Below are 56928 nucleotides of genomic sequence, written 5' to 3'. Positions count from 1 at the left end.
TCGTTGCGCTGCATGGCCACCGCGGTCTCGGTCACCGACAGGTCCTGGAGGAACCGCAGCCGGATGCATTCCCGCTGGTCGGGGTTGAGCTTGCGGATGCACTGCAGCAGTTCGCTGTTGGTGGCGTCGAGCAGCACCTGGTGCTCGGGGCCGACGTGCGAGCCCTTGGCCGGCACGTGGTCGGTGACCTCCGAGGTGGGGATCTCCAGGCGGTTCCGGCTGGACTTGATGTGGTCGAGGATCAGGTTCTTGGCGATGGTGATGAACCAGGCGGCCACGTCGCGGCCCTGGTAGCTGATCGAGGCGATGCGGCGCAGCGCCCGCAGGAACGTCTCGCTGGTGATGTCCTCGGCCAGGCAGTGATCGCTGACCCGGAACAGCACGTACCGGTAGACGGTCTGGGAGTACTCGTCGTAGAGCCTGCCGAAGGCGTCGTTGTCGCCCTGCTGGGCGGCGCTGACGTACGCCCAGTTGTCGGGGACGCAGCTGTCCAGCACGCGGGAGTCGGCGATCTCCGACCAGGCGTCGGGCGCGCTCGGTGAACTCACGGGCCGTGTCCGCACGTGGTGAGTACGGCCTGCGGTGTCGGGGGCGGGGGGTGCGAGCGTCTCGGGGCTGCTCATCTCCGGCGACCTCCTGCCTTCGTTGGCTTCACCGGCTCCGGTGGTACGGGGACGCACCGCGCCGGCAACCATGTCGTCGTGCCCGTGACGGACACCTGATCCGGGGACCGATCAGGGACGACGGGTTGCGCCGGTACCGCTCGATCGGGCCTTCACTCGACTGGCCGACCCCCACCGAAGTGGGCGTTGGAGCAGCAGCATACGTGTTGTTACTCAGAAGTAGGTAGTTCATTGCGGTGACGGTCCGGTCGCGTTGCGTGTTGTCTGGGCGGGATGAGCCCGATCACCCCGGGTGATTTTGGCCACGTGAGCTGGTCGATCGCCTCGGTGAGCCCGGTCTCCGGCCGGTCGCGCGCTGAGTACGTTGGAGGCGCGGAATTTTTTCCAGCGACCCGCCGAGGAGGCGACGTGCACGAGGTCACCGTGATCTCCCGCGAGGGCTGCCACTCCTGCGTCGACGCGATCGCCGACGTGCGGCGGATCTGCGATGAGCTGGGCGTCCCGTGGTCGGTCAGCGACGTCGACGCCGACGTCGAGCTGCGCGCCGAGTACGGCGACCGGGTCCCGGTGATCTTGATCGATGGAGCCGAGCACGGCTTCTGGAAAGTCGAGGAAGAACGCCTCCGCCGCGCGCTGGCGAACTAGCCCCCGATTCGGCACCGCGACCCGCGTCACGTGCCCTGTACCACCCGTTTTGGCACTTCAGGGGGGTATCCGGAATGATGGCGGGGAAGGTTTGCGCCTCCGGTGCTGCGGTCCCTGCCGACTTTGTGCATGCATTCACAAATGGCTACGGTGTAGGGGTCGTGCCGCCGGAACTCCCCGCCGGAATCTCCGGCGCGGATCAGCGGATCAGGTGGTTCGGTCTCACCGCTTCCCCGGTGTTCGTCCCACCTCGATGCCGCCCGAGGGGCAGACCACCAGCAGGCGAGGGAGATCCAGCGTGACGGCCCAAGGAGCGGACGTGCCAGAAGGAGACGGGCAGACCTCTGCCCGGACCGCTGCGTCCCCGCGGACCCCGGACGCCGACGCGACCGACGCCGGTGGCAACGGGAACCGGAACGAGGGCGGGACCAACGGGTCCCAGGCCAACGGCGCCCAGGCGAACGGGTCGGCGATCGAGGTCCCGGCCGCCCGCGAGCGCGCCCGCTCCATCCCGGAAGCGGCCGTCGCCCGGCTCGCGGTCTACCTGCGCGCCCTGTCCTCGCTCGCCGAGCAGGACATCACCACGGTCTCCAGCGAGGAGCTGGCCACCGCGGCGGGCGTGAACTCCGCCAAGCTGCGCAAGGACCTCTCCTACATCGGTTCCTACGGCACCCGCGGCGTCGGCTACGAGGTCGAGGTGCTGATCGGTCAGATCGAGCGGACGCTCGGCCTGACCCGCAAGCACAGCGTCGCCGTGGTCGGTATCGGCAACCTCGGTCACGCGCTGGCCAACTACGGCGGGTTCCCCGGCCGCGGTTTCCCGGTGTCGGCGCTGTTCGACCTCGACGAGGACCTGGTGGGCGTGCCGGTCGGCGGCATCCCCGTCAGCCACATCGACGACATCGTCGACGTGTGCTCCCAGCGCGAGGTCACCATCGGCGTGATCGCCACCCCCACCCAGGGCGCGCAGGAGGTCTGCGACCGCCTGGTGGCGGGCGGTGTCACGTGCATCCTGAACTTTGCCCCGATCGTGCTGCAGGTTCCCGAGCACGTCGAGGTGCGCAAGGTCGACTTGGCGGTGGAGATGCAGATCCTGTCGTTCCACGTGGCCCGGCGGCAGCAGGAAGCGGTCGCCTCGGGTGAGTCCGGTCAGGTCGACGGGGCCGGTCCGCCGGGCGGCGGTGCGGGACTCCCGGGCGAGATCGATTCGGCGAACAGGATGGTGGAACGGCTGTGAACCTGCTCACCGTCGGGATTTCCCACCACAGCGCCCCGGTCCGGGTCCTGGAGCGGGTCGCCATCAGTGGCGGGGACATCAACAAGATCCTCGACGAGCTCGTGCTGCGCGAGCACATCGCCGAGGCGTTCGTGATCTCCACCTGCAACCGGGTCGAGATCTACGCGCTGGCCGAGACCTTCCACGGCGGCCTGGACGACGTGACCGCCGTGCTGTCGCGGCACTCCGGCGCCGAGGTCGCCGAGCTGGCCGACCACCTCTACGTCTACTACGCCGGCGCCGCCGTCGAGCACCTGTTCTCGGTGTCGTCCGGGCTGGACTCGATGGTCGTCGGCGAGGCCCAGATCCTCGGCCAGCTGCGCCAGGCCTACGGCACCGCCGACGAGCGCGGCACCGTCGGCAAGACCCTCCACGAGCTGGCCCAGCAGGCGCTGCGCGTCGGCAAGCGGGTGCACAGCGAGACCGGCATCGACAACGAGGGCGCCTCGGTGGTCTCCGAGGCGCTGGCCGACGCCGAGGTCGCGCTCGACGGGCTCGCGGGCAAGAACGCGCTGCTGGTCGGCGCGGGCTCGATGGGCGGGCTGACCGCCGCGCAGCTCAAGCGCGCCGGCATCGGCCGCATCGTCATCGCCAACCGCACCGCCGCCAACGGCGAGCGGCTGGCCGAGTCGCTGCGCGCCGACGGCGTGGACGCCGGCACCGCGGACCTGTCCGGGCTGGCCGAGGCGATCGCCGCCGCCGACCTGGTCGTGGCCTGCACCGGCGCGGTCGGCGCGGTGGTGACCGAGGAGGTCGTGTCGGCGGCGCTGACCGTCCGCGACGACCGCCCGCTGCTGTGCTGCGACCTCGGTCTGCCGCGCGACATCGCCGCCGAGGTCGGCGACCTGCCCGGCGTCACCGTCGTCGACCTGGCGAGCCTGCAGCAGCGGCTGTCGGCCAAGCAGGGCGGCAACGAGTCCGACCGGGCCGCCGAGATCGTCGCCGAGGAGGTGCGCGGCTACCTCGCCGCGCAGCGCTCGGCCGAGGTGACCCCCACGGTCACCGCGCTGCGCAAGCGCGCCGCCGAGGTCGTCGACAGCGAGCTGCTGCGACTGGACTCCCGGCTGCCCGACATCGACGCCTCGACCCGCGAGGAGCTCAGCCGCACCGTCCGCCGCGTGGTGGACAAGCTGCTGCACTCGCCGACGGTGCGCGTCAAGCAGCTCGCGTCGCAGCCGGGCGGTTCCGGCTACGCCGACGCCCTCCGCGAACTCTTCGAGCTCGACCCGCAGACCGCTGCGGTGATCGGCACCCCGCAGGCCGAGGAGAACCTCCCCGGCGGTGTCACGGTCGCCCAGGCGCTGCTGCGCGGACGAGCGGAACAGGACGGTGAGGACCGTTGAACAAGACCCTCCGCATCGGCACCCGGGGCAGTGCGCTGGCGATGGCGCAGAGCACGTGGGTCGCCGAGCAGCTGGAGGCGGCCGGTTACCCGACCCAGCTGGTGACCGTCTCGACCCCGGGTGACAAGTCGATGGCCCCGATCGCCGAGATCGGCGTCGGCGTGTTCACCTCGGCGCTGCGCGAAGCGCTCGCCGCCGACGAGGTCGACGTCGCGATCCACTCCTACAAAGACCTGCCGACCGAACCGGACCCCCGGTTGTCGCTGGCCGCCGTCCCGGTCCGGGAGGACCCGAGGGACGCGCTGGTGGCGCGGGACGGTCTGACGCTCGGCGAACTGCCCCCGGGGTCCGTTGTGGGCACCGGTTCGCCGCGCCGCGCCAGTCAGCTCCGGGCCGCAGGCCTGGGCCTGGAGGTGCGCGGCATCCGCGGCAATGTGGACACCCGAATGCGCAAGGTGACCGACGGCGAGCTGGACGCCGTCGTCCTCGCCCGCGCCGGGCTGGCCCGGGTGGGCCGGCTTTCGGTGATCACGGAAACGCTCGATCCACTGCAGATGCTGCCCGCGCCCGCTCAGGGCGCGCTCGCAGTGGAATGCCGCGTCGATGACGTGGACACCGAGCACTTGCTGCAGTCCGTTTTGGACGATCAGGCCAGCCGCGCCGCGGTTGCCGCCGAACGCGCTGTGCTGGCCCGGCTCGAAGCCGGTTGCCACGCGCCGGTCGGTGCGCTGGCCGAGGTGGTGGAGGACCTCGACGACGACGGGCGCGTGGCGCTGCGCCTGTCCGTGCGTGGAGTGGTGGCGACAGACGACGACGTTCTGATCCGCGCCTCCGCCACTGGTGAGACGACCGCCGCAGAGCAGCTCGGCCTGGAACTGGCCGATGAGCTGCTCGAAGCCCGGGCCGCACTGCTCAGCGGCCCCGGCAGTAGTTGATGGGGAGTGCCCTGATGACCCGAGCACGTAAGACCCCCGGACGGATTGCTTTCGTGGGTTCCGGTCCCGGTGACGCGGGACTGCTCACCGTTCGGGGCCGGGATGTGATCGCCCGCGCTTCGCTGCTGGTGACCGACCCGGACGTACCCGCCGACATCGTCGCGCTGGCCGCCGAGGGGGCGGAGGTCCGCCCCGCCGTCGGCGACCCGGCCGACGTCGCCAAGGACCTGGCCAACGAGGCCGACACCGGTCGCAACGTGGTCCGTCTGGTCGCCGGCGACCCGCTGACCGCCGACGCGGTGGTCCGCGAGACGCAGGAGGTCGCCAAGACCGAGGCGCCGTTCGACGTGATCCCCGGTGTCGCCGGCGGCAGCGCGGTTCCGGCCTACGCCGGCATCGCGCTGGGCGCGGTGCACACCGAGGTCGACGTCCGCGGTGACGCCGACTGGCCCGCGCTGGCCGGGGTTCCCGGCGCGCTGGTGCTGCACACCACCGGCAGCCACCTCGCCGAGGCGGCGTCGCGACTGGTCGAGCACGGCCGTCCGGCGACGACCCCGGTCGCGGTGACCGCGTCCGGCACCACGGTGCAGCAGCGCACGATCGACACCACGCTGGCCTCGCTGGCCGCCGACGCCGGTGAGCTGCAGGGCCACCTGGTGGTGACGATCGGCGACGTCGTCTCGGAGCGGAACAAGCTGTCCTGGTGGGAGTCCCGCGCCCTGTACGGCTGGAAGATCCTGGTGCCGCGCACCAAGGAGCAGGCCGGCGTGATGAGCGAGCGGCTGTGGTCGCACGGCGCCGTCTCGCACGAGGTGCCGACGATCTCCGTGGAGCCGCCGCGCAGCCCCGCGCAGATGGAGCGCGCGGTCAAGGGCCTGGTCGACGGCCGGTACCAGTGGGTCGTGTTCACCTCGGCGAACGCGGTCCGCGCGGTGTGGGAGAAGTTCGCCGAGTTCGGTCTGGACGCCCGCGCGTTCTCCGGTGTGAAGATCGCCTGCGTCGGCGAGGCCACCGCGGAGAAGGTGCGCGCCTTCGGCATCATCCCGGAGCTGCTGCCCTCGGGTGACCAGTCGAGCGAGGGCCTGCTGCAGGAGTTCCCGCCGCACGACGACATCCTGGACCCGGTGGACCGGGTGCTGCTGCCGCGCGCCGACATCGCCACCGAGACGCTGTCGGCGGGTCTGCAGGAGCGCGGCTGGGAGGTCGACGACGTGACGGCCTACCGGACCGTCCGCGCCGCGCCGCCGCCGGCCGAGACCCGCGAGATGATCAAGACCGGTGGTTTCGACGCGGTCTGCTTCACCTCGTCCTCGACGGTGCGCAACCTGGTCGGCATCGCGGGCAAGCCGCACGCCCGCACGCTGGTGGCCTGCATCGGCCCGAACACGGCCGAGACGGCCAAGGAGTTCGGCCTGCGCGTCGACGTCCAGCCCGAGGCCCCCCGGATCGAGGAGCTGGTCGACGCCCTCGCGGCCCACGCCGCCCGCCTCCGCGCCGAGGGCGCTCTGCCGCCCCCGCGCAAGGCCAAGCGAGCCCGCCGCAGCTGAAGCACCACCCGAAGGGCGCCTTCCCACCCGGGAAGGCGCCCTTCGGCGTCTCCGGCCCCAGCTCCGACCCTCGCTCCCGGTCCTCGGGTCAAAAACCGCAGGATTCGACCGGTCAAATACCGCAGTTTTCGTCGGGTCAAATACCGCAGTTTTCGACCCGACGAATACCGCAGGTTTTGTCGCGGGGTTCGCGGTGGGGCGGGGTGGTGCTGAGCAGTGGGTCACGTGGGGTTGAGGCCTGCGGAGGGGGGATGGGTGGGATCGCTACGCTCGTGGGGTCACCCCGCCGAGTCTGCTTGGGGAGCCGCAGTTATGTACCCGACGAGCCGTCCCCGTCGCCTCCGCCGCAATCCGGCGTTGCGTCGTCTGGTGTCCGAGACCTCCGTGGAGCCGCGGCACCTGGTGCTGCCGATGTTCGTCCGCGAGGGCGCCACCGAGCCGTCGCCGATCTCCTCGATGCCGGGGGTCGTCCAGCACACCCGCGATTCGCTGAAGAAGGCCGCGGTCGAGGCGGTCAGCGCGGGTGTCGGCGGCCTGATGCTCTTCGGCGTGCCGGAGAAGCACGACGCGGTCGGATCGGGGGCGGTCGACCCGGACGGGATCCTCAACGTCGCGCTGCGCGACCTGCGCTCCGAGGTCGGCGACAGCACCGTGCTGATGGCGGACCTGTGCCTGGACGAGTTCACCGATCACGGCCACTGCGGCGTGCTGGACGAGGACGGCAACGTCGACAACGACCGCACGCTGCAGATCTACGGCGAGATGGGCGTGGTGCAGGCGCAGTCCGGCGCCCACGTGGTCGCGCCCAGCGGCATGATGGACGGCCAGGTCGGCGTGATCCGCGATTCGCTGGACGCCACCGGCTACGACGACGTGTCGATCATGGCCTACTCCGCGAAGTACGCCTCGGCGTTCTTCGGGCCGTTCCGCGAGGCCGTCGACTCGCAGCTGCAGGGCGACCGCAAGACCTACCAGCAGGACCCGGCCAACGGCCGCGAAGCCCTGCGCGAGGCCGATCTGGACCTGGCCGAGGGCGCCGACATGGTGATGGTCAAGCCCGCGCTGTCCTACTTGGACGTGCTGCGCGACATCGCCGGCGTCGCCGACGTCCCGGTCGCGGCCTACCAGGTGTCCGGCGAGTACGCGATGGTCGAGGCCGCCGTGGCCAACGGGTGGCTGGACCGGCAGCGCACCGTCCTGGAGTCGCTGACGTCGATCCGCCGCGCGGGCGCCGACGTCGTGCTCACCTACTGGGCGACCGAAGCGGCCCAGTGGTTGCAGGACGCGCGGGCATGACCGGGGTGGAGCAGCAGGTGGACGCCTTCGGCCGACCCGTCAAGCCGCCGGAACCGCCGCAGCCGCCCAGGGCGCTGCAGATCGCGCGGTGGCTGTGGGTGGCGTCGGTGCTGGTCGGCGCGGTGCAGGCGTTCGTCGAGCTGCTCGACCGGGAACGGCTGATCGGCGAGCTGCGGCAGCTCCAGCCGGAGATGACCCAGACCGACCTGGACGCCGCCGCCAACAGCGGCATCATGTTCACCTTCATGTTCAAGGCGTTGACGCTGATGGTGTACGTGCTGCTGAGCAGGAGGATGCTGGAGGCCCGCAACTGGGCCCGGGTGACGCTGACGGTGTTCGGCGCGTTCGGCGTGTTCAACGCGGTGGTCACGGTGCTGACGGTGTCGCTGGTCGGTCCCGAGCTGATCGAGCGGCTCACCGGGATGACCGTGAGCGTCACCGACGTGGTGTTCGCGGTGCTGGTGGCGGCCGTGGAGGTTGCCGCGATCGTGTACATGTTCCGGCCGGAGTCCAACCGCTTCATCCGGGAGAACCGGGGTTACCGGCCGCAGCCGCCGCGCACCGTGCTGTGACGGTCCGGTGGACACCCCGCCGGGGCGTTCCTAATCTGGCCTGGTGACGCCGCCCGACGCTGTCGACCCGTACGGAGCAGCCCCGCCGCCCCCGGAAGGTTCCGGGCCACGGCGGCCGCGCACCGTCGACCACTCGTTCTGGGCGGGCGTCGCCTGCCCGATCATCGGGTTCGTGCTGTTCGCGCTGTCGTACTCGATGATCACCGACGCCGAGCTGGAGGCGCTCCTCGGCGAGGCGGGTGCGACCGGCGGGCAGACGCTCACCCTCGACCAGGCCCGCGCGCTGTACCAGGTGACGATGGCGATCGTGGTGGTGTTCTTCCTGGTCCTGGCCGGTCTGTGGATCATGTTCCTGATCTTCATGCGCAACGGCCGCAACTGGGCCCGGGTCGTGATCACGGTCGTCGGAACCCTCTGGTTCCTGCTCACGATCCCCACGGTCCTCGGCGCGGCCGCCGGCGCGGTGCTGCCCGGCCTCGTGGCGGTCCTCCAGCTCGCAGCCCTCGCCGCCACGATCATCTACGCCTACCTCACCCCGTCCAACCCCCACTTCCAACCCAGAAACCCCACCTGACCCCGAACGACGGCCTTCTTCAAGTGGCAAAAAGTGCGATGAGCGCAACGGGGTTCGTGTCGGGTTCGGGGGACTTGACCTGAAGTGGTGGACAGGGGTATCGGGGGTTTCTAGGGTTCTTGCGTGAGTTATCCGCAGAATCCTTGGCAGCAGGGTGGTCACCCGCCGCCGGGGACCCCGTCCGGTGGTTTTCCGCAGCAGGCTCCCGGCGGGTACCAGTCCTACGCGCACAACCCGTTTAGCGCGCCGCCGGTGCCGATGCACGAGATGGCGGTGCCGCGCCGCCCGGCGTCGGTCGAGGCCGCGTTCTGGATCGCGGTGGTGCTGCCGCTGCTGGTGACCGTGCTCAACGTGGTCAGCTACCTGGTGCTGCAGGGCTGGGTGCAGGACTCGATCACCAGCGGGACCGACGAGGAGCTGGCGGCGGAGATGTCGTCGGCGGTCAACGGCGTGATGATGGTCTTCTTCATCGTGCTGACGATCTTCTACCTGATCCTGACCGGGCTGTGGATCGCCTTCGGCTTCAAGCTGCGGGCCGGGCGCAACTGGGCGCGCGTCACCCTCGTGATCTTCGCCGGGTTCTGGGCGATGTCCAGCGTCGGCACCCTCGGCTCCGGTGGCATGGCCGCCGGGATGGCCGACGGCAACGCGCTGCCCGGCTCCTACTACGCGCTGAGCTACGTGCAGGGCGGGCTCGGGGTGCTCGGCACGGTCGCCTTCGTGGTGCTGGTGTTCCTGTCGGCGTCCAACGCCTACTTCGACGCCTCCCGCCCCCGGTACTGACCGATGGCACCACCGAAACCGCTGCGCATCGCGGTCGTGCTGTGGTGGGTCGTCGCGCTGCTGCTGGTGCTGCAGACCGCGCCCGCCTGGTTCGACCCGGCGATCGGCACCCGGGTCCGGGTGATCAACACCGTCGTGGGGGTCGTGCTCGCCGCCGTCTACCTGGGGCTCGGCGCGCTGCTGTTCCGCCGGCGCGGGTGGGCGCGGCCGGTGCTCTCCGCGGTCGCGGCCGCGCACCTGCTGCTGATGGTCGTGTCCAGCCCCGGCTTCGGGATCCCGATGCTGCTGCTTGCGCTCGGCGTCGCCGGAACCGTATTGATGTGGGCGCAGCAGAGCTCCGACTGGCTGACGGGAGAGCGATGAGCGATCCGGTGTTGTACTCCGAACGCGGCAGCAGCTGGTGGCCGGTGCTGTGGGGTCCGGTGTTCGCGGGGCTCGGGCTGGTCGCCGAGCAGGTGACGCTCGGGCCGGAGCACATCGCGATGTGGGTGCTGGTCGGGCTCGGTCTCGCCGTGGCCGCCGCGATCTGGGTCTACGGCAGGCGCCGGCTGCTCGCGGTCACCCTGACCCCGTCCGAACTGGTGCTCGGCCGGGAGACCGTCGAGGTCAAGCGCATCGCGGCGGTCCGCGACGTCGGCGCGCCCGTGGGGGCGCGGGTGCTCGGCGGCAGCTGGACCACTCCGAAGGGGACCGGCGAGATCCCGCTGCGGCTCGACGACGACACCGTCGTGCTGGCCTGGGCGAAGGACTCCGAGGCGCTGGTCGCGGAACTGGTCAAGCTCGTCGAGAAGTCCGAGTTGTAGTCCGGGCAGCACAGGGCCAGGACAGCAAAGTGCCCCGGGCGGCGTGCCGAAGCAGAGGCGAACCCGGGGCCTACGTCCACCACGCTAGCACGAGATCCGCAGCGGCCGGAAGGAAAGCTCCGTGAGCAGCGACGACGTCGAACTGCCCGGGTGGGTGCGGGAACTGCTCTCGGAATCCCGCTTCGACCGCTACCTCAAGCGGACCGGCGGTGAGGTCGACGAGGCAGTCCGCCTCTACGACTGGAACGTGCAGGTCTCGGCGGCCTTCTACGGTCCGCTGCACTGGCTCGAGGTGTCGCTGCGCAACGCCCTGCACCACCGGCTCCGGGAGCGCTTCGGGCGGGCGGACTGGTGGAAGTCCGCGCAGCTGGCCGACAACGCGAAGTTCAAGATCGGCCGGGCAAGGCGCAAGGTCGAGCGCCGCGCCGATTCCACCCCCGACGACGTGGTCGCCGAGCTGACCTTCGGGTTCTGGGTCTCGCTGCTCAGCCGCACCCACGACCGGCAGATCTGGGTTCCCGCGGCGCACCGGGCGTTCCCGCACTACAGCGGCCCGCGCTCCGCGCTGCACCAGGACTTCATGGGCATGCTCGACTTCCGCAACCGGGTCATGCACCACGAGCCGATCTTCTACCTCGACCTGCCCGAGTACCACGAGCGCATCTACCGGCTGCTCGGTCACCTCTCCCACGAGGCGGCCCGACACGCGGAGCGGACCGACCGGATCAGCGCGGTCCTGGACGAGCGCGGGATGTGAGACGCTTTCCGCCGTGACTGCCGAACCGTGGCCCGCCGACGGGCCGAAGCTCGACGGCGATGCCGAACCGGAACGCGCCGGTGGCCGGCTCAACCAGCCGTGGCGGGCGGCGGTGGCCGGGATCGAACTGGTCGTCGCGGTCGCCCTCGGGCTGCTGGCCTGGTGGGCGTGGGGCCGCGGCGTGGTGACCATCTACCTGCCCGGGCCGCACGGCGCCGTCGACGTGGTGACCCGCTCGGTCGGCAGCTGGCTGTCGGGCTCGGTGATCGCCGCGACCCTCGCCGGGCTGCTGCTCATCGACGCCGTGCGCCAGGTCGTCCTCGCCGCCCGGGCCGGGCGCGACTAGGTCGGGGTGCGCCCGGCCACACTCCCGGGAGTGTCAGACTGGGGAACGTGACAGCTTCTGCGAACTCCGCTTCGACCCGGCACGACGATCCGGCTCCGCAGTCGCGGCAGCTGTTCGAGCGTGCGCAGGCGGTGACGCCCGGCGGCGTCAACTCCCCGGTCCGCGCCTTCCAGTCCGTCGGTGGCACGCCGCGGTTCATGGTGCGCGGCGAGGGCGCCTACCTCTGGGACGCCGACGACAACCGCTACGTCGACCTCGTCTCCTCCTGGGGCCCGATGATCAACGGGCACGCCCACCCCGACGTCGTCGCCGCGGTGCGCGACACGGCCGTGCACGGCACGTCCTTCGGCACGCCCGGCGTCGGTGAGATCGACCTGGCGCAGGAGATCATCGACCGGGTCGAGCCGGTCGAGCAGGTCCGGCTGGTCAACTCCGGCACCGAGGCGACGATGAGCGCGGTGCGGCTCGCCCGCGCCTTCACCGGCAAGCAGAAGATCGTCAAGTTCGCCGGCTGCTACCACGGTCACGTGGACGCGCTGCTGGCCGCCGCCGGGTCCGGCGTCGCGACCCTGGGCCTGCCGACCTCGCCGGGCGTGACCGGCGCGCAGGCCGCCGACACCCTCGTGCTGCCCTACAACGACGTCGAGGCCGTGCGGCAGGTCTTCGCCGAGCAGGGCGACGAGATCGCCTGCGTGATCACCGAGGCCGCCGCGGGCAACATGGGCACGGTCGCTCCGCTGCCCGGCTTCAACGCCGCGCTCAAGGAGCTGACCAGCGCGAACGGCTCGCTGCTGATCATGGACGAGGTGATGACCGGCTTCCGCGTCTCCGCAGCGGGCTGGTTCGGCATCGACGGCGTCGCCGGTGACCTCTACACCTTCGGCAAGGTCATGTCCGGTGGCCTGCCCGCCGCCGCGTTCGGCGGTCGCGCCGACGTGATGGAGCGGCTCGCGCCGACGGGCCCCGTCTACCAGGCGGGCACGCTGGCCGGGAACCCGATCGCCGTCGCCTCCGGCCTGGCGAACCTGCGCGCCGCCGACGCCTCGGTGTACGCGGCGCTGGACCGCAACGCCGAGCGGCTGCGCGAGCTGATCGGCTCCGCGCTGAGCGCCGAGGGCGTGGCGCACCAGATCGCCTCGGCGGGCAACATGCTCAGCGTCTTCTTCAGCGAGACGCCGGTGCACGACTACGAGCAGGCGCAGGCCCAGCAGACCTGGCGCTTCCCGCCGTTCTTCCACGAGCTGCTCTCGCGCGGCATCTACCCGCCGCCGAGCGCGTTCGAGACCTGGTTCGTCAACGCGGCGATGGACGACGCCGCGTTCGAGCAGATCGCCGAGGCCCTGCCGCACGCCGCGCGCGCCGCAGCCGCCGCGACCGCGCCGGAGGCGTCCCGATGAGCGAGCCCCAGGGCGAGAAGACCCTCGTGCACTTCCTCCGCCACGGCGAGGTGCACAACCCGGAGGGCATCCTCTACGGCCGCCTCCCCGGCTACCGGCTCTCCGACCGGGGTGAGCAGCAGGCCAAGCTCGTCGCGGAGTTCCTCTCCGGCCACGACATCGCCCGCGTGATCGCCTCGCCGCTGCAGCGCGCGCAGGAGACCGCCCGCCCGCTGGGCGCGATGTTCCAGACCGAGGTCGCCACCGACGACCGGCTCATCGAGGCCGACAACCGCTTCGAGGGCCTGAAGGTCTCCGTCGGCGACGGCGCGCTGCGCTCGCCGCGGCACTGGCCGAAGCTGTGGAACCCGTTCGAGCCGTCGTGGGGCGAGCCCTACCTGGAGATCGCGCACCGGATGCTCGGCGCCGCGCACCGCGCGCGGGCCGCCGCCTACGGCCGCGAAGCCGTGTGCGTGTCGCACCAGCTGCCGATCTGGACGTTGCGCCGCTACGTCGAGGGCAAGCCGATGTGGCACGACCCCCGGCGCAGGCAGTGCTCGCTGGCGTCGCTGACGACGCTGGTGTTCCGCGGCGAAGAACTGGTGCGGGTGGCCTACGTGGAACCCGCCGGTGGCACCGATCCGAGAGTGACGGGCGCATGAGGAAGCTTCTGGTGCGGCTCGGCCTGATCACGGCCGTGCTGGCGATGCTGGGCGGCTGCGCCGCCCAGGAGGACACGAACAAGGCCGGTGGCGAGTTCACCTTCGTCTCGCCCGGCGGGCAGACGCGGATCTTCTACCCGGCCGATCAGCGCGGCAAGATCAGCTCGCTGTCCGGCGACGACCTGCTCATGCCCGGGAAGCAGCTGGGCATCCAGGACTTCCCGAACCAGGTCGTGGTGCTCAACATCTGGGGCTCCTGGTGCGGCCCGTGCCGCTCGGAGGCCGACGACCTGCAGGCCGTGCAGGACAAGCTCGGCCCGCAGGGCGTGCAGGTGCTCGGCATCGACGTCCGGGACAGCCAGAGCGCGGCGGCGGACTTCCATCGCGACCGCGGCCTGACCTACCCGTCGATCTTCGACCCGGCGGGCCGGACGCTGCTGTCGCTGCGCCAGTTCCCGCGCAGCACCGTCCCGGCCACGATCGTGCTGGACCGGCAGCACCGGGTCGCCGCGATCTTCCTGACCGAGATGCTGCAGAGCGAACTGCTCCCCGAGGTCCAGAAGATCGCCTCCGAGCCTGCGTGAGGGACTGCTCCGTTGTCCCGTCTGCTGGCGGCAGATGCGGTTCCGTCCACTGACAAGACTCTGTGGTCACCGTGCTTGGCGGTGCCAGACCTGACACGCCTTCTGGCTCCGGGATCCGAGGCTTATGTATGCCAATACACGACACGTCGGCTGTCCTCCCCAGAAGACGTGTCAGAACCCGCGGCGGTGCAAGCGTCTGAGGTGGGGTAGTGAGAAACCGGCTTCGCCGGTTGCCTGACGTTGTGTGACACCTGTCTCCCGAGGGGCGACGTTGGTCCTGAAATCGGCGGGACCAACGTCCTCCCGGTGCGCGGTTCGTGCCTGGGCGTCGCGTTCACCTGGGCGTTTGTGGGCCGGTTCACCGAGCCCGGTGCGTGAGCGCGAGGTCGCCTTTCCTACCCTCGAGGCGTGAACCCCACCGAGCTCGCCGCGTCCGGACCGCTGCTGTTCGCGGCGGCGATCGCGGCGCTCGCCGGGGCGATCAGCTTCGCCTCGCCCTGCGTGGTGCCGCTGGTCCCCGGCTACCTGGCGTACCTCGCCGGGGTCGTGGGTGCCGACGCGCCGCCGGTCGACGAGGCCGAGGCCGAGCAGGACCGGCGCGGTCGCTGGCGGGTGGCCGGTGCCGCGCTGCTGTTCGTGGCCGGTTTCAGCGTCGTGTTCGCCGCCGGGGCGCTGCTGCTGCTCGGCCTGTCCGACGCGCTGCTGACCAACGAGCTGCTGCTGCAGCGCATCGGCGGTGTCGTCACCGTCGCGATGGGCCTGGTGTTCCTCGGCCTGATCCCCGCCCTGCAGCGGGACGTGCGCGTGCACCGCGTGCCCCGCGCCGGGGTGTGGGGCGCGCCGCTGCTCGGCGCGGTGTTCGGCCTCGGCTGGACGCCGTGCCTGGGACCGACTCTGGTGGGCGTCATCTCGGTCGCCGCGGGCACCGATGTGGACACCGGCACCGCGCTGCGCGGAATCCTGCTGGTGCTGGCCTACTGCATCGGTCTCGGCGTTCCGTTCGTCCTGCTGGCGCTGGGCGCCCGCTGGGCGGTGCGCAGCGCGGGCTGGCTGCGGCGACGTGGACGCGCGATCCAGATCGCGGGTGGAGTGCTGCTGGTGGTGGTGGGCCTGCTGCTCGTCACCGGTCTGTGGGGAGAGCTGATCTCGATGCTTCGTGGTCCGATCGCCGGTTTCGAGACGCCGATCTGATGCGCGATCACCTCCGAACCGCCCTGGCCTTCCTGCGCAACACCTGGCGCGGGCTGACGTCGATGCGCACCGCGCTGGTGCTGCTGTTCCTGCTGGCGCTGGCCGCGCTGCCCGGTGCGCTGATCCCGCAGCGCTCGCTGAACCAGTCCGAAGTGGACAAGTACTTCCAGGACTACCCGGACATCGCGCCGCTGCTGGACAAGATCGGCATGTTCGAGGTGTTCAGCTCCGTCTGGTTCGCCTCGATCTACGTGCTGCTGTTCATCTCGCTGATCGGCTGCCTGCTGCCGCGCTGCTGGGAGTACTACAAGCAGTGGCGCAGCAAGCCGGTCCGCACGCCGCGCAACCTGTCCCGGTTGCCGCACCACGCCGAGAAGACCCTGGACACCTCGGTCGACGAGGCCATCGACGATGCCAAGAAGCGGCTGCGCGGCTGGCGGATGGTCGAGCACACCGAAGCCGACGGGGCCCGCTCGATCAGCGCCGAGCGCGGATTCCTCCGCGAGGTCGGCAACCTGGTGTTCCACTTCGCGCTGGTCGGGCTGCTGATCGGCCTGGCGGGCGGCAAGCTCTACGGCTACGAGGGCCAGGTCATCGTGCTCGCCGACGGCTCCGAGTTCTGCAACTCCGGGACCTACAACTACGACTCGTTCCGCGCGGGCCTGTCGGTCGACGGCACCCAGCTGTCCCCGTTCTGCGTCAAGGTCGACGACTTCAACGTCAAGTACCAGCCCAACGGCCAGGTCGCCGGTTACCACGTCGGCATGCAGTACCAGTCCGGCGACGACCTGGAGAGCAACACCTGGAAGCCCTACGACCTGCAGGTCAACCACCCGCTGCGCACCGCCGGTGACCGGGTCTACCTGACCGGTAACGGCTACGCGCCGCGGTTCACCGTCACCTGGCCCGACGGCCAGCAGCGCACCGGGCTGGTGCAGTGGCAGCCGATGTCGCCGCAGACGATGCTCTCGCAGGGCGCGACCAAGTTCGACCCGCCGGGCATCACCGACGAGGTGCAGCGCAGGCAGAACCAGCTGGCCATCACCGGTCTGTTCGCCCCGACCGCCGCCTTCGACGGCAAGATCCTCAGCTCCGGCTTCCCGGACCTGCTGGACCCGACCGCGGCCATCGACGTGATGCGCGGCGACCTGGGCCTGGACTCCGGGCGCGGGCAGTCGATCTTCGGCGTGGACCAGTCGATGGTGCAGCAGGGCAGGCTCAAGCGGGTCGCGCGCGAGAACGTCCGCGTCGGCCAGGAGATCCGCCTCGACGACGGCACCACCGTCCGCTTCGACGGCGTCGAGCGCTGGGCGAACCTGCAGATCTCGCACGACCCGACCCAGAACTACGTGCTGGCCTTCGCGGTGCTCATCATCGGTGGGCTCGGCACCTCGCTGATCGTCAAGCGCCGTCGCATCTGGGTGCGGGCCGCTCCGCACCCGGAACCCGGCGAAAACGGCTCCGCGCGTACCGTTGTCGAGGTCGGCGGGCTCGCCCGCACCGACCAGGCCGGGTACGGCGAGGAATTCGCCCGGATCGCCGACGACCTGCTCGGCGCGGATGTCGACCACTCGCCCCAGCCACGCGCGGACGCAGGGACCGCGCGCGAAAGGAAGAGCTGATGCCGGTCAACCAGACGCTGTCCAACTACAGCGACATGGCCTACGCCACCTCGGTGGTCATCTACATCGCGTCGATGCTGCTGTACTTCGGCGAGTTCGCCCTGGGCCGGGTCGCGACCGCGGCCCAGGCGCGGGAGGCCGCGCTGGTCGGCGCCGAGAAGTCCTCGGACGCCAAGGACGTCGTCGGCCACGTGCCGTCCGCGCCGAAGCGCCCGCTGGCCGAGCGGCTGGGCGGCATGGCCGTGTCGATGACGGTCCTCGGCGCGCTGGTGCACTTCGGGTCCCTGCTCACCCGCGGTCTGGCGACCGGCCGGGTGCCGTGGGGCAACATGTACGAGTTCGGCTCGGCGATCTGCCTGGCGGCCGTGGTGGCCTGGCTGATCGTGCTGTTCCGGCAGCTGCGCAACTCCCGCCGCGACGCCACCCCGGCCCAGCTGCGCGGGCTCGGCGGGTTCCTGATGCTGCCGGTGACGCTGCTGCTGTTCCTGTCCGGCACCGTGCTCTACGCCGACGCCGCGCCGCTGCAGCCCGCGCTGCAGTCGTACTGGATCATCATCCACGTCGCCGCCGCGATCGTCTCCAGCGGTGCGCTGCTGTTCGCCGGTGTCGCCAGCATCCTCTACCTGCTGCGCAGCCGGTACGAGAACAACCCGCTGAAGATGGCGAAGTTCGGGTCGCGGCTGCCCACCAGCCAGGCGCTGGACCGGATGGCCTACCGCGCCACCGTGATCATCTTCCCGGTGTGGACGTTCGCGATCGTCGCCGGCGCCATCTGGGCCGAGGCCGCGTGGGGCCGCTTCTGGGGCTGGGACCCCAAGGAGACCTGCGCGTTCATCGCCTGGATCGTCTACGCCGCCTACCTGCACGCCCGCGCGACCGCGGGATGGCGCGGGGTGCGCTCGGCGTGGATCAACATCCTCGGCCTGGCCGTGATGATCTTCAACCTGTTCTTCGTGAACCTCGTCGTGACGGGACTGCACTCCTACGCCGGTCTGTGAGCACCCGATCCGGCGTTCGCAGCAGCGCGACGGCGCGTTCGGCTCGCAGTCGTGGCGTGCATCGCGTTTGGTGTCCGGGAGAACCGAGGCGCCTACCCGCCACCTATGGTGACTAGGGGGTACGGGTGGCACTAGGTTTTGCCGAAGTGGGGCCCGCTCGAACATGAGGGGCCCGGCTCGAACGTGGGAGGGACGGCGACGGTGACGGGACAGTACGAAGAGCCCGAGACGCGGCGCGACATCGATGCCACCGCGCCGCAGGCCGACGGCCCGGCCGGCACCGAGGCGGAGACCGGCAAGAACGGCGGCGGTGCCTACACCGAGCCGGAAACCCGGCCGCAGCAGCCGAAGCCGGTTCCGGAGCACCCCGAGCCGTCGTACGTGGACCCGTCGCAGCCGGACGTCTCCGGTCCCTACCCGGTCGCGGAGGCTCCGCAGCCGTACTACTCGAGCGGAGCGCCCGTGTACCCCGACCCGTCCCAGTCCGGGCCGCACGCGCCGGTCCAGCCCCAGCAGGCCCAGCCTCAGCAGCAGGCCCAGCCGCAGCAGCCTCAGCAGCAGTGGCCGGGCCAGTCCGGGCCGTACCCGGTCTCCTCGGGCCCGCACCCGGTCGCCGAAGGCGGCTCCGGGCCGTTCCCGGTGAGCCCCTACGCGCCCGTGTCCGGCGGACCGTCCGGGCCCTTCCCGACCGGCCAGCCCTACCCGCCCCAGCAGCAGGGTCCCCAGCAGGGACCGCAGCCGCCGCAGGGACCGCAGCCGAACGCTGACCTGTCCTCGGCGCAGCTGCTGCGGCAGACCAAGCGACCGCCGCAGTCCGGCTGGCGCAAAGCCCTCTACGTGGCCAGCGGCAAGACCGTGAACCTCGGCGAGGGGCCGACCGACCGCAAGCGCCGCGAGCTCATCGCGCGCGTCAACCAGCCGCTGCAGGGCTGCTACAAGATCGCGATGCTCAGCCTCAAGGGCGGCGTCGGCAAGACCACCGCCACCGCCACGCTCGGCGCCACGTTCGCCTCGCTGCGCGGCGACCGGGTCATCGCGGTCGACGCCAACCCGGACCGCGGCACGCTGAGCCAGAAGATCCCGCTGGAGACCACCGCGACCGTCCGGCACCTGCTGCGCGATGCGCACCGGATCCGCCGCTACAGCGACGTCCGCTCCTACACCTCCCAGGGCCCGAGCAGGCTCGAGATCCTCGCCAGCGAGCAGGACCCGGCCGTCTCCGAGGCCTTCAGCGAGGACGACTACCGGCGCACGGTGACGCTGCTCGAGCACTTCTACAACGTGGTGCTCACCGACTGCGGCACCGGCCTGATGCACTCGGCGATGAAGGGCGTGCTCGACGTCGCCGACTCGCTGGTGATCGTCTCCTCCAGCTCCCTCGACGGCGCCCGCAGCGCCTCCGCGACCCTGGACTGGCTGGACGCGCACGGCTACGGCGATCTCGTCTCGCGCTCCGTCGCCGTGATCAACTCGGTGCGGCCGGCCTCCGGCAAGGTCGACGTCGACAAGCTCGGCGCCCACTTCGCGGCCCGCTGCCGCGCGGTCTCGCGCATCCCGTTCGACCCGCATCTGGAAGAGGGCGCCGAGGTCGAACTCGACCAGCTGGCTGCTCCTACTCGCATGGCTTTGCTGGAGTTGGCTGCGATGGTCGCCGATGACTTCCCGCAGGCTTCTGGGCGGCAGGGGTCTCAGGGGTAGAGCTTCTGCGGTCCCTCTGCGCCTTTTTGGTGCGGGTGGGCTGGGGTTTCGTTTAGTGAAACTACTCTGTGGTCACCCTGCTTGGCGGTGCCAGAAGCGGAACCTGACACGCCTTCTGGCTCCGGGATCCGAGGCTTATGTATGCCAATACACGACGCGTCGGCTGTCCTCCCCAGAAGACGTGTCAGAACCCGCGGCGGTGCCGGTTGCTCAGGTGGGGTACTGAGAAAGCGCCTTCGGCGCTTGCCTGACGTGTGTGGGGTTGGTCAGTCCTCGTCTTGGGGCTTGTTCTTGCGCTGTTGCTCGGCGAGCCTGCGGAGGAATTCCGGGTCGTCGTCGGGCGCGACGGACGCTCTGCGCGGGCGTGCTGGGGTGACCTGGGGGCCGAAGGCCTTCCACATCAGCACAGCGATGGTGAGCGCGCCGATCGCGGCGAGGACGTAGATCATCGAGGGCACCTCCAACCGTTCCGCTTACGAGATTAGCCAATCAGAACGGGTGACGTCTTTGCCGGAGGTGTCCGGTTTTCGAGCGGGCCCCTGGTGACGCCTCGCGGGTATGCGAGGCGTCACCAGGGGCGGCGGTCGTCATCGGCCGGCCGCCCAGCGATCTTCGACTGGTGCAGTGATTCTCGACTGTTGCGACAACGTCCTTCGGCGCTTGCCGCGGTGTGCGGGGCACCCACCACGAGGGGTCTTGGGGAGTGGTCCCGACGGCACCGCAGCGTTGACTTCCGCGCCGCTTCGGAGATGTTCCCCGCTGCCGGACCAGGTCAGGCGGTGCGGTTCACATCGTTGGTCAGCTCGGCCAGCAGGGTGCGGACCTCAGACTCGCGGAAACGACGGTGACCACCGGGGGTCCGGATGGAACCGATCCGGCCGGCGGTCGCCCATCGGGTCACGGTCTTGGGGTCGACCCGGAAGAGCGCCGCGACCTCACCCGGGGTGAGGAGCTGCTCCTGACCGTTCTGGCGAGGCTGCTGAGTCGACGCGGTCACAGGTGACCTCCACTTTTGCGTTAACTGGTATTCGGGCATTCCGGTCGCATCGTGGCACTTGAGGGGCCAGGTACTCGAACGTTTGGGTTTAGGTAAAGGGAAGGTAAGGGACGAAAACGGCGCATCGGGCGATGGCCGTCCCGGGCCCCCTCCGCCGGGCCGGGCCGTTCCGCGAGTGCTCTACCCTGGATGACGTGCGGGAACAGCAGGAGACGACGACCGGCGAGTCCGAGGCGACCACAGCGACCGCTCCCGAAGCGGGCGCCGAGCAGCCGACCGGCGGGACGTCCGAGGTCAAGCCCAACCTTGCCCGCGACATCGCGATCTACACCGTCGCGCGGTTCGGCCTGGTCGCGGTCGTCGCCGCGCTGCTGATGCTGGCCCAGGTGCCGGTGCTGGTCGCGATCGCCGTCTCGGTGGTCGTGGTCATGCCGCTGTCGCTGCTGGTCTTCGGCCGGCTGCGGCGCCGGGTCGCGATCGGCATGGCCGAGCGCACCGAGGACCGCAGGAAGCGCCGCGAGCGGCTGCGCGCCGAGCTGCGCGGCGACGCCCCGGCGGACGCCGAATGACCAGCGACATCGACCGCTCCTGCGAGCGCACCAGGGCGTGGGTCAGCGAAGCCGTCCGGATCATCGAGGCCGACGCCAACCGCAGCGCCGACACCCACCTGCTGCGCTACCCGCTGCCCGCGGAGTGGGGGATCGACCTCTACCTCAAGGATGAGTCAACACATCCGACCGGTTCGCTCAAGCACCGACTGGCCCGATCCCTGTTCCTCTACGCCATTTGCAACGGCTGGGTGACCGAAAACACACCGGTGATCGAGGCCTCGTCGGGCTCGACGGCCGTGTCCGAGGCCTACTTCGCCCGCCTGCTCGGGCTGCCGTTCATCGCCGTAATGCCCCGCTCCACCAGCGCCGAGAAGGTCGCGCTGATCGAGTGGCAGGGCGGTCGCTGCCACTTCGTGGACGAGCCCGGCGCGATCTACACCGAATCGCGACGGCTCGCCGCCGAACTCGGCGGCCACTTCATGGACCAGTTCACCCACGCCGAGCGGGCCACCGACTGGCGCGGCAACAACAACATCGCCGAGTCGATCTTCGACCAGCTGGCGCTCGAACCGCACCCCGAACCCGCCTGGATCGTGGTCGGCGCCGGCACCGGCGGCACCAGCGCCACCATCGGCCGCTACCTGCGCTACCGCAGGCTCGGCACCCGGCTGGCCGTCGTCGACCCGCAGCGCTCGGTGTTCTTCGAGGCCTGGCGCGACAGCGACCCGTCGATGACCAGCGACACCGGCTCGCGCATCGAGGGCATCGGCAGGCCGCGCGTCGAACCGTCCTTCGTCGGGCAGGCCATCGACCGGATGATCAAGGTCCCGGACGCGGCCTCCATCGCCACCATCCGCTGCACCGAGCACGTCCTCGGCCGCCGCGTCGGCGGCTCCACCGGCACCAACCTGTGGGGCGTGTTCGCGCTGATCTCCGAGATGCTCGTGCAAGGCCGCACCGGAAGCATCGTCACGCTGCTCTGCGACGGCGGCGAGCGCTACACCCACACCTACTTCGACGACGACTGGGTCGCCGAGCAGGGCCTGGACCTGGAAGCCCCGCGCAAGGTCCTGGACCGCTTCCACGCCACCGGCGAGTTCCAGGCAGACTAGGGCGCGTCGATCATTCGCGGAGGAGGTCCGGTGATCAAGCGCCTGCTCATCAGTGCCGTCGCCTGCACCGCGCTCGCCGGGTGCAGCGCGGTCGAGCAGGTCGTGCCCGCACCGCCCTCCTCCGAACCCAGCACCTCCGAGGAGACCGCCGAGACCAGCACCACCCCGTCGATCACCCGCGAGGTGCCGCCCGAGCAGCGGCGGAAGCTGGGAACCCTGTCCGCCGCCGACCTGTGCGGGCTCCTGCGGCCGGACGAGATCGCCAAGCTCGCCTTCGACGTCGAGCCCGGCAAACCCCGCGAGGTCGGCGTCGAACCGCAGGTGCGAGGCTGCGCCTTCGACTCCCGCACCGGCGGACGCCAAGTCCTGATCGGCGCGCAGGCCCCCGGCTTCGCCGACCTGGGCACCGACGAGATCGAGCTCGGCCCGGTGCGCGGCACCAAGGTCCTGCGGACCTCCGACTGCACCGTCTACGCCCCGGTCACCGAGGCCACCCTGCAGGTGTCGGTGATCTCCGGAGAGACGGACTCGGACCTATGCCGCACAGCCTCAGACGTAACTCAGTATCTTTTGCCCGGGGTTTTCTAGGGTCTTTTTGCGTGGCGGTGCGGGTAGCGGAACCTGAGCGCTTCCGTGGACTCCGTGCGCCGCTCCTTATGTATGTCCAATACACGGCGTCCCGGCGTACTCGCCACGAAAGCGCTCAGAACCCGCGGCGGTGCCAGTTGCTTGCTTGGGGTACTGAGAAACCGCCTTCGGCGGTTGCCTGACGGTTAGCCGAAGGCCAGGGCTGCGCCGGTGATGGCGCCCCAGGCGAGCATGGCGAAACCCGTGTCGCGGACGGCGGGGATGAGGTAGCGGCCGGTGGCTCCTCGGATGACCGCGCGCAGCGGGATCAGCAGCAGCGGCAGGGCCAGGAAGCCCAGCAGGACCCAGGAGTTGCGCAGCCCGATCAGGACCGTGATCACGAACGGGACCAGCGCCAGCGCCGTGTAGAAGGTGCGGGTGTCGCGGTCGCCGAGCATCACCGCCAGGGTCCGCTTGCCGGTGACCCGGTCGGAGGGGATGTCGCGGAGGTTGTTGGCCACCAGCACCGCGCAGGACAGCGAACCGACGCCCACCGCGGCGCCGATGCCGAAGCCCGAGACGGTCCCGGCCTGCACGAACATCGTGCCCAGCACCGCGACCAGGCCGAAGAAGACGAACACCGCGACCTCGCCCAGGCCCGCGTAGCCGTAGGGCTTGCTGCCGCCGGTGTAGAACCAGGCGCCCGCGATGCACAGCGCGCCGATCGCCAGCATCCACCACTGGCCGCTCAGCGCCACGACGCCGAGCCCGGACACCGCGGCCACCCCGAAGCACGCGAACGCCGCGTTGCGCACCGAGGCGGGCCGCGCCGAGCGCGATCCGACCAGCCGGAACGGGCCCACGCGCGAGTCGTCGGTGCCGCGGATGCCGTCGGAGTAGTCGTTGGCGAAGTTGACCCCGATGATCAGGCTCAAGGCCACCACCAGGGCCAGCAGCGCGATCAGCGGGTCGAACGAGTCCACTCCCGCGGCGGCGCCGGTTCCGGCCAGCACCGGCGCGATCGCATTCGGGAAGGTGCGCAGCCGGGCACCTTCGATCCATTGCGAAACAGTCGCCATGAGCCTCATCTTCGCTCACCGGCGATGCGGCGCGGCTAGCAGGGCGGTTGGGTTCAGGCCGCTGAGGCAAGCACCGGAGGTGCTTTCTCTTTCACCACCTAAGGCGCTTGCACCGCCGCGGGTTCTGAGCGCTTTCGTGGCGAGTACGCCGGGACGCCGTGTATTGGCATACATAAGGAGCGGCGCACGGAGTCCACGGAAGCGCTCAGGTTCCGCTACCCGCACCGCTGAGCAAAGCGACCACGGAACACTATTCAGCAGGTCAGCTGGGCGGCTAGGGCGCGGCGGTCCGGTTTGCCCGGGCCGCGCAGCGGCAGCTCGTCGAGGAGGGCGATGCGCTTCGGTGCGGCGGCGGGGCCCAGGCGCGCCCGGACGGCGGCCCGGAGGGCCTCGACGTCGGGTCCTGCGTCCGGGTCGGGCACGATCGCGGCCACCACGGCCTGGCCCCACTCGGCGTCGTCCACGCCGAGCACGCAGGCCTCCCGGACGCCGGGCTGCTCGGTGAGGACCCGCTCGACCGGCAGCGGGGCGACCTTCTCGCCACCGGTGATGATCACGTCGTCGGCGCGGCCCAGGACCTCCAGCCTGCCGCCGTCGAAGCGGCCGAGGTCGCCGGTGCGGAACCAGCCCCCGGCGAACGCCTCGGCCTCGGGCTGGTTGCGGTAGCCCCGGGCCAGCATCGGCCCGGCCAGCCGGATCGGGCCGAGATCGCCCTCGACGTCGACCTTCGCCACGTCCAGCGGGACGCCGTCGTAGACGCAGCCGCCCGCCGTCTCGCTCATGCCGTAGGTGGTGGTCGCCCGCACCCCGCGCTCCCGGGCCTCGGCGAGCAGCGCCGGAGGCGTGGCGGCGCCGCCGAGCAGCACCGCGTCGAACTCGCGCAGCGCGGTCAGGCCCGCGCCGCCGTCGGTGATCAGCCGGGACAGCTGCGTCGGCACCAGGGCCGTGTAGTGCGGGCCGTCCGCGGCCAGCACCGGCCGCGCGGCCTCGGCGAAGGCGTCCGGGCGGAAGCCGCCCGAGGTGTCGACCGCGTGCGGCCGGGTGCCCGCGAGCAGGGACCTGACCAGCACCTGGACACCCGCGACGTGGTGGGCCGGCATGGCCAGCAGCCAGTGACCGGTCCCGCCGAGCCTGCGGTGGGTGGCTTCGGCGGAGGCGCGCAGCGCGCTCGCCGGCAGCAGCACCCCCTTGGGGACGCCGGTGGATCCGGAGGTGGCGATGACCAGCGCCGTCGGGTCGTCCTCGGCGTCCTCGCCCGGGTTGAGCGGGCCGCCCAGGGCGGTGACCAGGCGCTGCGCTTCCTCGGGGGCGTCGGCGGCGACCGGCAGCAGGGCGGGGCCGTCGCCGTCCAGCGCGCGGCGGAGGGCGGGCAGCACCTCAAACGCTCCGGTTCCCGGTGGCACGTCGAGCGGCTGCAGGTCCCGGGCGTTCGGCATGAGCTCCATTCTCGGCGCGGTGCCCCGCGGCGGGGTGGTCGGGCCGCCGAGAGGTTCGCCACTAGCTCACCTGTTCGAGCGATCAAGTGTTCGAAAGGATCGGCCGATGTTGTGGAGGTGAGCGGAAGGAGAAGGCGATGTTCCTGGTGTTCGTGCTGGTCATCCCCGTCTTCAGCGGGACTCCTGCTGGAGGGGCGGGGGACGTGAACGAGGAGCGGGCCCGCCCGGCCGGGCCCGAGCGGGAGACGCCGGACGAGCAGGACCCTCGGGGTCTGCTGCTGTCCGGCGTGCTGCCCGACGAGGAGTGGGAGGTCTCAGAAGTACCAGGGGAAGGCGGACCAGTCGGGGTCCCGCTTCTGCAAGAACGCGTCCCTGCCCTCGACGGCCTCGTCGGTCATGTAGGCGAGCCGGGTGGTCTCACCGGCGAAGAGCTGCTGACCGACCAGCCCGTCGTCGATGGCGTTGAACGCGTACTTGAGCATGCGCTGCGCCGTCGGGGACTTGCCGTTGATCTCCCGGGACCACTGCAGAGCGGTGGCCTCCAGCTCGGCGTGCGGGACGACCTCGTTGACCATGCCCATCTCGTGGGCCTGCTGGGCGGTGTAGGGGCGCCCGAGGAAGAAGATCTCGCGGGCGAACTTCTGCCCCACCTGGCGGGCCAGGTAGGCCGAGCCGAAACCGCCGTCGAAGCTGCCGACGTCGGCGTCGGTCTGCTTGAACATGGCGTGCTCGGCGCTGGCCAGGGTGAGGTCGCACACCACGTGCAGGCTGTGCCCGCCACCGGCGGCCCACCCCGGCACCACGGCGATGACCACCTTGGGCATGAACCGGATCAGCCGCTGCACCTCCAGGATGTGCAGCCGCCCCGCGCGGGCGGGGTCCACGGTCTCGGCGGTCTCGCCCCCGGCGTACTGGTAGCCGGAGCGGCCGCGAATGCGCTGGTCACCGCCGGAGCAGAAGGCCCAGCCGCCGTCCTTGGAGGACGGGCCGTTGCCGGTGATGAGCACGCAGCCGACGTCGCTCGTCATCCGCGCGTGGTCCAGGGCGCGGTAGAGCTCGTCGACGGTGTGCGGCCGGAAGGCGTTGCGGACTTCGGGGCGATCGAAGGCGATGCGCACCGTGCCCTTGCCGGGGCCGTCCTCGACGCAGCGGTGATAGGTGATGTCGGTGAAGTCGAAGCCCTCGACCGGCTCCCACAACTTCGGATCAAACAGCTCAGACACAACGGGATTCTGCACACCTGGGACAATAGGGGTAGCAAGTGCTCGGCGCGGGGTCCTCCCCGCGGTCCCCCGGCGCTTGCGTGGACGCCGGAGAAGGTCACCGCGGGCCCTTCTCCGTTGTCCGCCAGGCGATTTCAGAGGTGATCGGTTGAACCCGTCCACAGCCCAGGCCGAGGTCATCGTCGATGAACTGGTCCGGAACGGGGTGCGCCACGCGGTGCTCGCCCCGGGATCCCGCAACGCACCTCTCGCCTACGCTCTGCATCGGGCCGCGCACGCAGCGCGCTTGCGGCTGCACGTCCGGATCGACGAGCGCAGCGCGGGTTTCCTGGCGCTCGGTTTGGCGGCGCGCACGCGCCGGCCGGTCCCGGTGTTCTGCACCTCCGGCACGGCCGCGAGCAACCTGCACCCGGCGGTCAGCGAGGCCTACCACTCGGGTGTTCCGCTGCTGGTGATCACCGCCGACCGGCCGCCGGAGCTGCGCGCGGCGGGCGCCAACCAGACCATCGACCAGCACCGGCTGTACGGCAGCGAGGTGCGGTTGTTCGACGAGCTCGGCGTGGCCGAGTCGCGGGCGGGGCAGAACGCCTACTGGCGCAGCCAGGTCTGCCGCGCCTGGGGCGCGGCCGCCGGTGGCCTGCGCGGGGGCCCGGTGCACCTCAACGTGCCGTTCCGCGAGCCGCTGGTGCCCGACGGCGACACCGAGTGGTTCGAGTCGCTGGAGGGTCGTCCCGGCGGGGAGCGGTGGACCGAGGTCGCCGATCGCGGTGCGGGGCCGAGCTCGTTGTCCCGGCTGCGGCCGGGTCGCGGGCTGGTGCTGGTCGGCGACTGGGGAGCCGAGGCCGCCAGCGCGTGGGGCGAGCGCTACGGCTGGCCCGTGCTGTCGGAGGTCGGTGGCGTCGGCGTGTCCGGCACGGCCGCGATCAGCACGGGCATGTGGCTGCTCAACCTGCCCGAGTTCGTCCGCGAACACCGCCCGGAGCAGGTGCTCTGCGTGGGGCGCCCGACGGTGTTCCGCCAGGTGCAGCGACTGCTGGCCGACACCGAGGTGGAGGTGCTGCTGGCGCACGGCGGGATCGACCGGGGCGGGGGCGACTGGCCCGCGCCGGCGCACAACGTGCGCGAGGTCGCGGAGACCTTCGGCGCCGGACCCGACCTGAGCGGGCCCGGGACGGTGGACCCGCAGTGGCTGACCGCCTGGCAGCAGGCCGACCAGAAGGTCTCGGCCGCGCTGCACGCCGCCCTCGACCTGGAGCGGTGGCCGAACGGTCCCGCGGTGGCGCGCGAGGTCGTCGACTCGCTGCCGGAGAACGCGCTGCTGGTGCTCGGGTCGTCGAACCCGAGCCGCGACGTCGCGCTCGCCGCGCGGCAGCGGCCGGACGTGCTGGTGCACCGCAACCGCGGTGCGGCCGGCATCGACGGCACCGTGTCGACCGCGCTCGGCGCGGCCGCCGGGCACGGCGGCCCGGCCTACGCGCTGCTGGGCGACCTGACGTTCCTGCACGACAGCAACGGCCTCGTGCTCGGCCCGTACGAGCAGCGGCCGGATCTGACCATCGTGGTGTTCAACGACGACGGGGGAGGCATCTTCAGCCTGCTGGAGCAGGGCGGGCCGGAGCACGCCGACTCCTTCGACCGCGTCTTCGGCACGCCGCACGGCACCGACCTGGGCCGGTTGTGCGCGGCGCACGGCGTCGAGCACGTCCAGGTCCCGGGGCACGCCGAGCTGCGCGAAGCGCTGCGGCCGAAGCCGGGCCTGCGCGTGGTCGAGGTGCGCGCCGACCGCGACGAGCTGCGCGCGGTGCACCAGCGGCTGCACGCGGCGGTGCGGTCCGCGCTGCTCGGGTAAAACCCGCCTGCGCGGAGCGGGACGTCTGCGCGGGCCGGTCCGCACGTCGTGGGTGAAAGCCGTTGCAGGGAGGAACGATTCGTGCGCGGTGAACGCGAAACGCGTTCGGTGCTGCGCCGTGCGATCGGACCGTGATCGGGCACTGCGACCGGACGCTGTGGCCGGACGCGAGTCGCGTGACCCGCTCGGGCGATGGCGAAGGTCGTCCTCCATTGGTGTGCATTCGCGTTTTTCCGTGTGGTGATGGGAAAAACTCGGCTCGAAAAGCCCGCCGGGTGTGAACGCGGTTGCCTACTCTGCTGATCGGACCAGAAGTTCGAGGAGGTGGCAGGGTGATTCGAGGCAGCGAGGTGGCCCGGCGGGGCCGCACGACCCGGCGCGGCGGGGCGCTGAAGCGGCAGAGCCTGCGCGCGGTGATCGCGGCCTGCTGCGCGAGCGCGGTGTTCGCCGCGCCGGCGCTGGCGGGAGCCGCGGGACCGGGCGCTCCGGGAGCGGGAGACCCCTACTTCCCGGGCTACGGCAACGGCGGCTACGACGTGTCGCACTACGACCTGCAGCTGCGCTACCAACCGGCCGACGACCACCTGCAGGGCACCGCGACGATCGTCGCCACCGCCACGCAGGACCTGACGGCCTTCAACCTGGACTTCGCGCTCACCGCCAAGTCCGTGCTGGTCAACGGCGCTCCGGCGCAGTTCTCCCAGAACGGCCTGGAGATGACCGTGACCCCGCCGGACACGCTGCCGGAGGGCGAGATGGCGACGTTCGTCGTGGAGTACGAGGGAACTCCCTCCACGGCCGACGTCAACGGCTTCAACCCGTGGGTGCGCACCGCCGACGGGGCGCTGGCGATCGGCCAGCCGGAGATCTCCTCCTGGTGGTTCCCCGGCAACGATCACCCGCGCGACAAGGCGACCTACGACGTGGCCATCACCGTGCCCGACGGCACCGAGGCCATCTCCAACGGCGTGAACACCCGCCGCAGCAGCCTCGCCGGCTGGACCACCTGGAACTGGCGCAACACCGAACCGACCGCCACCTACCTGGCGTTCATGGCCATCGGCCAGTACGAGATCGTCGGCAAGACAGGCGCTTTCGGCCAGCCGTTCATCACCGCCTACTCCGACGAGCTCGGCCCGCTGGCCGGCCCGGCGAAGGCGAGCATCGAGCGGACCCCGGAGGTCCTGGACTTCCTGAGCGGGTTGTTCGGCGAGTACCCGGTGTCCGCGCAGGGCGGTGTCGTCCCGTCCGAGGGCCTGAACTTCGCGCTGGAGAACCAGACCCGGCCGACCTACAGCCACCTGTTCTTCCAGGACGCGGCGAACGTGTCGGTGGTCGTGCACGAGAACGCCCACCAGTGGTTCGGCGACTCGGTGGCGGTCGACACCTGGCGCGACATCTGGCTCAACGAGGGATTCGCGTCCTACGCGGAGTGGCTGTGGTCGGAGGCGCACGGCACCGGCACCACCCAGGAGCTGTTCGACCACTACTACAACGCGCACCCGGCCGACGACCCGTTCTGGCAGGTCCTGCCCGGTGACCCGGGCGCGGAGAACGTGTTCCACGAGGCCGTCTACGACCGGGGAGCGATGGCGCTGCACGCGCTGCGCAACGTCGTCGGCGACGAGGTGATGACGGACATCACCCGCACCTGGGCCGCCGAGCACCGGGACTCGACGGGCACCATCGAGCAGTTCATCGCGCTGGCGGAGCAGAAGTCGGGCAAGCAGCTCGACGACGTGTTCAACGCCTGGCTGTTCACCCCCGGCAAGCCCGCGGTGAACCCGGCCACCGGCGTCGCCGCCAGCGCCGCCCGCGAGAACGTGCCCGCGCCGCCGGCCGTGGCCGAGATCGACCGCGCGCACGCGCACCTGCACGAGCACTGACCGGCTAGAGAACCCCTTCCAGCGCCTCGCGCACCGGGAGGAGCTTGGCCTCGGCCTCGGCCACTTCGAGGTCGGGATCGGAGTCGGGGACGATCCCGCCCCCGGCGAACAACCGGACACGACCACCACGAGCCCCGCCGGAGCCCGCTCCGGCGGGGCTCTCCGCGCCGGAGCCCGGCCGTTCGACCTGACCGCAGCGCAGGGCGATGCCGAGCTCGCCGTTGCCCGCGCCGTCGATCCAGCCGACCGGGCCCGCGTAGCGGCCGCGATCCATGCCCTCCAGCTCCGCGATCACCGGGACCGCGGCGGCCGTGGGCGTGCCGCCGACCGCCGCGGTCGGGTGCACCGCCTCGATCATCGTGAGCAGGCCCGCCCCGTCGGTGTTCGGCCTGCCGGGATCCGACCCGGTGGGGGTGTCGGCGAGCTTGCCCTCCACGTCGGTCGCCAGGTGCAGCACGTTGCGCAGCCGCAGCACCGACGGCGCCGAGGGCACCGACAGCTCGCTGCAGAACGGGCGCAGCGACTCGGCCAGCGACTCGGCGGCGTAGGAGTGCTCGCTGCGGTTCTTCTCCGAGCTCAGCAGCTCGGCGGCGATCTCGTCGTCGGTGCGTCCCGGGTGCGGCCAGGCGGTGCCGGCCAGCACTCGCGAGCGGACCTCGTAGCCGCGCCGCTCCAGCAGCAGCTCCGGGGTGGCGCCGACCAGCCCGTCCACCGCGAAGGTCCAGCAGGTGTCGTAGCGCGCGGCCAGGTTGTGCAGCAGGAACCGCTCGTCGAGCGGTTCGGAGGTGTTGGCGAGCAGATCGTGGGCGAGCACGATCTTGCGCAGCTCGTCTCCGGAGGACCGCATCCGGCGCACCGCCTCGGCCACCGCCTGCCGGTAGCCCGTGGCCGACAGCCACCCGTCGCTGTAGGACACCGTGCCCGGCTGGTGCACCGGCTCCGGGTCGCCGGTGGTGGGCTCGGCGGCACCCGGCTCGCCGACGGTGGTGATCCAGCGGACGCCGTCGCGCTCGCCGATGATCACCTCGGGCAGCACCAGCACCGAGTCGCCCGGCACGTCGGCGAAGGCCAGGCTCGCGAAGGCCACCGGACCGCAGCCCGGCAAGCCCACCGCGTCGTCGACGTCGATGTGCCCGCACAGCCGCCGCCACCAGGAGTCGGCGTCGGCGAACCGTCCGGCGCCGGAGGTGTCCAGACGGGCCGCGCAGCCCCAGCCGACGAGGCCTTCGCCCGCGCGGACCCAGCTCAGCGACTCGCCGCCGGGCAGCAGGTCCAGCAGCGGCCGGTCGTGCCGGGGGTCGGCCGGGTCGAGCCTGCGGGTGCGCGCCATCAGCCGCCGGGATGTAGTCGCCACGCTTGGAGCGTATTCGGCGTGGCCGTTCGAGTGGGCTGAGCCGCCGCGTGGCACTCGACACGAGTCCCCCGGGGCCGATCCCCCTACAATCGGTCACCGTGGCAGGCGACGCGGTGACCCAGGACGCGGCCGACCCGGTGACCGGATCCGACACGGACGGTGACCAGGCGGCGCCGAAGTCCTCGCCCGGGCGAGTTCGCCGCCGGGTGGCGCGCGGCGTGCTCATCGCCGGTGTGTTGCTCACGGTCATGGGCTTGTCGATCATCGGAGCCTGCTTCATCAACGACCGCACGATCGTGGAGTCCCGGGGCCAGGCGGTCGCCGAGGTCGTGGACACCTCGCTCACCCGGACCGTGGTGCGGTTCAACACCGCCGACGGCCGCGTCTACATCCCGCCGAACGGCGTCCTCTACCCGACCGACCTCCAGGTGGGGCAGCTCGTGCGCGTCGAGTACGACTCCCGCAACCCCGACCTGGTGCGCGTCGCCGGGCGCACCGCGCTGATCTCGCTGCTGCCCGTCCTCAGCTCGCTGGCCGTGCTGTGGGCGGTGCTGCTGCCGACGTATTGGCTGCTCAGGAGATCGCACCGGGACTGAAGGCCCTTCCCGGCGGCACGCGCCCGGTGCCAGACTGGGTGTCCGCCGAAGGGGGTCGGTGCCGACGAGTCGACGAGCCGGCCCCGCGTCTGCGAGGTCGTTGCCATGAACACCCACAGAGCGCTCTCCGAAGAACGAGCCGAGGACCAGCGCTGGGTGCTCGGAGCCCCGGTCCTGGCCACCGTCGACCGCTCGGTCCCCGCCGAGGTGGACCCGGCCGACCTGGCCCTGTACTGCACGATGCTGGGCGACGACGCCCTCCTGCTCGCCCACCGGCTCTCCGAGTGGGGGCTGCGCGCGGGTCTGGAGGAGTCGGCCGCGCTCGGCGAGATCGCTCACGAGCTGCTGGGGCATGCGCGGGTCCTGCTCGGCCGCGCCGCCGAGGTCAGCGGCCGGCCGGACGCCGACCGGCTCGCCTACCTGCGCGAACCCGCCGAGTTCCGCAACGTGCGGCTGGCCGAGATCGACTGCGGCCCCGGCCCGGGCGGGGACTTCCCGACGACCGTGGCCCGGCTGCTGCTGTTCACCACCTGGCGCCAGGCGGTGTTCGAGGAGCTCGCGAGCAGCTCGGACGCGGTCCTGGCGACGCTGGCCGCGCGCTCGCTGGCCGAGCTCGCCCGGCATCGCGACCACGCCGCCCAGTGGGCCATCAAGCTCGGCGACGCCGACGGCGAGATGACCGCAGGGCTGCAGCGGGTGTGGCCGCTGGCCGCCGAGCTGTTCGTCCCGCACCCCGTCGAGGTGCGGCTGGCGGAGGCGGGCTGCGGCGTCGACCCCTCCCGCGTGCGCGCCCGCGTCGGTCAGTCCCTCGACGAGGTGCTCTCCATCGCCCGCCTGCCCGCGGTGGCCCACTTCGGGGCGCTCGAGGAGTCCGGGGAGTTCGCCCGGCCCGGTGGCCGCGACGGCGCCCACACCGGCGCCCTGGAGTTCCTGCTCGCCGACCTGCAGCACCTGGCCAGGGCGGGGCTGGCGAGCGGGCGCCTGGCCCAGCAGCCCTCCGGACGGGCGGGAAGTGTCGGAAACGCAATCGAAGATGAGTAGTTCCCCGCAAGCCGATGAGCACCGGCCCGGAGCACAGTGATCGAGGGGGTATCGGAACGCCGGAAGCACTGGCCTGGGGGCCTTCCGCGTTCCCCGTCGGGGTCTAGTGGAAGGGCGCAACTGGGATGGACGAGATCTGGTTGCAAGTGCTCGTGGCGTTGATCGCGGGAGGTGCCGGGGCGGGCGTCGTGCTCGCCCTGCGCCGCCGATCGCCGGGCGGAGACGTCCCGGAGGAACCGGCCGGACCGGCCGAGGTCGTCCCGTCGGACGTGCGGCCCCGGCCCGAGCCGGACGGCTGGGAGCCGCACGTGCAGCACTGCGAGCAGGCGGTGCTGCGGGCGGGCCGGGCCGTGGAGGCCGTGTCCTCGCTGCGGGCCCGCAACCTGCTGCAGACCGTCGTCCGCCGGATGGACGCCGAACTGCCCAGCCTCCGCGTGTTCGCCGAGCTCGGCCGGGGCCTGGGAGGCACGCCGCGCGACGTCGAGATAGCCCGCCGGGTGCGGGCCGAGCTCACCGCCGCCGAGCACCGCTTCGCCGAGACCACCGCCGAGGTGCTCGACCTCGTCGAGGACCCCGACCCCCAGCGCGCGCAGCAGCTGCGAGACCGGTTCCCGCTGGTCAAGCCGCTCTCCACGGTGCTGCCGGAGCCGGTCAGCCAGTCGTGACCTCGGCGGCCTGCAGCCACCACCGGTGCACCTCGGCGGCCGCGCCGGGGGCGGCGACGAGCAGGCCGTCGCGGGGCAGCGGGTCCGGTTCGCCGCGCCGGTTCAGGACGGCGGCGCCCGCCTCGGTGGCCAGCGCGAGCGCCCCGGCCACGTCCCACTCCTGGTAGTCGTCGAGCACCGCCGCCACCGCGTGGCCGAGCACGACCTGCGTGATGGCCAGCGCCGGCGACCCCAGCAAGCGCACGCCGACCTGCGCGGACGCGGCGTTGGTGATGAACCGGTCCATGCCCGGCCACGGCCCGTTGCGGGTCAGCTCGGTGCACACGATGCCGCCGCGGATCTCGCCGCCTTCCGGCAGCCGCACCGGCGTGCCGTTCGCCCGCATCCCCCGGCCGCGCGCCGCCGCGTAGATCTGGGTGCGGTACGGGTCGGCGACCACGCCCACCACCGGGCCGTGCGCGTCGAGCATCGCGAGGCTGTAGGCGCACCAGGGGAGTCCGGCGACGTAGTTGGCGGTGCCGTCGACCGGGTCGACCGACCAGCGGAACCGCGCCCCGCCCTGCTGCGGCGGGCCGCTGGGCTCCTCCCCGAACTCCTCGCCGAACACCGGGGTGCCCGGGAACTCGTCGGCCAGGATGCGGCGGGTGTGCCGCTCCAGCGTGCGGCCCGTGTCGGTGACCCAGTCGAACGGCGATTCGGTCGGTTCCGGCCGCGCCCCTCGCCCCGCCGTCGCGATGATCACGTCGGCGGCGTCGTTGGCGAGCCGTCCGGCGACCTCGAAAGCCCGTGACACCAGGGCAGGTTCGATCTGTGCGGGAGGAGTTGGCAGGGCCGTCATGCGTCCCCAGCCTCCGCGCGGCGGGTGACCGGCCAGCAACGCCGAGGTGACCGGCCGTGGAGCCGCAGGCCACGATTGCGGACCGGTGCCCGAGTTGGGGCGCTCTTCGACCGGCGTTGGCGGGCGCGTCACATGCGCGTCGGCTGTTCGCCCGAACCGGCCGCGACCGTGTTCCGCGTGCGCATCGCGATCGTGACCGAGAGCTTCCTGCCGCAGATCAACGGAGTGACGAACTCGGTGTTGCGGGTGCTGGAGCACTTGCGTCGCCGAGGGGACCAGGCCCTGGTCATCGCCCCGGGCCCGGGGCCCGACGAGTACGCGGGCTTCCCCGTCATCAGGCTGCCCGCGATGGACCTGCCGATCGTGTCCTCGCTGCCGATCGGGCTGCCCAGCCGCCGCGTGCTGCGCGGGCTGCAGGACTTCCGGCCCGACGTGGTGCACCTGGCCTCGCCGTTCGTCGTCGGCGCGCGCGGGCTCAACGCCGCCCGCAGGCTCGGCGTCCCGACGGTCGCCGTCTACCAGACCGACGTGGCGGGGTTCGCCGAGTCCTACGGGCTCGGGCTGACCGCGAAGGCCGCGTGGAAGTGGATCCGCCGCCTGCACTGCCACGCCGACCGGACCCTGGCCCCGTCGACGTGGGCCGTGGAAACCCTGCGCGAGCACGGGATTCCGCGCGTGCACCGGTGGGGGCGCGGCGTCGACACCGAGCGCTTCACGCCCCGCAAGCGCGACCAGCGGCTGCGCTCGGAACTGGCGCCCAACGGCGAGCTGCTGGTCGGCTACGTGGGCCGGTTGGCGCCGGAGAAGCGCATCGAGCGGCTCGCCGAGATCGACGGCGACCCCGGTGTCCGGGTGGTCGTGGTCGGCGACGGGCCGGAGCGCGAACGGCTGCGCGGGGAGCTGCCGAACGCGGCGTTCCTCGGCCAGCGCACCGGCGACGAGCTCGCGGGCATCTACGCCAGCCTCGACGTTTTCGTGCACACCGGACCGCACGAGACGTTCTGCCAGGCGGTGCAGGAGGCGATGGCCTCCGGGGTCCCGGTCGTCGCGCCCGACGCGGGCGGCCCCCGCGACCTGGTCGACGTCGGCCGCACCGGCTACCTGCTGCCCGCGCACGACGACGCCGGGCACGCGAAGGCGCTCCGCGAGGCCCTCGACGACCTGCGCGATCCCGCGCTGCGCGAGCGGTTCGGCGGCCACGCCCGCACCGCCGTCGCCGGGCGCACCTGGCCCGCGCTGTGCCGCCAGCTGGTGGACCACTACACCGCCGTCTGCGGCTGGGCCGAGTCGGCAGCTGCCTGAACACACCGCACCGCGGGCCACGTACGCTGCCGGTGTGTCTCGGGCAGGCTTGGACAAGAACCCACGCGAAGTCGCGGCGATGTTCGACGGTGTCGCGCGCCGGTACGACCTGACCAACACGGTGCTGTCCTTCGGGCAGGACCGGCGTTGGCGGAAGGTGACCCGGCAGCTGCTCGCGCCCCAGCAGGACGAGAAGGTCCTCGACCTCGCCGCGGGCAGCGGGGTGTCGACGGTCGAGTTCGCCCGTTCCGGCGCCTACTGCGTCGCGGCCGACTTCTCGCTGGGCATGCTCTCGGTCGGCAAGGGACGCGGGGTGCCGCTGGTGGCGGCCGACGCGCTGCACCTGCCGTTCGCCGACGACGCCTTCGACGCGGCGACGATCTCGTTCGGCCTGCGCAACCTCGCCGACACCGTCGCCGGACTGCGCGAGATGCGCCGGGTCGTCCGGCCCGGCGGACGCCTGGTGGTCTGCGAGTTCTCCACCCCCACCTGGCAGCCGTTCCGCGGCGTCTACATGAACTACCTGATGCGCGCGCTGCCGCCGATCGCCCGCGCGGTCTCGTCCAACCCGGACGCCTACGTCTACCTGGCCGAATCCATCCGCTCCTGGCCGGACCAGCGCGCCCTCGGCGAGCTCATCGCCGAAGCCGGCTGGACCGACACCACCTGGAAGAACCTCACCAGCGGCGTCGTCGCGATCCACCACGCCCGCAACCCGGCTTGAGAACTGTTGTGGACACCTTGCTTGGCGGTGCGGGTGGCGGAACCTGAGCGCTTCCGTGGACTCCGTGCGCCGCTCCTGATGTATGCCAATACACGGCGTCCCGGCGTACTCGCCACGAAAGCGCTCAGAACCCGCGGCGGTGCAGGTTGCTCGGGTGGTGGAAGAGAATGCGGCTTCGCCGCATGAACGGCTCTACAGCCAGGACGTCTCCGGGGCGGGAGTCCTCGCTCGGGTCAGGGCTTCGGTGAAGGCCCTGGTCGCCGGGGGTTGCGGGTGGTTCGGGGCGCGGATCACCGCGATGCGGCGGTGGGTCTCCGGCTCCGTCAGCGGGACGTGGGCCAGGCCCGCGAAGGCGACCAGCGGCAGGACCGTGCCCGGCATGACCGCCGTGCCCAGACCCGCCGCGACCAGTCCCGCGACCGCCGCGATGTTGCCGGATTCCAGCACCACGCGGGGCTGAGCCTCGGCGGCGGTGAAGGCGCGATCGGCGTGCTGGCGGATGCTGGAGTCCGGGCCGAACGCGATGTGCGGTTCGGTCGCCAGCTCCGACCAGGTCAGCGACTCGCGGCCGCGGAACCGGTGCTCCCGCGGGAAGACCGCGCACATCCGGTCGGTCGCGATCGGGTGCACCGCCAGATCGGGCAGCGGCTCGGCGACGACCGTGACGCCGAGATCGACGGTGCCCGCGCGCACCTTGGCCAGGACCTCGTCCGACATCCCGTCCTCGATCGACAGCTCCACGTCCGGGTGCTCGGCGCGGTAGGCCGAGACGGCCGGCGGCAGCAGGATCGCCGCCATCGACGGCAGCGCCGCCACCCGCACCCGGCCCCGCGACCCGGCGAGGAAGCCCTGGAAGTGGTTGATCCCGGCGTCGAACGACTCCACCACCCGCCGCGCGACCAGGCAGAACTCCGCGCCTTCCGGGGTGGTGACCAGCTGCCGGGTGGTGCGCCGGAACAGCGTGGTGCCGAGCCTGCGCTCCACGTCGCGCACCGCGCGGCTGATCGAGGACTGCGCCAGGTGCAGCCGCTCGGCGGCCGGGGTGAACCCGCCGGTGTCGTGCACCGCCAGGACCAGCCGGAGCTGCTGCACCGTCAAATCCATGCTCATGGCCCCTCCATGCTCACACCGCATGAATCTATCCGTTTTTCTTGCTTGACCGGCATGAGCGGCGTGGATCACAGTCTTTCCGTCCGGCCCAACGGCGGTGTTCGGAGGTCACCCATGCTCGCTGCGAGCGGATTCCTGACGATCGGCGTGTTCCTCGCCCTGGTGCTCTCGCGCCGGGTGTCGGTGCTGTTCGCGCTCACCCTGGTGCCGATCGCGGCGGCGCTGCTGAGCGGTCACGGCGCTCAGCTCGGCGGGCTCGTGGCCGACGGGCTGGTCACGGTCGCCCCGGTCGCCATCATGATCACCTTCGCGGTGCTCTACTTCAGCCTGATGATCGACGCGGGGCTGTTCGACCCCGCCGTCACCCGCATCCTGGGCTGGGCCAAGGGCGACCCGCTCAAGATCACCGTCGGGACCGCGCTGCTCACGCTGCTGGTCGCGCTCGACGGCGACGGGGCCTCCACCTTCCTGATCACCGTGTCCGCGCTGCTGCCGATCTACCAGCGGCTCGGCATGAGACGGATCGTGCTGGCCGGTGTGGTCTGCCTCGGCGCGGGCGTGATGAACATGGTGCCCTGGGGCGGGCCGACCGCCCGGGCGATGGCCGCGCTCAAGCTCGACTCCGCGCAGCTGTTCCTGCCCGTGCTGCCCGCGATGATCGCCGGGATCTGCTGGGTGCTGGTCGCCGCCTACCTGATCGGCCGCTCCGAGCGGAAGCGCCTCGGCGTGATCGCCCTCGAGGACGTCGAGCGGGTGCGGCTCACCGGCGCCGACCGGGCGCGGTTCTGGTTCAACGCCCTGCTCACCCTGGTCCTGGTCGGCTGCCTGCTGTTCCAGCTCGCCGACCTCGAAGTGCTGTTCCTGGTGGCCTTCCTGGTCGCGTTGCTGGTCAACCGGCCGACCTGGCAGGGCCAGCAGGAGCTGTTCGGCAAGCACGCCTACAACGTGGTGCTGGTCGTCGTGGTGATCTTCGCGGCGGGCGTGTTCACCGGCATCCTCACCGGCACCGGCATGATCAAGGCGATGGCCGAAGGCCTGGTCGCGGTCATCCCGGACGCCGGTGGCGCGCTGCTGCCGGTGATCACCGCGATCGCCGGGATGCCGCTGAGCCTGGTGTTCACCCCGGACGCCTTCTACTACGGCGTGGTCCCGGTGCTGGCCGAGACGACCTCGGCGCTCGGCGGCGACCCGGCCGCGATCGGGCGGGCGGCGATCCTCGGGCAGATGACCACCGGCTTCCCGCTGAGCCCGCTGACCGCCTCGACGTTCATCCTGCTGGGCATGTCGGAGGTCGACCTCGGTGATCACCAGCGGTTCATCTTCCGCTGGGCCTTCAGCACCACCCTGGTGATGACGCTGGTCGCGCTGGTCACGGGGGTGCTCTAGATGGGAGGGAGCCGGATGCGGATCGGCAGCGGAGCGGGGTTCGCCGGGGACCGGATCGAGCCGGCCGTCGAGCTCGCCCGGGCCGGGGTGGACGACCTGGTGCTGGAGTGCCTGGCCGAACGCACCATCGCCCTCGGGCAGCAGCGCAGGCTGGGCGATCCGGACCTGGGCCACGACCCGCTGCTGCGGGCGCGCTTCGAGCGGCTGCTGCCGGTGGCGCTGGCGAACGGAGCACGGGTGATCACCAACATGGGCGCCGCCCATCCGCTGCGGGCCGGGGAGGTCACCCGCGAGGTCATGGCCGCCGCCGGGCTCACCGGCCGGATCTCCGTGCTGACCGGCGACGACGTGCTGGACCGGATCGACCCGGGCGCGCCCGCGCTGGAGGACGGGCGGCCGCTGGCCGAGCACGGCGAGCTCGTCTCGGCCAACGCCTACCTGGGCGCCGAGGCGCTGCTGCCCGCGCTGGACGCCGACGTGGTGATCACCGGCCGGGTCGCCGACCCGTCGCTGTTCGTCGCGCCGATCGCCCAGCGGCTGGGCTGGGACCTCGACGACGTGCCGCGCGCGGCCGCCGCGACGCTGATCGGGCACGTCCTGGAGTGCGCCGGGCAGGTCACCGGCGGCTACTTCGCCGACCCGGGCGTCAAGGACGTGCCGCGCCTGGCCGAGCTCGGCTTCCCGTTCGCCGAGGTCGACGCGGACGGCAGCGCGATCATCGGCAAACCCGAGGGCAGCGGCGGGATGGTCACCGTCGGCACCGTGCGGGAGCAGCTGCTCTACGAGGTCACCGACCCGACCGGCTACCGCACGCCCGACGTGGAGCTGGACTTCCGCGAGGTCCGGGCCGATCAGGTGGGGCCCGACCGGGTCCGCATCAGCGGAGCCCGGGGGCGCCCGCGACCCGATGAGCTGAAGGTCAGCGTCGGCTACCGCGCAGGTCACCGGGCCGAGTGCGGGATCAGCTACGCCGGTCCGGGTGCCGCCGACCGGGCCCGGTTGGCGGCCGACGTCGTCACCGAGCGGTTGGCCGGAACCGGGCTGCGGGTCCGCGCCGACGTCCTCGGGGCGATGGGCGATCCGGACGGGGAGTGCCGGCTGCGGGTGGCGGCGATGGCCGGGGACCGATCGGCGGCGCAGATCGTCTGCCACGAGGTCGAATCGCTCTACACCAACGGCCCCGCCGGAGGCGGCGGCGTCCGCACCGACGTCCGCGAGGTGATCGGCATCGTCTCCGCCCTGATCCCCCGATCGGCGGTGACCCCGCAGGTCACGACCCTGGAGGTGTCCGATGCGACTGCATGAGATCGCCCACTGCCGCGCCGGCGACAAGGGCGACACCTCGATCCTCTCGGTGTTCCCCCTCGACGACGCCGACTACGAGCGGCTCCGCCGCGAACTCACCCCCGAACGCGTCAGGGCGCACCTGTCCGCCCAGGTCAGAGGCGAGATCACCCGGTACGAGCTGCCGCTCCTCAAGGCCCTGCAGTTCACCTGCCACCGAGCCCTCGACGGCGGGGTCACCACCTCGCTGTCGCTCGACACCCACGGCAAGACCCTCTCCTCCCGCCTCCTCGCCCTGGAGCTCTGAGCGCTCCGGTTCGCCGTGGGGACAGTTTTAGCCAGAATCGCCCGGGTGCGGCGTCCCTTTTGTCCGGTCAATTATGGCTAAAACCGTCACCTGGCGACTCCCTCGCGGGCCCGTGTGGTTCATCCGGAGGGCGGGCTTCCTCACTCGGGTGGCCTAGGCGAAAGGCTCGATCGCGCTGGTGCAGCGGCCTAGACTCGGAATTAGTGAACTCGTTCACAAGCGGGTTCGCACCGAGCACTGCACTAGTTCGAGGAGTGTCATGACCAGCGCCACCAGCCGCCGCGGACCGGACGACGACGCCGACGTGATCGTCGTCGGGGCCGGACCGGCCGGCTCGACGGCTGCGACCTACCTGGCCCGGGCGGGGCTCGACGTCCTGCTGCTGGAGAAGAGCGTCTTCCCGCGGGAGAAGGTCTGCGGCGACGGGATCACGCCGAGGGGTGTCAAGCAGCTCATCGACCTGGGGATCGACACCCGGGAAGAAGCCGGCTGGCTGCACAACAAGGGCCTGCGCGTCGTCGGCGGCGGGGTCAGCCTGGACCTCGACTGGCCGAGCCTGTCCGACTTCCCGCCCTACGGCGTGGTGCGCCCGCGCAACGACTTCGACGACCTGCTGGCCCGCAACGCCCAGCTCGCGGGCGCCCGGCTGTTCCAGCAGACCAGCGTCACCGGCGCCATCACCGACGACCGCACCGGCCGGGTCGTCGGCGTCGAGGCCAAGACCGGACCGGAGCGCAAGCCGGTCGGCTACCGGGCTCCGCTGGTGCTGGCCTGCGACGGCGTGTCGGCGCGGCTCGCGCTGTCGGTCGGCATCCAGAAGCGCGACGACCGCCCGATGGGCGTGGCCGTGCGCCGGTACTACACGAGCCCGCGGCACAAGGACGAGTACCTGGAGTCGCACCTGGAGCTGTGGGACCGGTCCAACCCGGACGAACCGCGCCTGCTGCCGGGCTACGGCTGGCTGTTCGGCATGGGCGACGGCACCGTCAACGCGGGACTGGGCATCCTGTCGACCTCGTCGGCCTACGGCAAGACCGATTACCGCCAGTTGATGCGCGCCTGGCTGGACGGAACGCCCGAGGAGTGGGGATTCCGGGAGGACAACGCCACCGGCAAGATCGGCGGCGCCGCGCTGCCGATGGGCTTCAACCGCACCCCGCACTACCGCGACGGGCTGCTGCTGGTCGGTGACGCGGGCGGCATGGTCAACCCGTTCAACGGCGAGGGCATCGCCTACGCCATGCAGTCGGCGCGGCTGGCGGCCGAGTGCGCGGTGCATGCGATGGCGCGTCCGACCGCGTTCTCCCGGGAGCAGGCGCTGCGCCGGTACCCGACGGCGGTGCAGCAGGAGCTCGGCGGCTACTTCCGGCTCGGCAATATCTTCAGCAAGTTGATTGGCAATCCCACGGTGATGCGGATGGCCACCAAGCACGGCCTGCCGCGGCAGACGCTGATGCGTTTCGTGTTGAAGCTGCTGGCAAATCTCTACGACGAGAAGGGCGGGGACGCCATGGATCGTGTGATCAGCGCCACTACTCGCGTCACCCCTAGCGCGTGACCCTGAGTGTCTGGTCAGATGTCCCGGTAAGCGTGAGACACGTCATAAAGTTAGGTTCGCCTCACTACGGAGCCGATTCGGCCGACCGCATAGAGTGCGCACCGAGCGCCTGAGACGTGACCTGCGTCTCGGCGGGGACTGACGAAGTGTGTTCCGGGCCACACAGCCGGAACCGGTTGGAGGGCAGCAAAGGTGCTCGACCCGTACATCCCGTTGGTGCTGTTGTTCGCGCTGGCGCTGGGATTCGCCGTGTTCTCGGTCGCCATCGCACCGCTCGTCGGTCCCCGCCGCTACAACAAGGCGAAGCTCGACGCCTACGAGTGCGGGATCGAGCCCTCGCCGCAGCCCGTCATCGGCGGCGGCCGGATGCCCGTCGCCTACTACCTGACCGCGATGTTGTTCATCCTCTTCGACATCGAGATGGTCTTCCTCTACCCGTTCGCGGTCTCCGCCGACTCCCTGGGGCTGTTCGGAGTCATCGAGATCGTGCTGTTCATCGCGACCGTCGGCTTCGCCTACATCTACGTGTGGCGGAGAGGCGGACTGGACTGGAACTAGCCGGAGCGCACCGCCCGGCCACCCGCCGGGCACCTGGGATTCGCCAGATTCAAGGGACTAGCCGCAAGGACGCGGGAAGGAGTGCCGGCGATGGGGCTCGAAGAGCAGCTGCCCAACGGCATCCTGTTGGCCAACGTGGAGAAGCTCGTCAACTGGACCCGGAAGACGTCGATGTGGCCGGCGACGTTCGGGCTGGCCTGCTGTGCCATCGAGATGATGACCGTCGGCGGTTCCCGCTACGACATCTCGCGGTTCGGCATGGAGCGCTTCTCCGCCACCCCGAGGCAGGCCGATCTGATGATCGTGGCCGGTCGGGTGACCAACAAGATGGCTCCGGTGTTGCGCCAGATCTACGACCAGATGCCCGAGCCGCGCTGGGTGCTGGCGATGGGCGTGTGCGCCTCCAGCGGCGGCATGTTCAACAACTACGCGGTCGTGCAGGGCGTCGACCACGTGGTGCCGGTGGACATGTACCTGCCCGGATGCCCGCCGCGCCCCGAGATGTTGCTCGACGCGATCCTCAAGCTGCACGCCAAGATCATGGACGAGCCGATCAACGCCAAGCGCGCGCAGGAGAAGCTCGAGCGCGGCGATCGCACGCCGATGATCCCCTCCTCCGTCCGGTACGCGCCGAAGAACGCGTCCCAGCGCAAGCGCGCCGAGCGGCAGCAGGCCGCGCAGCGGCGCGAGATGGGCGGCTCCGAGGAGCTCGGCGCCTTCGAGAGCACCCCCGAGCGGCCGGAGCTCTCCCAGCGCCAGGAAACCAAGGCGGGTAGGTGAATCCAGTGGCAGACGAGACCACCCCGGCGCCCGGCGAACCCGGTTCGAGCGCCGAGCGCGCGACCGACCTCGCGCCCACCGGCGCGGAACCGGCCAGGGCGGGCGCGCCGATCTCGGGCCGCGAGCGCCAGGGCATGTTCGGCGTGCGCGGCAGCGGCGACACCTCGGGCTACGGCGGGCTGCACCTGCCGGCCTACGTGCCGCCCGCGACCGAGCGGCCCTACGGCGGCTGGTTCGACGAGGTCGTCGACGCGCTCTTCGACGCGTTGCGCGCCAAGGGAATTCCGGACGACACCGTGCAGCAGGTGACCGTGGACCGCGGTGAGATCACCTTCTACCTGCGCCGCGAGCACCTCGTCGAGGTGTGCCGGATCTTCCGCGACGACCCGGCGCTGCGCTTCGAGCTGTGCAGCTCGGTGTCCGGTGTGGACTACGGGCCGGACGCGCCGCAGCGGCTGCACTCGGTCTACCACCTGACGTCGATGACCTACCGGCGCCGCGTCCGGCTCGAAGTCGCCGTCGACGTCGAGGACCCGCACGTGCCGTCCGTGGTGCCGGTCTACCCGACGGCGGACTTCCAGGAGCGCGAGGCCTGGGACATGTTCGGCCTGATCTACGACGGGCACCCGGCGCTCACCCGGATCCTGATGCCCGACGACTGGGACGGGCACCCGCAGCGCAAGGACTACCCGCTCGGCGGCATCCCGGTGGAGTACAAGGGCGCGGAGATCCCGCCACCGGACCAGCGCAGGGCTTACTCGTGATCGCGGAGAGGTGTGGGCGATGACCACGGAATCACTCACGGGCGCGTACCCGGCCGAGTCGAGGGACACCACCGAGGGCCGCATCTTCACCGTCACCGGCGGCGACTGGGACGAGTTCCTGGACGAAACCGGCGGCGAGGAGCGGGTCGTCATCAACCTCGGCCCGCAGCACCCGTCCACGCACGGGGTTCTGCGGCTGGTGCTGGAGCTGGAGGGCGAGACGGTCACCAAGGCCCGCTCGGTCATCGGCTACCTGCACACCGGCATCGAGAAGAACTGCGAGTACCGGACGTGGACCCAGGGTGTCACGTTCGTGACCCGCATGGACTACCTGGCGCCGCTGTTCACCGAGACCTCCTACTGCCTGGCCGTGGAGAAGCTGCTGGGCATCGAGGCGCCGAAGCGGGCCCAGACGTTCCGCGTGATGCTGATGGAGCTCAACCGGATCTCCTCGCACCTGGTCTTCCTGGCCACCGGCGCGATGGAGCTGGGCGCGACGACCGGCATGACCTACGGGTTCCGGGAGCGCGAGGAGGTCCTGCACCTGCTGGAGTTCCTGACCGGTCTGCGGATGAACCACGCGTTCGTCCGGCCCGGCGGCGTCGCCCAGGACCTGCCGGAGGGCTGGCAGGACAAGGTGCGCGAGTTCATCAAGGTCATGGACTCCCGGCTGCCGGACTACGACAAGCTGTTCACCGGCCAGCCGATCTGGAAGCAGCGCCTCAAGGACGTCGGCTACCTGCCGCTGGACGGCGCGCTGCAGCTGGGCGTGACCGGGCCGCTGCTGCGGGCCGCGGGCCTGCCGTGGGACCTGCGCAAGGTCGAACCCTATTGCGGGTACGAGGAATTCGACTTCGAGGTGCCCACCAGCAACGACGGCGACTGCTACGCGCGCTACCTGCTGCGGGTGCAGGAGATGCACCAGTCGCTGAAGATCATCCGGCAGTGCGTGGACAAGATGGAGTCCGGGCCGCACATGGTGGAGGACGCCAAGATCGCCTGGCCGTCGAAGCTGAGCATCGGCGCCGACGGCATGGGCAACTCCCTGGAGCACGTCCGCAAGATCATGGGCCAGTCCATGGAGTCGCTGATCCACCACTTCAAGCTGGTGACCGAGGGCTTCGACGTGCCGCCCGGCCAGGCCTACGCGCCCGTGGAGTCGCCGCGCGGCGAGCTCGGCGCGCACCTGGTCTCCGACGGCGGCACCCGGCCGATGCGGGTGCACGTGCGCGAACCCAGTTTCGTGAACCTGCAGGCGATGCCCGCGATGTGCGAAGGCGGACTGGTGGCCGACGTGATCGCGGCGGTCGCCTCCATCGACCCGGTGATGGGCGGGGTGGATCGATGACCGAGCAGTTCGAGTTCACCACCACCGAGGAGCAGACCGACGCGGTCGACACCTCGGTGTTCGGCGAGGACACCCGGGCCGAGGCGAAGCAGATCATCGCCCGGTACCCGGAATCCCGGTCGGCGCTGCTGCCGATGCTGCACCTCGTGCAGTCGGTGCAGGGGCACGTCAGCCCGGCGGGCATGAAGTTCTGCGCCGAGGAGCTGGCGCTGTCGGTGGCCGAGGTCAGCGCCGTGGCGACCTTCTACACCATGTACAAGCGCACGCCGTGCGGCCAGCACCTGGTCAGCGTGTGCACCAACACGATGTGCGCGGCGCTGGGCGGCGACGCGATCTACAAGACCCTCGGCGAGCACCTGGGCGTCGGGCACGAGGACACCGCGGGCGAACCCGGCACCGAGGGCTCGATCACCCTCGAGCACGCCGAGTGCCTCGCGGCCTGCGACCTCGCCCCCGTGCTGCAGGTCAACTACGAGTACTACGACAACCAGACGCCCGAGCAGGCGCTGGAACTGGTCAAGGCCCTGCAGCGCGGTGAGAAGCCGAAACCCACGCGCGGCCCGGAGCTCTCGGACTTCCGGGGCGCCGAGCGCCAGCTCGCCGGGTTCTTCGACGACCTCGACGAGACCGTGACCGGCTCCTCGCAGGCGATCGAGACCAACCGCGGCGCGGCGCTCGCCCAGGAGCGCGGCTGGATCGCGCCGAGCATGCCCGATGACGCGGAACTCCCGCCGGTGCCGGAGAAGAAGTGAGGGTGGCCATGACCGAACCGACTCCCAGCCCGGTGACCCCGGTGCTGACCAAGCGGTGGCTGTCGCCGGACGCCTGGCGGCTGGAGACCTACGAGCGGCTGGAGGGCTACACCGCGCTGCGCAAGGCGCTGGGCGCGCACCCGGACCAGCTGATCGAGCTGGTCAAGGCCGCGGGCCTGCGCGGTCGCGGCGGCGCCGGTTTCCCGGCGGGCGTGAAGTGGGGCTTCATGCCGAAGGACCCGGTCAAGCCGCACTACCTGGTGATCAACGCCGACGAGGGCGAACCGGGCACCTGCAAGGACATCCCGCTGATGATGGCCGACCCGCACGCGCTCATCGAGGGCTGCATCATCGCCAGCTACGCGATGCGGGCCAACCACTGCATGATCTACGTGCGCGGCGAGGCGCTGCACCCGATGCGGCGGCTGCACCACGCGGTCCGCGAGGCCTACGCGGCCGGTTACCTCGGCAAGAACATCCTCGATTCCGGGTTCGACCTGGACATCGTCGTGCACGCCGGGGCGGGCGCCTACATCTGCGGCGAGGAGACGGCGCTGCTGGACTCGCTGGAGGGCAAGCGCGGCCAGCCGCGGCTCAAGCCCCCGTTCCCCGCCGCGGCCGGGCTCTACGCCTGCCCGACGACGGTGAACAACGTGGAGACCATCGCCTCGGTGCCGTTCATCGTCAACGGCGGCTCCGACTGGTTCCGCACGATGGGCAGCGAGAAGTCGCCCGGACCGAAGATCTACTCGATCTCCGGTCACGTCGAGCGGCCCGGCCAGTACGAGGCGCCGATGGGCACCACCCTGCGGCAGCTGCTGGAGCTCGCGGGCGGCATGAAGGACGGCGTCCCGCTGAAGTTCTGGACCCCCGGCGGGTCGTCCACCCCGCTGTTCACCGCCGAGCACCTCGACGTCCCGCTGGACTTCGAGGGCGCGGCCGAAGCCGGATCGATGCTGGGCACCACCGCCGTGCAGGTGTTCAACGAGACGGTGTCGGTGCCGTGGGCGGTGATGAAGTGGACCCAGTTCTACGAGCACGAGTCCTGCGGCAAGTGCACCCCCTGCCGGGAGGGCACCTACTGGATGGCGCAGGTGCTGGAGCGGATGGTCGACGGGCACGGCACCGAGGAGGACATCGACACCCTCCTCGACGTCTGCGACAACATCTTCGGCCGCTCCTTCTGCGCGCTCGGTGACGGCGCGGTCAGCCCGATCACCAGCGGCATCAAGTACTTCCGCGAGGAGTTCCTCGCGCTGTGCGACTCCAACAAGAAGCAGACGGCTCCGGACCTCGTGGGAGCGGCCCGATGACCCTGGCACCCGAATCCGAAGCGCGCCCGGTCCCCGAAGGGCACGTCCGGCTCACCATCGACGGGATCGAGGTCGACGCCCCCAAGGGCGAGCTGCTGATCCGGACCGCGGAGCGGATGGGCATCACCATCCCGCGGTTCTGCGACCACCCGCTGCTGGACCCGGCGGGCGCCTGCAGGCAGTGCCTGGTCGAGGTCGAGATGAACGGCCGGCCGATGCCGAAACCGCAGGCCTCCTGCACCATGACCGTCGCCGACGGGATGGTCGTCAAGACGCAGAACTCCTCGCCCGTCGCGGACAAGGCGCAGCAGGGCGTGATGGAGCTGCTGCTGATCAACCACCCGCTGGACTGCCCGATCTGCGACAAGGGCGGCGAGTGCCCGCTGCAGAACCAGGCGCTCAAGCACGGTCGCGCCGAGTCGCGGTTCCGCGACACCAAGCGGACCTTCGCCAAGCCGGTCCCGATCTCCTCGCAGGTGCTGTTGGACCGCGAGCGCTGCGTGCTGTGCCAGCGCTGCACCCGCTTCTCCAAGCAGATCGCCGGTGACCCGTTCATCGAGCTGCTGGAACGCGGTGCGCTGCAGCAGATCGGCATCGGCGAGCAGCAGCCGTTCCAGTCCTACTTCTCCGGCAACACCATCCAGATCTGCCCGGTCGGCGCGCTCACCAGCGCCGCCTACCGGTTCCGGTCGCGGCCGTTCGACCTGGTCTCCACGCCGGGGCAGTGCGAGCACTGCGCCTCGGGCTGCGCGACCCGGACCGACTGGCGGCGCGGCAAGGTGATGCGCCGGCTCGCCGGGGACGACCCGGAGGTCAACGAGGAGTGGATCTGCGACAAGGGCCGCTTCGCGTTCCGCTACGCCAACGCCGCCGACCGCATCACCCGGCCGCAGATCCGGGTGAACGGGGAGCTGCGCGAGGCCTCCTGGACCGAGGCGCTGCAGGCGGCCGCGCAGGGCCTGACCGCCGCGCGTGACGCGCGCGGGGTCGGGGTGCTGCCCGGCGGCCGGTTGACCGTCGAGGACGCCTACGCCTACTCGAAGTTCGCACGGGTCGCCCTGCGAACCAACGACATCGACCACCGGGCCCGCCCGCACTCCGCCGAGGAGCTGCGGTTCCTGGAGTCCACCGTGGTCGGCGTGACGCCCGAAACCGGTGTCACCTACCGGGATCTGGAGTCCGCCCCGGCCGTGCTGTGCGTGGCGTTCGAGCCGGAGGAGGAGTCGCCGATCGTCTTCCTCCGGCTGCGCAAGGCCGCCCGGCAGGGCACCACGCAGGTCTTCCACGTCGCCCCGCGCACCTCGCCGGGCGTGGAGAAGACCACGGTGATCACCCACGCGGGAGGACCGGTGCGCACCGGTTCGCTCGTCGAGTGCGTGCCCGGTGGCGAGGCCGCCGCGCTGCGGGAACTGCCGTCCGATGTGGACGAGGCGATCCGGCAGCAGGGCGCGGTGCTCGTCGTCGGCGAGCGCGCCGCCGAGGTTCCCGGACTGCTCTCCGAGGTGCTGCGCACGGCCCAGCGCACCGGGGCCCAGGTCGCCTGGATCCCGCGGCGCGCCGGTGAGCGCGGCGCCATCGAGGCCGGTGCGCTGCCGACGCTGCTGCCCGGCGCGCGGCCCGTCGTCGACGACCACGCCCGCTCCGACGTCGAGCGGACCTGGGGCATGGCGCCCGGCTCGCTGCCGGCCTCGGCGGGACGCGACCTCACCGAGATCCTCACCGCCGCGGCCTCCGGCGAGCTGTCCGGGCTGGTGCTCGGCGGCGTCGACCCGGACGACCTGCCCGACCCCGAGCTGGCCCGGAAGGCCCTGGAGACCGCCGATTTCGTGGTCAGCCTGGAACTCCGGCCGAGCGCGGTGACCGAGCGGGCCGACGTGGTGCTGCCGATCGCGCCCAGCGCGGAGAAGCACGGCAGTTACCTCAACTGGGAGGGTCGCCGCCGCGAGTTCGCCACCACCATCGACGGCACCGGCGCGCTGCCGGACTGCCGGGTGCTCGACACCCTCGCGGTGGAGATGGACGCGGACCTGTTCACCCAGAGCCCGGCCGCCGCGGCCGCCGAGCTCGACCGGCTCGGCACGCACACCGGTGCTCGCACGCCGTTCCCGGACGAGACCGCCGCGCACGCGCCGCGACCCGGACCCGGGCAGGCCGTGCTGGGCACCTGGCGGCAGCTGCTGGACAACGGGTCGTTGCAGGCCGACGAGCCGAACCTCGCCGGCACCGCCCGCAACCGGGTCGCGATCGTCTCGCCCGAGACCGCCAGGCGCGTCGAGATCAGTTCCGGACAGCGCCTGGAGATCCGCACCGAGCGCGGCAGGATCGTGCTGCCGGTCGAGATCGCCGAGATGCCCGACGACGTCGTGTGGGTGCCGACCGACTCCGGCAAGGCGCGGGTGCACCAGGCCCTCGGCGCCGGGCACGGGTCGCTCGTCGACCTCGCGCCGGTGTGCGGGGACCAGGGCGGAAACGGGCACTCCCCGAACGGCGCCACCAGCGTGAACGGCAACTCCGCCCACCACCGCGGGGGGAACGCATGACCGAGACGGCCGAACTGCTCGCCGACGACCCGATCTGGCTGATCCTGATCAAGGTCGTGGCCATCTTCGTGTTCCTGGTGCTCATGACGCTGCTGACGATCTGGGCGGAACGCCGGGTCATCGGCCGCATGCAGCACCGGCCCGGACCGAACCGGGCGGGTCCCTTCGGCATGCTCCAGTCGCTGGCCGACGGCCTGAAGCTGGCGTTCAAGGAGGACATCCGGCCGGTCATGGCCGACAAGTGGGTGTACTTCCTGGCCCCGGCGATCTCCGCGACGCCCGCGCTGGTGTCGTTCTCGGTGATGCCGATCGGCCCCGAGGTCACCATCTTCGGCGAGCGCACCGCGCTGCAGCTGGTGGACCTGCCGGTCGGCCTGCTGGTCGTGCTGGCCTGCGCCTCCGTCGGCGTGTACGGCATCGTGCTCGCCGGGTGGGCGTCCGGATCGCCGTACCCGCTGCTGGGGTCGCTGCGGTCGGCCGCGCAGGTGATCTCCTACGAGATCGCGATGGGCCTGTCGTTCGTCGCGGTGATCATGTACGCCGGGACGCTGTCGACCTCCGGCATCGTCGCCGCGCAGGAGAACGGCTGGTTCTTCGCGCTGCTGCCGGTGAGCTTCCTGGTCTACGTGGTGTCGATGGTCGGCGAGACCAACCGCGCCCCGTTCGACCTCCCCGAGGCCGAGTCCGAGCTGGTCGGCGGTTTCCACACCGAGTACTCGTCGCTGAAGTTCGCGCTGTTCTTCCTCGCCGAGTACATCAACATGGTCACCGTCTCGGCGCTGGCGACGACCCTGTTCCTCGGCGGCTGGCACGCGCCGTGGCCGCTGTCGCTGATCGGCGACGGGGTCCTCAACACCGGCTGGTGGCCGGTGCTGTGGTTCCTCGGCAAGACGATCGCGTTCCTGTTCTTCTTCGTGTGGCTGCGCGGCACCCTGCCCCGACTGCGCTACGACCAGTTCATGGACCTCGGCTGGAAGCTGCTGGTCCCGGTCAGCCTGGTGTGGATCGTGGCGGTGACGGTGATCCGCGCGCTGCGCAACTCCGACACCGTCAGCACCCAGCAGTTCATGATCGGCGGCGCGGTCGTGGTGGTGATCCTGGTCGCGGCCACGTTCCTCATCCCGGACCGCAAGCCGGCCGAGGACCCCGACGAGGTGCCGATGGCGGGCAGCGGGTTCCCCGTGCCGCCGCTCGACCTGGAAGTCCCCAAGACCCCGCCGCGACGCACCCCGGTGCGCAGCGGCACCGGTTCCGGCGAACTCGCGGGTCCGGAAGGCGAGGAGGCGCCCCATGGGAATGTTTGATCCGATCAAGGGATTCGGCGTCACCTTCTCGACGATGTTCAAGAAGGTCGTCACCGAGGAGTACCCCGAGGTCAAGAAGGTCGCCGCACCCCGGTTCCACGGCCGCCACCAGCTCAACCGGCACCCGGACGGGCTGGAGAAGTGCGTGGGCTGCGAGCTGTGCGCGTGGGCGTGCCCGGCCGACGCGATCTTCGTGGAGGGCGGGAACAACACCGACGAGGCGCGGTTCTCGCCCGGCGAGCGGTACGGCAAGGACTACCAGATCAACTACCTGCGCTGCATCGGCTGCGGGTTGTGCATCGAGGCGTGCCCGACGCGGGCGCTGACGATGACCAACGAGTACGAGACCGCCGACGACAACCGCCAGGACCTGATCTACACCAAGGCCGACATGCTGGCGCCGCTGCTGCCCGGCATGGAGCAGCCGCCGCACGCGATGCGCCTCGGCGACGACGAGCAGGACTACTACGTCAACGGCCCCGAACTCGCCAAGCAGCGCGGTGTTCCGACCGGGGCCACGGTCGAGTCCGGTCCGGAGGTGGACGCGCGATGAGCACCGGAATCGTGCTGGCGCAGGCCGGCGACGTGGTCGGCACCGGGGAGACGGTGCTGTTCTGGATCCTCGGCCCGCTGTCGCTGCTGGGCGCGCTCGGCATGGTCTTCGCCCGCAACGCGGTGCACTCGGCGCTGTGGCTGGTGCTGACGATGCTGAGCCTCGGCGTGCTCTACATGGGTCAGAGCGCGTCGTTCCTGGGCTTCACCCAGATCATCGTCTACACCGGCGCGATCATGATGCTGTTCCTGTTCGTGCTGATGATGGTCGGCCGCGACTCGTCGGACTCGGTGGTGGAAGTCCTGCGCGGACAACGCCTCTGGGCCGGTCTCGGCGGGATCGGCCTGGCGGCGCTGCTGGTCACGGGCCTCGCTCGGTCGCTGACCTCGGTGCAGGCGGCCCCGCCGCTGGACGCCTGGCAGCCGTCCGGCGGCGGTGCGGGCGGCCTCGGCCGGTTGATCTTCACCGACTACCTGTTCCCGTTCGAGCTGACCTCCGCGCTGCTGATCACCGCGGCCGTCGGCGCGATGGTGCTGGCCTACGGCGGCAAGGGCCGCGGCCCGCGCCTGAGCCAGCGGGAGCGCGCCAACCAGCGGTTCCGCGGCGAGCGCCCGTCGCCGCTGCCCGGTCCCGGCGTGTACGCCACGGCCAACTCGGTCGCGGTGCCCGCGTTGCTGCCGGACGGCTCGGTGGCGCCGGAGTCGCTGTCGGAGCTGCTGGAGAACCTGCCCGCGGAGAAGCTCGACGAGGAGCGCCGCGCGATCGCCGGCGACGAACCCGAGCCCGGCGCCCACGCGCTGACCGGCGGCGAACCCGAGGTGCCAGAGCAGACCGGCACCGGTGAGCCCGGCAAGCCCGGTGAGACCGGCAAGTCAGGGGAATCCGGCGGGCCGGACATCCCGGTACCCCACTCCTCCCAGGAGAACGGCTCCCAGGAGAACGGGCACGCGCGCTCGGGGCACGCCACCGAGGAGGTTCACCAGTGACCCCCACCTACTACCTGCTGCTGTCCGCGCTGCTGTTCTCGATCGGCGCGGTCGGAGTCCTGGTGCGGCGCAACGCCATCGTGGTGTTCATGTGCGTCGAGCTGATGCTCAACGCGGTGAACCTGACGCTGGTCACCTTCGCCCGCATCGAGGGCACGGTGCACGGGCAGGTCATGGCGTTCTTCGTGATGGTCGTCGCGGCCGCCGAAGTCGTGGTCGGCCTGGCGATCATCATGTCGATCTTCCGGACGCGTCGCTCGGCCTCGGTCGATGACGCCAACCTCCTCAAGTACTGAGCTGACATGAGTACTGAGCTGCTGAGAACGACTGAGAGGGCGCGTGGTGACGGCAATGATGCTTGAAACCGCAGCGGAGGTCGCCGACGCGACCGGTCCGGCGCAGTCCTACGCCTGGCTGCTGGTCGCGTTCCCGCTGGTGGGTGCCGCGATCCTGCTGCTCGCGGGACGGCGGGCCAACGCCTGGGGCCACCTGCTGGGGTCGGCGGCGGTGATCGCCTCGTTCGCCTACGGGCTCTGGCTGTTCACCTCGGTCGCCGGCAGCCCCGAAGGGGAACAGGTCCGCGAGCTGCACCTGTTCTCGTGGATCCCGGTGAACGCGCTGCAGGTCGACTTCGGGCTCCGGCTGGACCCGCTGGCGATGGTGTTCGTGCTGCTGATCACGGGTGTGGGGTCGCTGATCCACCTGTACTCGATCGGCTACATGAGCCACGACCAGCAGGGCCGCACCGGCGCCGACAACACCGAGCGCCGCCGGTTCTTCGGCTACCTGAACCTGTTCGTCGCCGCGATGCTGATCCTGGTGCTGGGCAACAGCTTCGTGACCCTCTACCTCGGCTGGGAGGGCGTCGGCCTGGCGTCCTACCTGCTGATCGGGTTCTGGCAGCACCGCCCGTCGGCGGCCGCCGCGGCCACCAAGGCGTTCGTGATGAACCGGGTCGGCGACGTCGGTCTCGCGCTGGCGATCTTCCTGCTGTTCGCGAACCTCGGCACCACCCAGTACGCGGAGGTCTTCGCCCGCGCCGGTGAGCTCTCGCCCGGCGTGCTGCTGGCGATCACGCTCCTGCTGCTGCTCGGCGCCTGCGGCAAGTCCGGCCAGGTCCCGCTGCAGGCCTGGTTGCCGGACGCGATGGAGGGCCCGACCCCGGTGTCGGCGCTGATCCACGCCGCGACGATGGTCACCGCGGGCGTCTACCTGGTGGCCCGCTCCAATCCGCTGTTCTCGCTCTCGCCGGGCGGGCAGCTGGCCGTCACCATCGTCGGCGCCGTGACGCTGCTGGTCGGATGCGTCATCGGCTGCGCCTACGACGACATCAAGAAGGTGCTGGCCTACTCCACGGTCAGCCAGATCGGCTACATGGTGCTGGCCGTCGGGCTCGGCCCCGCCGGGTACGCGCTGGGCATCATGCACCTGCTCACGCACGGCTTCTTCAAGGCCGGGCTGTTCCTCGGCGCCGGGTCGGTCATGCACGGCATGAACGACGAGGTCGACATGCGCAAGTTCGGCGGGCTCGCCCGGTACATGCCGATCACCTTCGGCACCTTCGGGCTCGGCTACCTGGCGCTGATCGGGTTCCCGTTCCTGTCCGGCTACTACTCCAAGGACGCCATCATCGAGGCCGCGTTCGGCCAGGAGGGCTGGCGCGGCTGGGTCTTCGGCGGCGCCGCGATGCTGGGCGCGGGCATCACCGCGTTCTACATGACGCGCCTGGTGCTGATGACGTTCTTCGGCGAGAAGCGCTGGAAGGACCTGAAGTCGGCCGACGGCAAGGAATTCCACCCGCACGAGTCCCCGGCGATCATGACCGCACCGATGATCGTGCTGGCCGTCGGCTCGATCGCGGCGGGCATGTTCCTGGCCGGCGGCGACCGGCTGGTGACGTTCCTGTCGCCGTCGCTGGGCGAGCTGCAGGAGTCGCCGCACACCGCCATCCCGCACTCGCTGATCCCTGTGCTCACCGTGGGCCTGTCCGCGCTGGGCGTGCTGATCGCGTGGCTGGTGGTGGGCCGCAAGCCGGTTCCGGTGCAGCGCCCCGAGAAGGTCTCGCCGGTCGTGCGCGCGGCCCGGGCCGACCTGGGCGGCAACAAGTTCAACGACCTGCTCGCGGTGCGCCCCACCTTCGGGCTCACCAAGGGTCTGCTCGCGGTCGACCGCAAGGGCGTCGACGGCACGGTGTCCGGCATCGCCGCGCTGCTGGCGTTCAGCTCCGGCCGGATGCGCCGCTGGCAGACCGGGTTCGTCCGGTCCTACGCCCTGTCCATGCTCTTCGGCGGCGTCGTGGTGATCGCCGCCTTGATGGCAGTGGGGATCCCCTCATGACCCGGCCGGCACTGACCCCGCCGGCACTGACGCTGCCCGTCGAGTCCGTCCAGCTCCGGGAGGAGAACCGATGACCCTGCTGCTCGCCCTGGTGCTGCTGCCCCTCGTCGGGTCGGTCGTCGTGGCGCTGCTGCGCGGCAACACCGGCGCGGCGAAGTGGGCCGCGCTCGGGTTCTCCCTCGCCGAGGTCGTGATCGCGGTGGCCGCCTGGTTCGCCTACGACCCGGCCGGTCCCCGGCTGCAGCTGACCAGCTCGGTCCCGTGGATCCCGTCGTTCGACATCAACCTGTCGTTCGGCGTCGACGGGATCGCGCTGGTGATGATCGTGGTCATCGCCGTGCTCACCCCGCTCGTGCTCGGCTACAGCTGGGGCGAGCGGCTGCCCGAGGGCCGCACGCACGGCGGGTTCTTCTCGCTGCTGCTGCTCGAACAGGCGCTGACCGTCGCGGTGTTCGCCGCCACCGACGTGTTCCTGTTCTACGTGCTCTTCGAGATCATGCTGATCCCGATGTACTTCCTCATCGGCGGCTACGGCGGTGAGAACCGCACCTACGCCGCGGTGAAGTTCTTCCTGTACTCGTTCCTCGGCGGCCTGATCATGCTGGCCTCGGCGATCGGCGCCTACAGCTACAGCGCGCAGGTCACCGGCGAGGGCACCTTCGACTGGGCCAAGCTCGTCCCGATCCTGTCCGACGCCCCGGTGAACGTGCAGATCTGGCTGTTCCTGGGCTTCTTCGTCGCGTTCGCCATCAAGGCACCGCTGATCCCGTTCCACACCTGGCTGCCGGACGCCGCGCAGCAGGCGCCGATCGGTGTCGCGGTGATCGTCGTCGGCGTGCTCGACAAGGTCGGCACCTTCGGGTTCCTGCGCTACAGCCTGCCGCTGACCCCGCAGGCCTCGCAGCAGCTGGCGCCGCTGGTGCTGGTGCTGGCGGTGATCGGGGTGCTCTACGGCTCGCTGCAGGCGTTCGGGCAGACCGACCTCAAGCGGTTCGTCGCCTACGTGTCCATCGCGCACTTCGGGTTCATCGCGATGGGCATCTTCGCCTTCACCAGCCAGGCCCAGGTCGGCTCGGCGTCGTACATGGTCAACCACAGCATCGCCACCGGCATGCTGATCCTGGTCATCGGCATGATCATCGCGCGCGGCGGTTCGACCCGCATCGCCGACTACGGCGGCATGGCGAAGATGACCCC

56 protein-coding genes (2 of these 56 running past the window's edge) are annotated in these 56928 nt (G+C 71.1%); 47 read left to right on the top strand and 9 right to left on the bottom strand.

Going from position 1 to position 56928, the window contains the following annotated elements; all coding sequences use genetic code 11:
- Positions 1-623, bottom strand: the 5' portion of a protein-coding gene (locus tag BM424_RS06320; protein WP_093414351.1) for a sigma-70 family RNA polymerase sigma factor. The gene continues 73 nt to the left of window position 1, outside the view; only the first 623 of its 696 coding nucleotides appear in the window; its start codon is at positions 621-623; its stop codon lies off the left edge, out of view.
- 408 nt (positions 624-1031) lie between these two features.
- Between BM424_RS06320 and BM424_RS29380 the strand changes: the two genes are divergently transcribed.
- From BM424_RS29380 to BM424_RS06220, 20 genes are all read left to right on the top strand, one after another.
- Positions 1032-1268, top strand: coding sequence for a glutaredoxin family protein (locus BM424_RS29380; RefSeq protein WP_245775628.1), 237 nt, complete (start codon positions 1032-1034; stop codon positions 1266-1268).
- A 253-nt stretch (positions 1269-1521) separates the two neighbouring features.
- Entirely contained in the window at positions 1522-2505 is a 984-nt protein-coding gene (locus BM424_RS06310) for a redox-sensing transcriptional repressor Rex (protein WP_093414348.1), read from the top strand.
- Positions 2502-3887, top strand: a complete 1386-nt coding sequence (locus tag BM424_RS06305) for a glutamyl-tRNA reductase (protein WP_093414346.1) — start codon at positions 2502-2504, stop codon at positions 3885-3887. The genes BM424_RS06310 and BM424_RS06305 overlap by 4 nt, the downstream gene beginning before the upstream one ends.
- A complete protein-coding gene (gene hemC, locus BM424_RS06300; protein WP_093414345.1) occupies positions 3884-4822 on the top strand; it encodes a hydroxymethylbilane synthase in 939 nt (312 codons plus the stop codon). The genes BM424_RS06305 and hemC overlap by 4 nt, the downstream gene beginning before the upstream one ends.
- Before the next feature lie 14 nt (positions 4823-4836).
- Positions 4837-6369 (top strand): bifunctional uroporphyrinogen-III C-methyltransferase/uroporphyrinogen-III synthase, encoded by a 1533-nt coding sequence (locus BM424_RS06295; RefSeq protein WP_093414343.1) that lies wholly within the window; start codon positions 4837-4839, stop codon positions 6367-6369.
- A gap of 312 nt (positions 6370-6681) precedes the next feature.
- Positions 6682-7665, top strand: coding sequence for a porphobilinogen synthase (gene hemB / locus BM424_RS06290; protein WP_093414341.1), 984 nt, complete (start codon positions 6682-6684; stop codon positions 7663-7665).
- On the top strand, positions 7662-8237 hold the full coding sequence (locus BM424_RS06285) for a hypothetical protein (RefSeq protein WP_093414340.1): 576 nt from the start codon (positions 7662-7664) through the stop codon (positions 8235-8237). Before hemB ends, BM424_RS06285 begins: the two co-directional genes overlap by 4 nt.
- Positions 8238-8280: 43 nt before the next feature.
- Positions 8281-8811, top strand: a complete 531-nt coding sequence (locus tag BM424_RS06280; protein WP_093414338.1) for a hypothetical protein — start codon at positions 8281-8283, stop codon at positions 8809-8811.
- Between the two features lie 123 nt (positions 8812-8934).
- On the top strand, positions 8935-9594 hold the full coding sequence (locus BM424_RS06275; protein ID WP_139274011.1) for a hypothetical protein: 660 nt from the start codon (positions 8935-8937) through the stop codon (positions 9592-9594).
- A gap of 3 nt (positions 9595-9597) precedes the next feature.
- Entirely contained in the window at positions 9598-9957 is a 360-nt protein-coding gene (locus BM424_RS06270) for a hypothetical protein (protein ID WP_093414335.1), read from the top strand.
- Positions 9954-10397: a DUF3093 family protein gene (locus BM424_RS06265; protein WP_093414334.1), complete on the top strand. Its 444-nt coding sequence runs from the start codon at positions 9954-9956 to the stop codon at positions 10395-10397. The genes BM424_RS06270 and BM424_RS06265 overlap by 4 nt, the downstream gene beginning before the upstream one ends.
- Before the next feature lie 121 nt (positions 10398-10518).
- Positions 10519-11154, top strand: a complete 636-nt coding sequence (locus BM424_RS06260) for a hypothetical protein (protein ID WP_217649625.1) — start codon at positions 10519-10521, stop codon at positions 11152-11154.
- A 13-nt stretch (positions 11155-11167) separates the two neighbouring features.
- Complete coding sequence (locus tag BM424_RS06255) at positions 11168-11500, top strand: hypothetical protein (protein WP_093414332.1); 333 nt, start codon at positions 11168-11170, stop codon at positions 11498-11500.
- Between the two features lie 47 nt (positions 11501-11547).
- Positions 11548-12897 (top strand): glutamate-1-semialdehyde 2,1-aminomutase, encoded by a 1350-nt coding sequence (gene hemL / locus BM424_RS06250; protein ID WP_093414330.1) that lies wholly within the window; start codon positions 11548-11550, stop codon positions 12895-12897.
- Positions 12894-13538 carry a histidine phosphatase family protein gene (locus BM424_RS06245; RefSeq protein WP_093414328.1) on the top strand — a complete coding sequence of 215 codons (645 nt, stop codon included), beginning with the start codon at positions 12894-12896 and terminating at the stop codon, positions 13536-13538. The genes hemL and BM424_RS06245 overlap by 4 nt, the downstream gene beginning before the upstream one ends.
- Positions 13535-14122 (top strand): TlpA family protein disulfide reductase, encoded by a 588-nt coding sequence (locus BM424_RS06240; protein ID WP_175547940.1) that lies wholly within the window; start codon positions 13535-13537, stop codon positions 14120-14122. The genes BM424_RS06245 and BM424_RS06240 overlap by 4 nt, the downstream gene beginning before the upstream one ends.
- A gap of 408 nt (positions 14123-14530) precedes the next feature.
- Complete coding sequence (locus BM424_RS06235) at positions 14531-15313, top strand: cytochrome c biogenesis CcdA family protein (protein ID WP_093414327.1); 783 nt, start codon at positions 14531-14533, stop codon at positions 15311-15313.
- Positions 15313-16935, top strand: coding sequence for a cytochrome c biogenesis protein ResB (gene resB, locus BM424_RS06230; protein WP_093414325.1), 1623 nt, complete (start codon positions 15313-15315; stop codon positions 16933-16935). Before BM424_RS06235 ends, resB begins: the two co-directional genes overlap by 1 nt.
- Positions 16935-17933, top strand: a complete 999-nt coding sequence (gene ccsB, locus BM424_RS06225) for a c-type cytochrome biogenesis protein CcsB (protein ID WP_093414323.1) — start codon at positions 16935-16937, stop codon at positions 17931-17933. The genes resB and ccsB overlap by 1 nt, the downstream gene beginning before the upstream one ends.
- Positions 17934-18134: 201 nt before the next feature.
- On the top strand, positions 18135-19631 hold the full coding sequence (locus BM424_RS06220) for a MinD/ParA family ATP-binding protein (protein WP_093414321.1): 1497 nt from the start codon (positions 18135-18137) through the stop codon (positions 19629-19631).
- 266 nt (positions 19632-19897) lie between these two features.
- On the opposite strand, the gene BM424_RS06215 is transcribed toward BM424_RS06220, so the two are convergent.
- Both BM424_RS06215 and BM424_RS06210 read right to left on the bottom strand, forming a co-directional pair.
- Positions 19898-20080, bottom strand: coding sequence for a hypothetical protein (locus BM424_RS06215; protein ID WP_093414723.1), 183 nt, complete (start codon positions 20078-20080; stop codon positions 19898-19900).
- 323 nt (positions 20081-20403) lie between these two features.
- Positions 20404-20628 carry a BldC family transcriptional regulator gene (locus BM424_RS06210; RefSeq protein ID WP_093414319.1) on the bottom strand — a complete coding sequence of 75 codons (225 nt, stop codon included), beginning with the start codon at positions 20626-20628 and terminating at the stop codon, positions 20404-20406.
- Positions 20629-20822: 194 nt separating this feature from the next.
- On the opposite strand from BM424_RS06210, the gene BM424_RS29375 reads away from it, so the two are divergent.
- The 3 genes from BM424_RS29375 to BM424_RS06195 are packed head-to-tail and all read left to right on the top strand — an operon-like array spanning position 20823 to position 22879.
- Positions 20823-21197 carry a DUF4229 domain-containing protein gene (locus BM424_RS29375; RefSeq protein ID WP_342742593.1) on the top strand — a complete coding sequence of 125 codons (375 nt, stop codon included), beginning with the start codon at positions 20823-20825 and terminating at the stop codon, positions 21195-21197.
- The gene (gene cds1, locus BM424_RS06200; protein ID WP_093414316.1) at positions 21194-22291 is read left to right on the top strand and encodes an L-cysteine desulfhydrase Cds1; all 1098 of its coding nucleotides are present in this window, start codon (positions 21194-21196) and stop codon (positions 22289-22291) included. Before BM424_RS29375 ends, cds1 begins: the two co-directional genes overlap by 4 nt.
- A gap of 30 nt (positions 22292-22321) precedes the next feature.
- Entirely contained in the window at positions 22322-22879 is a 558-nt protein-coding gene (locus BM424_RS06195) for a DUF3558 family protein (protein WP_245775627.1), read from the top strand.
- 185 nt (positions 22880-23064) lie between these two features.
- Here the strand turns inward: BM424_RS06195 and BM424_RS06190 are convergent, their stop codons facing one another.
- The 3 genes from BM424_RS06190 to BM424_RS06180 form a co-directional block, all read right to left on the bottom strand.
- The gene (locus BM424_RS06190; protein WP_093414313.1) at positions 23065-23937 is read right to left on the bottom strand and encodes a 1,4-dihydroxy-2-naphthoate polyprenyltransferase; all 873 of its coding nucleotides are present in this window, start codon (positions 23935-23937) and stop codon (positions 23065-23067) included.
- A 254-nt stretch (positions 23938-24191) separates the two neighbouring features.
- A complete protein-coding gene (gene menE / locus BM424_RS06185; protein WP_093414721.1) occupies positions 24192-25373 on the bottom strand; it encodes an o-succinylbenzoate--CoA ligase in 1182 nt (393 codons plus the stop codon).
- Between the two features lie 314 nt (positions 25374-25687).
- On the bottom strand, positions 25688-26611 hold the full coding sequence (locus BM424_RS06180) for a 1,4-dihydroxy-2-naphthoyl-CoA synthase (RefSeq protein ID WP_093414312.1): 924 nt from the start codon (positions 26609-26611) through the stop codon (positions 25688-25690).
- A 133-nt stretch (positions 26612-26744) separates the two neighbouring features.
- On the opposite strand from BM424_RS06180, the gene menD reads away from it, so the two are divergent.
- Together menD and BM424_RS06170 are read left to right on the top strand one after the other, a co-directional pair.
- On the top strand, positions 26745-28445 hold the full coding sequence (menD, locus tag BM424_RS06175) for a 2-succinyl-5-enolpyruvyl-6-hydroxy-3-cyclohexene-1-carboxylic-acid synthase (protein WP_093414310.1): 1701 nt from the start codon (positions 26745-26747) through the stop codon (positions 28443-28445).
- Positions 28446-28777: 332 nt separating this feature from the next.
- On the top strand, positions 28778-30331 hold the full coding sequence (locus BM424_RS06170) for a M1 family metallopeptidase (RefSeq protein ID WP_245775626.1): 1554 nt from the start codon (positions 28778-28780) through the stop codon (positions 30329-30331).
- Between the two features lie 4 nt (positions 30332-30335).
- On the opposite strand, the gene BM424_RS06165 is transcribed toward BM424_RS06170, so the two are convergent.
- The gene (locus BM424_RS06165; RefSeq protein ID WP_245775625.1) at positions 30336-31685 is read right to left on the bottom strand and encodes an isochorismate synthase; all 1350 of its coding nucleotides are present in this window, start codon (positions 31683-31685) and stop codon (positions 30336-30338) included.
- Positions 31686-31783: 98 nt separating this feature from the next.
- Between BM424_RS06165 and BM424_RS06160 the strand changes: the two genes are divergently transcribed.
- The 3 genes from BM424_RS06160 to BM424_RS06150 all read left to right on the top strand — a co-directional run bounded on the left by BM424_RS06160 (position 31784) and on the right by BM424_RS06150 (position 33987).
- The gene (locus tag BM424_RS06160; RefSeq protein ID WP_245775624.1) at positions 31784-32281 is read left to right on the top strand and encodes a DUF3592 domain-containing protein; all 498 of its coding nucleotides are present in this window, start codon (positions 31784-31786) and stop codon (positions 32279-32281) included.
- Between the two features lie 105 nt (positions 32282-32386).
- A complete protein-coding gene (gene paaC, locus BM424_RS06155) occupies positions 32387-33322 on the top strand; it encodes a 1,2-phenylacetyl-CoA epoxidase subunit PaaC (protein WP_093414307.1) in 936 nt (311 codons plus the stop codon).
- A 125-nt stretch (positions 33323-33447) separates the two neighbouring features.
- A complete protein-coding gene (locus tag BM424_RS06150) occupies positions 33448-33987 on the top strand; it encodes a hypothetical protein (protein WP_093414305.1) in 540 nt (179 codons plus the stop codon).
- On the opposite strand, the gene BM424_RS06145 is transcribed toward BM424_RS06150, so the two are convergent.
- Entirely contained in the window at positions 33974-34825 is an 852-nt protein-coding gene (locus BM424_RS06145) for an inositol monophosphatase family protein (protein WP_093414303.1), read from the bottom strand. The two genes, BM424_RS06150 and BM424_RS06145, sit on opposite strands and share 14 nt — an antisense overlap.
- A 177-nt stretch (positions 34826-35002) precedes the next feature.
- Between BM424_RS06145 and BM424_RS06140 the strand changes: the two genes are divergently transcribed.
- Both BM424_RS06140 and BM424_RS06135 read left to right on the top strand, forming a co-directional pair.
- A complete protein-coding gene (locus BM424_RS06140) occupies positions 35003-36127 on the top strand; it encodes a glycosyltransferase family 4 protein (protein WP_217649624.1) in 1125 nt (374 codons plus the stop codon).
- A 34-nt stretch (positions 36128-36161) separates the two neighbouring features.
- On the top strand, positions 36162-36851 hold the full coding sequence (locus BM424_RS06135; protein WP_093414299.1) for a demethylmenaquinone methyltransferase: 690 nt from the start codon (positions 36162-36164) through the stop codon (positions 36849-36851).
- Between the two features lie 192 nt (positions 36852-37043).
- Here the strand turns inward: BM424_RS06135 and BM424_RS06130 are convergent, their stop codons facing one another.
- Positions 37044-37961 (bottom strand): LysR family transcriptional regulator, encoded by a 918-nt coding sequence (locus BM424_RS06130; RefSeq protein ID WP_093414297.1) that lies wholly within the window; start codon positions 37959-37961, stop codon positions 37044-37046.
- Between the two features lie 114 nt (positions 37962-38075).
- Here BM424_RS06130 and BM424_RS06125 point away from each other — a divergent pair, with 114 nt between their 5' ends.
- The 17 genes from BM424_RS06125 to BM424_RS06045 all read left to right on the top strand — a co-directional run.
- A complete protein-coding gene (locus BM424_RS06125; RefSeq protein ID WP_093414295.1) occupies positions 38076-39347 on the top strand; it encodes a CitMHS family transporter in 1272 nt (423 codons plus the stop codon).
- A gap of 15 nt (positions 39348-39362) precedes the next feature.
- Positions 39363-40652 carry an acyclic terpene utilization AtuA family protein gene (locus BM424_RS06120; RefSeq protein ID WP_245775623.1) on the top strand — a complete coding sequence of 430 codons (1290 nt, stop codon included), beginning with the start codon at positions 39363-39365 and terminating at the stop codon, positions 40650-40652.
- Positions 40639-40938, top strand: a complete 300-nt coding sequence (locus BM424_RS06115) for an AtuA-related protein (protein ID WP_093414292.1) — start codon at positions 40639-40641, stop codon at positions 40936-40938. The genes BM424_RS06120 and BM424_RS06115 overlap by 14 nt, the downstream gene beginning before the upstream one ends.
- 259 nt (positions 40939-41197) lie before the next feature.
- A complete protein-coding gene (locus tag BM424_RS06110; protein ID WP_093414290.1) occupies positions 41198-42496 on the top strand; it encodes a geranylgeranyl reductase family protein in 1299 nt (432 codons plus the stop codon).
- Between the two features lie 192 nt (positions 42497-42688).
- Positions 42689-43054: an NADH-quinone oxidoreductase subunit A gene (locus BM424_RS06105; RefSeq protein ID WP_093414288.1), complete on the top strand. Its 366-nt coding sequence runs from the start codon at positions 42689-42691 to the stop codon at positions 43052-43054.
- A gap of 90 nt (positions 43055-43144) precedes the next feature.
- The gene (locus tag BM424_RS06100; protein ID WP_093414286.1) at positions 43145-43834 is read left to right on the top strand and encodes a NuoB/complex I 20 kDa subunit family protein; all 690 of its coding nucleotides are present in this window, start codon (positions 43145-43147) and stop codon (positions 43832-43834) included.
- Positions 43835-43839: 5 nt separating this feature from the next.
- The gene (locus BM424_RS06095; RefSeq protein ID WP_093414284.1) at positions 43840-44598 is read left to right on the top strand and encodes an NADH-quinone oxidoreductase subunit C; all 759 of its coding nucleotides are present in this window, start codon (positions 43840-43842) and stop codon (positions 44596-44598) included.
- Between the two features lie 19 nt (positions 44599-44617).
- Complete coding sequence (locus tag BM424_RS06090; RefSeq protein ID WP_093414282.1) at positions 44618-45946, top strand: NADH-quinone oxidoreductase subunit D; 1329 nt, start codon at positions 44618-44620, stop codon at positions 45944-45946.
- Positions 45943-46698 carry an NADH-quinone oxidoreductase subunit NuoE gene (gene nuoE, locus BM424_RS06085; RefSeq protein WP_093414280.1) on the top strand — a complete coding sequence of 252 codons (756 nt, stop codon included), beginning with the start codon at positions 45943-45945 and terminating at the stop codon, positions 46696-46698. The genes BM424_RS06090 and nuoE overlap by 4 nt, the downstream gene beginning before the upstream one ends.
- A gap of 8 nt (positions 46699-46706) precedes the next feature.
- Complete coding sequence (nuoF, locus tag BM424_RS06080; protein ID WP_093414717.1) at positions 46707-48011, top strand: NADH-quinone oxidoreductase subunit NuoF; 1305 nt, start codon at positions 46707-46709, stop codon at positions 48009-48011.
- On the top strand, positions 48008-50551 hold the full coding sequence (locus BM424_RS06075) for an NADH-quinone oxidoreductase subunit G (protein WP_093414279.1): 2544 nt from the start codon (positions 48008-48010) through the stop codon (positions 50549-50551). Before nuoF ends, BM424_RS06075 begins: the two co-directional genes overlap by 4 nt.
- Positions 50548-51855 (top strand): NADH-quinone oxidoreductase subunit NuoH, encoded by a 1308-nt coding sequence (gene nuoH, locus BM424_RS06070; protein WP_093414277.1) that lies wholly within the window; start codon positions 50548-50550, stop codon positions 51853-51855. Before BM424_RS06075 ends, nuoH begins: the two co-directional genes overlap by 4 nt.
- Positions 51842-52408: an NADH-quinone oxidoreductase subunit NuoI gene (gene nuoI, locus BM424_RS06065; RefSeq protein WP_093414275.1), complete on the top strand. Its 567-nt coding sequence runs from the start codon at positions 51842-51844 to the stop codon at positions 52406-52408. The genes nuoH and nuoI overlap by 14 nt, the downstream gene beginning before the upstream one ends.
- Positions 52405-53394 carry an NADH-quinone oxidoreductase subunit J gene (locus BM424_RS06060; protein ID WP_093414274.1) on the top strand — a complete coding sequence of 330 codons (990 nt, stop codon included), beginning with the start codon at positions 52405-52407 and terminating at the stop codon, positions 53392-53394. Before nuoI ends, BM424_RS06060 begins: the two co-directional genes overlap by 4 nt.
- The gene (gene nuoK / locus BM424_RS06055) at positions 53391-53690 is read left to right on the top strand and encodes an NADH-quinone oxidoreductase subunit NuoK (protein ID WP_093414272.1); all 300 of its coding nucleotides are present in this window, start codon (positions 53391-53393) and stop codon (positions 53688-53690) included. Before BM424_RS06060 ends, nuoK begins: the two co-directional genes overlap by 4 nt.
- Positions 53691-53745: 55 nt before the next feature.
- Complete coding sequence (gene nuoL, locus BM424_RS06050; protein ID WP_425441975.1) at positions 53746-55731, top strand: NADH-quinone oxidoreductase subunit L; 1986 nt, start codon at positions 53746-53748, stop codon at positions 55729-55731.
- Between the two features lie 70 nt (positions 55732-55801).
- Positions 55802-56928 carry the 5' portion of an NADH-quinone oxidoreductase subunit M gene (locus tag BM424_RS06045; RefSeq protein WP_093414271.1) on the top strand. Its footprint extends 451 nt past the window's final position, so the window shows 1127 of its 1578 coding nt (coding positions 1-1127); its start codon is at positions 55802-55804; its stop codon lies beyond the right edge, outside the window.

Source organism: Saccharopolyspora flava, assembly GCF_900116135.1.
GTDB lineage: Bacteria > Actinomycetota > Actinomycetes > Mycobacteriales > Pseudonocardiaceae > Saccharopolyspora > Saccharopolyspora flava.
The sequence above is the reverse complement of the archived record's forward strand: the minus strand, read 5'-3'. Positions and strand labels throughout refer to the sequence as shown.

Excerpts from the sequence above, each read along its gene's own strand:
- BM424_RS06310 (WP_093414348.1), top strand. The coding sequence starts at position 1,522 with ATGCCGCCCGAGGGGCAGACCACCAGCAGGCGAGGGAGATCCAGCGTG.
- BM424_RS06295 (WP_093414343.1), top strand. The coding sequence starts at position 4,837 with ATGACCCGAGCACGTAAGACCCCCGGACGGATTGCTTTCGTGGGTTCC.
- hemB (WP_093414341.1), top strand. The coding sequence starts at position 6,682 with ATGTACCCGACGAGCCGTCCCCGTCGCCTCCGCCGCAATCCGGCGTTG.
- BM424_RS06285 (WP_093414340.1), top strand. The coding sequence starts at position 7,662 with ATGACCGGGGTGGAGCAGCAGGTGGACGCCTTCGGCCGACCCGTCAAG.
- BM424_RS06270 (WP_093414335.1), top strand. The coding sequence starts at position 9,598 with ATGGCACCACCGAAACCGCTGCGCATCGCGGTCGTGCTGTGGTGGGTC.
- BM424_RS06265 (WP_093414334.1), top strand. The coding sequence starts at position 9,954 with ATGAGCGATCCGGTGTTGTACTCCGAACGCGGCAGCAGCTGGTGGCCG.
- BM424_RS06245 (WP_093414328.1), top strand. The coding sequence starts at position 12,894 with ATGAGCGAGCCCCAGGGCGAGAAGACCCTCGTGCACTTCCTCCGCCAC.
- BM424_RS06240 (WP_175547940.1), top strand. The coding sequence starts at position 13,535 with ATGAGGAAGCTTCTGGTGCGGCTCGGCCTGATCACGGCCGTGCTGGCG.
- resB (WP_093414325.1), top strand. The coding sequence starts at position 15,313 with ATGCGCGATCACCTCCGAACCGCCCTGGCCTTCCTGCGCAACACCTGG.
- ccsB (WP_093414323.1), top strand. The coding sequence starts at position 16,935 with ATGCCGGTCAACCAGACGCTGTCCAACTACAGCGACATGGCCTACGCC.
- BM424_RS06215 (WP_093414723.1), bottom strand. The coding sequence starts at position 20,080 with ATGATCTACGTCCTCGCCGCGATCGGCGCGCTCACCATCGCTGTGCTG.
- cds1 (WP_093414316.1), top strand. The coding sequence starts at position 21,194 with ATGACCAGCGACATCGACCGCTCCTGCGAGCGCACCAGGGCGTGGGTC.
- BM424_RS06190 (WP_093414313.1), bottom strand. The coding sequence starts at position 23,937 with ATGGCGACTGTTTCGCAATGGATCGAAGGTGCCCGGCTGCGCACCTTC.
- menE (WP_093414721.1), bottom strand. The coding sequence starts at position 25,373 with ATGCCGAACGCCCGGGACCTGCAGCCGCTCGACGTGCCACCGGGAACC.
- paaC (WP_093414307.1), top strand. The coding sequence starts at position 32,387 with ATGAACACCCACAGAGCGCTCTCCGAAGAACGAGCCGAGGACCAGCGC.
- BM424_RS06150 (WP_093414305.1), top strand. The coding sequence starts at position 33,448 with ATGGACGAGATCTGGTTGCAAGTGCTCGTGGCGTTGATCGCGGGAGGT.
- BM424_RS06145 (WP_093414303.1), bottom strand. The coding sequence starts at position 34,825 with ATGACGGCCCTGCCAACTCCTCCCGCACAGATCGAACCTGCCCTGGTG.
- BM424_RS06130 (WP_093414297.1), bottom strand. The coding sequence starts at position 37,961 with ATGAGCATGGATTTGACGGTGCAGCAGCTCCGGCTGGTCCTGGCGGTG.
- BM424_RS06125 (WP_093414295.1), top strand. The coding sequence starts at position 38,076 with ATGCTCGCTGCGAGCGGATTCCTGACGATCGGCGTGTTCCTCGCCCTG.
- BM424_RS06120 (WP_245775623.1), top strand. The coding sequence starts at position 39,363 with ATGCGGATCGGCAGCGGAGCGGGGTTCGCCGGGGACCGGATCGAGCCG.
- BM424_RS06115 (WP_093414292.1), top strand. The coding sequence starts at position 40,639 with ATGCGACTGCATGAGATCGCCCACTGCCGCGCCGGCGACAAGGGCGAC.
- BM424_RS06110 (WP_093414290.1), top strand. The coding sequence starts at position 41,198 with ATGACCAGCGCCACCAGCCGCCGCGGACCGGACGACGACGCCGACGTG.
- BM424_RS06100 (WP_093414286.1), top strand. The coding sequence starts at position 43,145 with ATGGGGCTCGAAGAGCAGCTGCCCAACGGCATCCTGTTGGCCAACGTG.
- BM424_RS06090 (WP_093414282.1), top strand. The coding sequence starts at position 44,618 with ATGACCACGGAATCACTCACGGGCGCGTACCCGGCCGAGTCGAGGGAC.
- nuoE (WP_093414280.1), top strand. The coding sequence starts at position 45,943 with ATGACCGAGCAGTTCGAGTTCACCACCACCGAGGAGCAGACCGACGCG.
- nuoF (WP_093414717.1), top strand. The coding sequence starts at position 46,707 with ATGACCGAACCGACTCCCAGCCCGGTGACCCCGGTGCTGACCAAGCGG.
- BM424_RS06075 (WP_093414279.1), top strand. The coding sequence starts at position 48,008 with ATGACCCTGGCACCCGAATCCGAAGCGCGCCCGGTCCCCGAAGGGCAC.
- nuoH (WP_093414277.1), top strand. The coding sequence starts at position 50,548 with ATGACCGAGACGGCCGAACTGCTCGCCGACGACCCGATCTGGCTGATC.
- nuoI (WP_093414275.1), top strand. The coding sequence starts at position 51,842 with ATGGGAATGTTTGATCCGATCAAGGGATTCGGCGTCACCTTCTCGACG.
- BM424_RS06060 (WP_093414274.1), top strand. The coding sequence starts at position 52,405 with ATGAGCACCGGAATCGTGCTGGCGCAGGCCGGCGACGTGGTCGGCACC.
- nuoL (WP_425441975.1), top strand. The coding sequence starts at position 53,746 with ATGATGCTTGAAACCGCAGCGGAGGTCGCCGACGCGACCGGTCCGGCG.